At 55.0% G+C, this 54,702-nt stretch carries 63 protein-coding genes (1 of these 63 only partly in view); 31 read left to right on the plus strand and 32 right to left on the minus strand.

The annotated features are described in order from the left end of the window. Nucleotides 1-20: 20 nt before the first annotated feature. From ACKVOS_RS07350 to ACKVOS_RS07360, 3 genes are read right to left on the minus strand one after another with little or no spacing between them, the layout of a single operon-like run. On the minus strand, nt 21-482 hold the full coding sequence (locus tag ACKVOS_RS07350; protein WP_409211367.1) for a RidA family protein: 462 nt from the start codon (nt 480-482) through the stop codon (nt 21-23). Further along, nucleotides 479-1,126 carry an HAD family hydrolase gene (locus ACKVOS_RS07355; RefSeq protein WP_409211368.1) on the minus strand — a complete coding sequence of 216 codons (648 nt, stop codon included), beginning with the start codon at nt 1,124-1,126 and terminating at the stop codon, nt 479-481. The genes ACKVOS_RS07350 and ACKVOS_RS07355 overlap by 4 nt, the downstream gene beginning before the upstream one ends. Further along, complete coding sequence (locus tag ACKVOS_RS07360) at nt 1,123-1,392, minus strand: DUF3572 family protein (RefSeq protein WP_409211369.1); 270 nt, start codon at nt 1,390-1,392, stop codon at nt 1,123-1,125. Before ACKVOS_RS07360 ends, ACKVOS_RS07355 begins: the two co-directional genes overlap by 4 nt. A gap of 53 nt (nt 1,393-1,445) precedes the next feature. Here ACKVOS_RS07360 and ACKVOS_RS07365 point away from each other — a divergent pair, with 53 nt between their 5' ends. Together ACKVOS_RS07365 and ACKVOS_RS07370 are read left to right on the plus strand one after the other, a co-directional pair. Further along, complete coding sequence (locus ACKVOS_RS07365; protein ID WP_409211370.1) at nt 1,446-1,811, plus strand: response regulator; 366 nt, start codon at nt 1,446-1,448, stop codon at nt 1,809-1,811. Between the two features lie 97 nt (nt 1,812-1,908). Further along, nucleotides 1,909-2,625 (plus strand): phosphoribosyltransferase, encoded by a 717-nt coding sequence (locus ACKVOS_RS07370; protein WP_409211371.1) that lies wholly within the window; start codon nt 1,909-1,911, stop codon nt 2,623-2,625. A gap of 269 nt (nt 2,626-2,894) precedes the next feature. Here the strand turns inward: ACKVOS_RS07370 and rpmG are convergent, their stop codons facing one another. Then, nucleotides 2,895-3,062, minus strand: coding sequence for a 50S ribosomal protein L33 (rpmG, locus tag ACKVOS_RS07375; protein WP_125229418.1), 168 nt, complete (start codon nt 3,060-3,062; stop codon nt 2,895-2,897). Nucleotides 3,063-3,308: 246 nt separating this feature from the next. On the opposite strand from rpmG, the gene ACKVOS_RS07380 reads away from it, so the two are divergent. The 3 genes from ACKVOS_RS07380 to ACKVOS_RS07390 all read left to right on the plus strand — a co-directional run bounded on the left by ACKVOS_RS07380 (nt 3,309) and on the right by ACKVOS_RS07390 (nt 4,804). Then, nucleotides 3,309-3,644, plus strand: a complete 336-nt coding sequence (locus tag ACKVOS_RS07380) for a hypothetical protein (RefSeq protein WP_409211372.1) — start codon at nt 3,309-3,311, stop codon at nt 3,642-3,644. Nucleotides 3,645-3,673: 29 nt separating this feature from the next. Beyond that, nucleotides 3,674-4,240, plus strand: coding sequence for a TMEM165/GDT1 family protein (locus ACKVOS_RS07385; RefSeq protein ID WP_409211373.1), 567 nt, complete (start codon nt 3,674-3,676; stop codon nt 4,238-4,240). A gap of 99 nt (nt 4,241-4,339) precedes the next feature. Further along, nucleotides 4,340-4,804, plus strand: coding sequence for a Dps family protein (locus ACKVOS_RS07390; protein ID WP_409211374.1), 465 nt, complete (start codon nt 4,340-4,342; stop codon nt 4,802-4,804). Nucleotides 4,805-4,863: 59 nt separating this feature from the next. Here ACKVOS_RS07390 and ACKVOS_RS07395 read toward each other — a convergent pair whose 3' ends face one another. Continuing rightward, the gene (locus ACKVOS_RS07395) at nt 4,864-5,649 is read right to left on the minus strand and encodes a cold-shock protein (protein ID WP_409211375.1); all 786 of its coding nucleotides are present in this window, start codon (nt 5,647-5,649) and stop codon (nt 4,864-4,866) included. 217 nt (nt 5,650-5,866) lie between these two features. On the opposite strand from ACKVOS_RS07395, the gene ACKVOS_RS07400 reads away from it, so the two are divergent. The 5 genes from ACKVOS_RS07400 to rpoN all read left to right on the plus strand — a co-directional run bounded on the left by ACKVOS_RS07400 (nt 5,867) and on the right by rpoN (nt 10,110). Continuing rightward, the gene (locus tag ACKVOS_RS07400; RefSeq protein ID WP_409211376.1) at nt 5,867-6,484 is read left to right on the plus strand and encodes a ribonuclease D; all 618 of its coding nucleotides are present in this window, start codon (nt 5,867-5,869) and stop codon (nt 6,482-6,484) included. Between the two features lie 24 nt (nt 6,485-6,508). After that, nucleotides 6,509-7,144: an LPS export ABC transporter periplasmic protein LptC gene (lptC, locus tag ACKVOS_RS07405; RefSeq protein ID WP_409211377.1), complete on the plus strand. Its 636-nt coding sequence runs from the start codon at nt 6,509-6,511 to the stop codon at nt 7,142-7,144. Between the two features lie 7 nt (nt 7,145-7,151). Next, a complete protein-coding gene (locus ACKVOS_RS07410) occupies nt 7,152-7,682 on the plus strand; it encodes an LptA/OstA family protein (protein ID WP_409211378.1) in 531 nt (176 codons plus the stop codon). A gap of 114 nt (nt 7,683-7,796) precedes the next feature. Next, nucleotides 7,797-8,567: an LPS export ABC transporter ATP-binding protein gene (lptB, locus tag ACKVOS_RS07415; protein WP_409211379.1), complete on the plus strand. Its 771-nt coding sequence runs from the start codon at nt 7,797-7,799 to the stop codon at nt 8,565-8,567. Between the two features lie 52 nt (nt 8,568-8,619). Continuing rightward, nucleotides 8,620-10,110 (plus strand): RNA polymerase factor sigma-54, encoded by a 1,491-nt coding sequence (gene rpoN, locus ACKVOS_RS07420; RefSeq protein WP_409211380.1) that lies wholly within the window; start codon nt 8,620-8,622, stop codon nt 10,108-10,110. Nucleotides 10,111-10,125: 15 nt separating this feature from the next. Here the strand turns inward: rpoN and ACKVOS_RS07425 are convergent, their stop codons facing one another. After that, nucleotides 10,126-11,151 (minus strand): phosphoribosylglycinamide synthetase, encoded by a 1,026-nt coding sequence (locus ACKVOS_RS07425; protein WP_409211381.1) that lies wholly within the window; start codon nt 11,149-11,151, stop codon nt 10,126-10,128. Nucleotides 11,152-11,247: 96 nt separating this feature from the next. Here ACKVOS_RS07425 and ACKVOS_RS07430 point away from each other — a divergent pair, with 96 nt between their 5' ends. Then, the gene (locus tag ACKVOS_RS07430) at nt 11,248-12,804 is read left to right on the plus strand and encodes a hypothetical protein (RefSeq protein ID WP_409211382.1); all 1,557 of its coding nucleotides are present in this window, start codon (nt 11,248-11,250) and stop codon (nt 12,802-12,804) included. 18 nt (nt 12,805-12,822) lie between these two features. Here ACKVOS_RS07430 and ACKVOS_RS07435 read toward each other — a convergent pair whose 3' ends face one another. From ACKVOS_RS07435 to ACKVOS_RS07455, 5 genes are all read right to left on the minus strand, one after another. Then, nucleotides 12,823-14,469 (minus strand): methyl-accepting chemotaxis protein, encoded by a 1,647-nt coding sequence (locus ACKVOS_RS07435; protein ID WP_409211383.1) that lies wholly within the window; start codon nt 14,467-14,469, stop codon nt 12,823-12,825. 185 nt (nt 14,470-14,654) lie between these two features. Continuing rightward, entirely contained in the window at nt 14,655-15,140 is a 486-nt protein-coding gene (gene rpsI, locus ACKVOS_RS07440; RefSeq protein ID WP_409211384.1) for a 30S ribosomal protein S9, read from the minus strand. After that, the gene (gene rplM / locus ACKVOS_RS07445) at nt 15,140-15,619 is read right to left on the minus strand and encodes a 50S ribosomal protein L13 (protein WP_409211385.1); all 480 of its coding nucleotides are present in this window, start codon (nt 15,617-15,619) and stop codon (nt 15,140-15,142) included. The genes rpsI and rplM overlap by 1 nt, the downstream gene beginning before the upstream one ends. 180 nt (nt 15,620-15,799) lie before the next feature. After that, nucleotides 15,800-16,135, minus strand: a complete 336-nt coding sequence (gene cutA, locus ACKVOS_RS07450; protein ID WP_409211386.1) for a divalent-cation tolerance protein CutA — start codon at nt 16,133-16,135, stop codon at nt 15,800-15,802. Beyond that, nucleotides 16,125-17,186 (minus strand): COX15/CtaA family protein, encoded by a 1,062-nt coding sequence (locus tag ACKVOS_RS07455; protein ID WP_409211387.1) that lies wholly within the window; start codon nt 17,184-17,186, stop codon nt 16,125-16,127. Before ACKVOS_RS07455 ends, cutA begins: the two co-directional genes overlap by 11 nt. Before the next feature lie 198 nt (nt 17,187-17,384). On the opposite strand from ACKVOS_RS07455, the gene ACKVOS_RS07460 reads away from it, so the two are divergent. Genes ACKVOS_RS07460 through dxs form a run of 3 tightly spaced genes read left to right on the plus strand, consistent with a single transcriptional unit; the run spans nt 17,385 to nt 20,205 of the window. Continuing rightward, complete coding sequence (locus ACKVOS_RS07460; protein WP_409211388.1) at nt 17,385-17,750, plus strand: MerC domain-containing protein; 366 nt, start codon at nt 17,385-17,387, stop codon at nt 17,748-17,750. A gap of 31 nt (nt 17,751-17,781) precedes the next feature. Beyond that, nucleotides 17,782-18,240, plus strand: a complete 459-nt coding sequence (locus tag ACKVOS_RS07465; RefSeq protein WP_409211389.1) for a Fur family transcriptional regulator — start codon at nt 17,782-17,784, stop codon at nt 18,238-18,240. Nucleotides 18,241-18,273: 33 nt separating this feature from the next. Beyond that, nucleotides 18,274-20,205, plus strand: coding sequence for a 1-deoxy-D-xylulose-5-phosphate synthase (gene dxs, locus ACKVOS_RS07470; protein ID WP_409211390.1), 1,932 nt, complete (start codon nt 18,274-18,276; stop codon nt 20,203-20,205). A gap of 21 nt (nt 20,206-20,226) precedes the next feature. Here dxs and ACKVOS_RS07475 read toward each other — a convergent pair whose 3' ends face one another. The 16 genes from ACKVOS_RS07475 to ACKVOS_RS07550 form a co-directional block, all read right to left on the minus strand. After that, entirely contained in the window at nt 20,227-20,664 is a 438-nt protein-coding gene (locus ACKVOS_RS07475) for a DUF3035 domain-containing protein (RefSeq protein ID WP_409211391.1), read from the minus strand. A 23-nt stretch (nt 20,665-20,687) separates the two neighbouring features. After that, complete coding sequence (locus ACKVOS_RS07480; RefSeq protein ID WP_409211392.1) at nt 20,688-20,939, minus strand: DUF3035 domain-containing protein; 252 nt, start codon at nt 20,937-20,939, stop codon at nt 20,688-20,690. A 2-nt stretch (nt 20,940-20,941) separates the two neighbouring features. After that, nucleotides 20,942-21,466, minus strand: coding sequence for a signal peptidase II (lspA, locus tag ACKVOS_RS07485; protein ID WP_409211393.1), 525 nt, complete (start codon nt 21,464-21,466; stop codon nt 20,942-20,944). A 153-nt stretch (nt 21,467-21,619) separates the two neighbouring features. Further along, nucleotides 21,620-24,739 carry an isoleucine--tRNA ligase gene (ileS, locus tag ACKVOS_RS07490; RefSeq protein ID WP_409211394.1) on the minus strand — a complete coding sequence of 1,040 codons (3,120 nt, stop codon included), beginning with the start codon at nt 24,737-24,739 and terminating at the stop codon, nt 21,620-21,622. A 65-nt stretch (nt 24,740-24,804) separates the two neighbouring features. Next, on the minus strand, nt 24,805-25,794 hold the full coding sequence (locus tag ACKVOS_RS07495) for a glycerophosphodiester phosphodiesterase family protein (protein WP_409211395.1): 990 nt from the start codon (nt 25,792-25,794) through the stop codon (nt 24,805-24,807). A 95-nt stretch (nt 25,795-25,889) separates the two neighbouring features. Beyond that, complete coding sequence (locus ACKVOS_RS07500; protein ID WP_409211445.1) at nt 25,890-26,816, minus strand: bifunctional riboflavin kinase/FAD synthetase; 927 nt, start codon at nt 26,814-26,816, stop codon at nt 25,890-25,892. Between the two features lie 103 nt (nt 26,817-26,919). Next, entirely contained in the window at nt 26,920-28,107 is a 1,188-nt protein-coding gene (locus tag ACKVOS_RS07505) for a dipeptidase (protein ID WP_409211396.1), read from the minus strand. Nucleotides 28,108-28,127: 20 nt separating this feature from the next. Continuing rightward, nucleotides 28,128-28,619, minus strand: coding sequence for a dihydrofolate reductase (locus ACKVOS_RS07510; RefSeq protein WP_409211397.1), 492 nt, complete (start codon nt 28,617-28,619; stop codon nt 28,128-28,130). A 24-nt stretch (nt 28,620-28,643) separates the two neighbouring features. Then, entirely contained in the window at nt 28,644-29,714 is a 1,071-nt protein-coding gene (locus ACKVOS_RS07515; protein ID WP_409211398.1) for a 5-(carboxyamino)imidazole ribonucleotide synthase, read from the minus strand. Then, the gene (gene purE, locus ACKVOS_RS07520) at nt 29,711-30,166 is read right to left on the minus strand and encodes a 5-(carboxyamino)imidazole ribonucleotide mutase (protein ID WP_409211446.1); all 456 of its coding nucleotides are present in this window, start codon (nt 30,164-30,166) and stop codon (nt 29,711-29,713) included. Before purE ends, ACKVOS_RS07515 begins: the two co-directional genes overlap by 4 nt. A gap of 92 nt (nt 30,167-30,258) precedes the next feature. Then, nucleotides 30,259-30,942 carry a 2,3-diphosphoglycerate-dependent phosphoglycerate mutase gene (gpmA, locus tag ACKVOS_RS07525; RefSeq protein ID WP_409211399.1) on the minus strand — a complete coding sequence of 228 codons (684 nt, stop codon included), beginning with the start codon at nt 30,940-30,942 and terminating at the stop codon, nt 30,259-30,261. Nucleotides 30,943-31,022: 80 nt separating this feature from the next. After that, nucleotides 31,023-31,478, minus strand: a complete 456-nt coding sequence (locus ACKVOS_RS07530; RefSeq protein WP_409211400.1) for a GNAT family N-acetyltransferase — start codon at nt 31,476-31,478, stop codon at nt 31,023-31,025. A gap of 7 nt (nt 31,479-31,485) precedes the next feature. Beyond that, nucleotides 31,486-31,755 (minus strand): Txe/YoeB family addiction module toxin, encoded by a 270-nt coding sequence (locus ACKVOS_RS07535; protein ID WP_409211401.1) that lies wholly within the window; start codon nt 31,753-31,755, stop codon nt 31,486-31,488. A gap of 11 nt (nt 31,756-31,766) precedes the next feature. After that, the gene (locus ACKVOS_RS07540; RefSeq protein WP_409211402.1) at nt 31,767-32,033 is read right to left on the minus strand and encodes a type II toxin-antitoxin system Phd/YefM family antitoxin; all 267 of its coding nucleotides are present in this window, start codon (nt 32,031-32,033) and stop codon (nt 31,767-31,769) included. 42 nt (nt 32,034-32,075) lie between these two features. Continuing rightward, nucleotides 32,076-33,212 (minus strand): M14-type cytosolic carboxypeptidase, encoded by a 1,137-nt coding sequence (locus tag ACKVOS_RS07545; RefSeq protein ID WP_409211403.1) that lies wholly within the window; start codon nt 33,210-33,212, stop codon nt 32,076-32,078. A gap of 13 nt (nt 33,213-33,225) precedes the next feature. Further along, nucleotides 33,226-33,819 carry a DUF4136 domain-containing protein gene (locus ACKVOS_RS07550; protein ID WP_409211404.1) on the minus strand — a complete coding sequence of 198 codons (594 nt, stop codon included), beginning with the start codon at nt 33,817-33,819 and terminating at the stop codon, nt 33,226-33,228. A gap of 154 nt (nt 33,820-33,973) precedes the next feature. On the opposite strand from ACKVOS_RS07550, the gene ykgO reads away from it, so the two are divergent. The 9 genes from ykgO to ACKVOS_RS07595 all read left to right on the plus strand — a co-directional run bounded on the left by ykgO (nt 33,974) and on the right by ACKVOS_RS07595 (nt 40,505). Next, a complete protein-coding gene (gene ykgO, locus ACKVOS_RS07555; RefSeq protein WP_125229386.1) occupies nt 33,974-34,099 on the plus strand; it encodes a type B 50S ribosomal protein L36 in 126 nt (41 codons plus the stop codon). A 119-nt stretch (nt 34,100-34,218) separates the two neighbouring features. Beyond that, nucleotides 34,219-34,830, plus strand: coding sequence for an HAD family hydrolase (locus ACKVOS_RS07560; protein WP_409211405.1), 612 nt, complete (start codon nt 34,219-34,221; stop codon nt 34,828-34,830). 121 nt (nt 34,831-34,951) lie between these two features. Further along, complete coding sequence (gene sucC, locus ACKVOS_RS07565; protein WP_409211406.1) at nt 34,952-36,160, plus strand: ADP-forming succinate--CoA ligase subunit beta; 1,209 nt, start codon at nt 34,952-34,954, stop codon at nt 36,158-36,160. Nucleotides 36,161-36,287: 127 nt separating this feature from the next. Next, nucleotides 36,288-37,034 (plus strand): electron transfer flavoprotein subunit beta/FixA family protein, encoded by a 747-nt coding sequence (locus ACKVOS_RS07570; protein WP_409211407.1) that lies wholly within the window; start codon nt 36,288-36,290, stop codon nt 37,032-37,034. Then, on the plus strand, nt 37,031-37,960 hold the full coding sequence (locus ACKVOS_RS07575; protein WP_409211408.1) for an electron transfer flavoprotein subunit alpha/FixB family protein: 930 nt from the start codon (nt 37,031-37,033) through the stop codon (nt 37,958-37,960). Before ACKVOS_RS07570 ends, ACKVOS_RS07575 begins: the two co-directional genes overlap by 4 nt. A gap of 149 nt (nt 37,961-38,109) precedes the next feature. Next, nucleotides 38,110-39,012, plus strand: a complete 903-nt coding sequence (locus tag ACKVOS_RS07580; RefSeq protein WP_409211409.1) for an energy transducer TonB — start codon at nt 38,110-38,112, stop codon at nt 39,010-39,012. A 58-nt stretch (nt 39,013-39,070) separates the two neighbouring features. Then, entirely contained in the window at nt 39,071-39,892 is an 822-nt protein-coding gene (locus ACKVOS_RS07585; protein WP_409211410.1) for a transglutaminase-like domain-containing protein, read from the plus strand. Next, nucleotides 39,889-40,116: an AbrB/MazE/SpoVT family DNA-binding domain-containing protein gene (locus ACKVOS_RS07590; RefSeq protein ID WP_409211411.1), complete on the plus strand. Its 228-nt coding sequence runs from the start codon at nt 39,889-39,891 to the stop codon at nt 40,114-40,116. The genes ACKVOS_RS07585 and ACKVOS_RS07590 overlap by 4 nt, the downstream gene beginning before the upstream one ends. Nucleotides 40,117-40,121: 5 nt before the next feature. Next, nucleotides 40,122-40,505 (plus strand): type II toxin-antitoxin system death-on-curing family toxin, encoded by a 384-nt coding sequence (locus ACKVOS_RS07595; RefSeq protein WP_409211412.1) that lies wholly within the window; start codon nt 40,122-40,124, stop codon nt 40,503-40,505. Here the strand turns inward: ACKVOS_RS07595 and ACKVOS_RS07600 are convergent. Together ACKVOS_RS07600 and nhaA are read right to left on the minus strand one after the other, a co-directional pair. Further along, the gene (locus ACKVOS_RS07600) at nt 40,502-41,797 is read right to left on the minus strand and encodes a hypothetical protein (RefSeq protein ID WP_409211413.1); all 1,296 of its coding nucleotides are present in this window, start codon (nt 41,795-41,797) and stop codon (nt 40,502-40,504) included. The genes ACKVOS_RS07595 and ACKVOS_RS07600 overlap by 4 nt on opposite strands. Nucleotide 41,798: 1 nt before the next feature. Next, nucleotides 41,799-43,013, minus strand: coding sequence for a Na+/H+ antiporter NhaA (gene nhaA / locus ACKVOS_RS07605; protein ID WP_409211414.1), 1,215 nt, complete (start codon nt 43,011-43,013; stop codon nt 41,799-41,801). A 103-nt stretch (nt 43,014-43,116) separates the two neighbouring features. On the opposite strand from nhaA, the gene ACKVOS_RS07610 reads away from it, so the two are divergent. From ACKVOS_RS07610 to ACKVOS_RS07630, 5 genes are all read left to right on the plus strand, one after another. Further along, nucleotides 43,117-44,505, plus strand: a complete 1,389-nt coding sequence (locus ACKVOS_RS07610) for a glycosyl transferase family protein (RefSeq protein WP_409211415.1) — start codon at nt 43,117-43,119, stop codon at nt 44,503-44,505. Between the two features lies 1 nt (nt 44,506). Further along, nucleotides 44,507-45,508, plus strand: a complete 1,002-nt coding sequence (locus tag ACKVOS_RS07615; RefSeq protein ID WP_409211416.1) for a hypothetical protein — start codon at nt 44,507-44,509, stop codon at nt 45,506-45,508. 53 nt (nt 45,509-45,561) lie between these two features. After that, nucleotides 45,562-46,476: a sulfite exporter TauE/SafE family protein gene (locus ACKVOS_RS07620; RefSeq protein ID WP_409211417.1), complete on the plus strand. Its 915-nt coding sequence runs from the start codon at nt 45,562-45,564 to the stop codon at nt 46,474-46,476. Then, the gene (locus ACKVOS_RS07625; RefSeq protein WP_409211418.1) at nt 46,473-47,237 is read left to right on the plus strand and encodes a TIGR02186 family protein; all 765 of its coding nucleotides are present in this window, start codon (nt 46,473-46,475) and stop codon (nt 47,235-47,237) included. The genes ACKVOS_RS07620 and ACKVOS_RS07625 overlap by 4 nt, the downstream gene beginning before the upstream one ends. A 169-nt stretch (nt 47,238-47,406) precedes the next feature. Next, entirely contained in the window at nt 47,407-49,053 is a 1,647-nt protein-coding gene (locus ACKVOS_RS07630; RefSeq protein ID WP_409211447.1) for an ATP-binding protein, read from the plus strand. Between the two features lie 314 nt (nt 49,054-49,367). Here the strand turns inward: ACKVOS_RS07630 and ACKVOS_RS07635 are convergent, their stop codons facing one another. Together ACKVOS_RS07635 and ACKVOS_RS07640 are read right to left on the minus strand one after the other, a co-directional pair. Further along, the gene (locus ACKVOS_RS07635; protein WP_409211419.1) at nt 49,368-50,207 is read right to left on the minus strand and encodes an SDR family NAD(P)-dependent oxidoreductase; all 840 of its coding nucleotides are present in this window, start codon (nt 50,205-50,207) and stop codon (nt 49,368-49,370) included. Nucleotides 50,208-50,333: 126 nt separating this feature from the next. Continuing rightward, complete coding sequence (locus ACKVOS_RS07640; protein WP_409211448.1) at nt 50,334-50,732, minus strand: DUF2141 domain-containing protein; 399 nt, start codon at nt 50,730-50,732, stop codon at nt 50,334-50,336. A gap of 140 nt (nt 50,733-50,872) precedes the next feature. Between ACKVOS_RS07640 and ACKVOS_RS07645 the strand changes: the two genes are divergently transcribed. Next, nucleotides 50,873-51,412: a TetR/AcrR family transcriptional regulator gene (locus ACKVOS_RS07645; RefSeq protein WP_409211420.1), complete on the plus strand. Its 540-nt coding sequence runs from the start codon at nt 50,873-50,875 to the stop codon at nt 51,410-51,412. A 306-nt stretch (nt 51,413-51,718) separates the two neighbouring features. On the opposite strand, the gene ACKVOS_RS07650 is transcribed toward ACKVOS_RS07645, so the two are convergent. Continuing rightward, nucleotides 51,719-52,327 (minus strand): VOC family protein, encoded by a 609-nt coding sequence (locus ACKVOS_RS07650; RefSeq protein WP_409211421.1) that lies wholly within the window; start codon nt 52,325-52,327, stop codon nt 51,719-51,721. Here ACKVOS_RS07650 and ACKVOS_RS07655 point away from each other — a divergent pair. Both ACKVOS_RS07655 and ACKVOS_RS07660 read left to right on the plus strand, forming a co-directional pair. Then, nucleotides 52,304-53,626: an MFS transporter gene (locus ACKVOS_RS07655; RefSeq protein WP_409211422.1), complete on the plus strand. Its 1,323-nt coding sequence runs from the start codon at nt 52,304-52,306 to the stop codon at nt 53,624-53,626. The two genes, ACKVOS_RS07650 and ACKVOS_RS07655, sit on opposite strands and share 24 nt — an antisense overlap. 414 nt (nt 53,627-54,040) lie before the next feature. Next, nucleotides 54,041-54,702, plus strand: partial view of a diguanylate cyclase domain-containing protein gene (locus ACKVOS_RS07660; protein ID WP_409211423.1) — the start only. It continues 826 nt past the right edge of the window; only the first 662 of its 1,488 coding nucleotides appear in the window; its start codon is at nt 54,041-54,043; its stop codon lies off the right edge, out of view.

The raw sequence follows: 54,702 nt of genomic DNA on the forward strand, positions 1-54,702 counted from the left end.
AACGGAAATGAAGGGCGCCATTAAATCGCGCGCACCTTTACAACACAGTCGATTTCCACGGTCGCATCGCGCGGCAGAACAGGTACCGATACCGCTGCACGCGCGTGCTTTCCGGCATCGCCGAACACCGCCTCCATCAAGTCGGACGCGCCGTTTGCGACCTCCGGTTGATCGGTAAATTCGGATGTCGATGCGACAAAGACACCTAGTTTGACGATCCGCTCGACACGGTCCAGATCCCCGCCCAATGCCTTTTTCATCTGCGCGATCAGCATGATGCCACAGGCCCGGGCAGCGATTTGGCCATCGGCCAAACTGCGCGCATCGCCCACTTTGCCGGTAATCACCTTGCCATCGACAAAGGGCAATTGCCCCGACACATACAGCATCCCGTTCGCTTCGACCGTTGGCACATAAGACGCCACCGGAGCCGCAGGTTCGGGCAAGGTGATACCCAATTCGGTCAATTTCGCTTCGATCATGATGTTATCCTTTCCAATGCGGGTGCTGGCAATTCTGTCACCAGTCGCTCCCTGATCCAATGTTCGGCGTCCGCCCATCGGTCCAAACGTGCGTGCGCCGCTTTCGATGATTTAACCCGTTCCCACAATAACGGCTCACCCACAAAATGAAGCCGCCAGACGTCGGGGAAATGTTCCCCCACCGAATCATGCTGATGCCCCAGATCATCGACGAAGACCGCCACGCTCGGTTGATACTCTTCCAATATGCGGCCCAGTGCCTCGCCCTTGCCGCCCTGATTGGTATAGACCGGCGCATCGATACCGACGGCCTTTAACTGCGCCGCCCGCGGTTCGGCGCGATGGTCGAGCAAATTCGTCAGAATGACGACATCGGCGACATCTCTTAGCCGGTTAATCGCATCAACCGCGCCGTCAATTGCCTGTTGCCGGGACATTTCGGTATCAAAAAATCCGTTCAGCAAATCCCACACGCGTCCGCGTTCGACAACGGTGCCATCATGTTTATGCCGCAACGCTTCGCCCCAGTCGCCATGCACCAGATCGAAATGAATGTGATGCGCCTCGTCCAGCCAATCGCGAAACGGAACAATCATGTGCAACAACACTTCGTCACAATCTGAAATCAACAGGGGTTTACTCATGATTCCAGTTCCTCACGCGCTTTAACCAATAATGCCGGCGATACCCCGATACACGCAGCGCACGCCAACAGATCGGGTTCGTGCGCCTCTAAAAAAGTCAATATCGCCGCCTGTGTTCCGCGTTCCGCGATACTGGTCCGCAACCCTTCTGGCGTAAGTCCGGTAAGCGACAAAAGCCGCTCCGCACGCGCTTCATCCATCAAGGCCCAGGCCAATGCCTGAAACGCCATTCCCGACGCGTCCAACTTGCCATTTGTTTCATGCATGGCTTTCGCTTAAGCGAAGGCACGGGTGAACGCAAAGCGGGAAAAGGGCTGTAATGTCGAAAAAGGTGATGATTGTTGAGGACAATGAGCTGAACCTCAAGCTGTTCACCGACCTTTTGCGCGCGCACCAGTTCAATGTGGAGGGCGTGCGCGACGGGCGGCTGGCGCTGGAACAGGCCCGAATGTTCGCCCCTGACCTGGTCATCATGGACATCCAGTTACCGCATGTCAGCGGCATCGACCTTATCGAAGCGATGCAGAAAGACGCGATATTGTCCGCCGTCCCGGTGCTCGCCGTAACTGCTTATGCTGGCAAGGGCGACGAAGAGCGCATCAGAGCGGCAGGCGCGCGCGGCTATTTGTCGAAGCCTGTGTCGGTGATGAAGTTTCTGGAGGCGGTGAAAGTGATTGTGGGGTGAATGCCATGTCCGGCACGCCGTTGGCACCCAGTCTTGACGCAATCATTGCGTAAGTTATACAATTTAAATGGATATTTTACGAAAATTAAGTTGAGAGATGGGTATCGACGTAAGTGCACAAAAGGTTGTTACTTATAACCCGGCCCACCAGAAACGAGTCATTACCGATCCCTCTCGCATTCCGCCTTCTTTGGTAATAAATTCACTGAAGGTTGTGAGTGTTTTTGGTCGACGAAAAGTGGCGCAAGATAATTATGACGGAAATCCTCTAATTTACGCCCTTAAAGGCAAGTTCGGCTATACGATGCCACATGGCGACTTTCGACAACTGCTTAGCTGCGCCCAAGAAATCGCTCCCAAGGCGCTGGATGGCGTTCAGTATGATTTAGTCGTGCCGCTGCCATCAACCTCACTTGTTACAAATATTTTGGCCAAACGGGTATCGCGCTTGAATGGCGGCTGCTCAACCGTTGAATGTCTAGATAAGGTCAACATTGGTCAAGTCTTGGCGACCGCGCCAAATGTAAATCAAGTGGCAAATCGATATCGAACCGAGTTTCGGTCTCAATTGCATTCGATGCAAGTGGCAAACCCAAACGACTTTTTTGAAATGAAACATGTACCGATAGCTTTGAGAAGCTACTTCATACCGGTGATTGCGAATCATATCGCTGGGCAAATTGCCAACAAGAAGATTTTGCTCGTCGACGACATATTGGGTTCGGGTACTAGTCTTCTATCGGCAGCGCGTGGGCTAAAGCAATTCGGTCCGAGTGCAATTGTTGGTTTTACGCTGATGGGCCGCCTCGCATAATCCTTGACATTTGGCCTAACATTACATAACTAACTTATTCTAAAGACCGCATTTACACCTTGCGGTCTCTAAATATGAAGCATTTTCCTTGGAAAATGTAGGATCGGGCAGCGCCGCCAGTGGCCACATCGTAAGGATGGAATAACTGGAGATCGGGTACCGGCCGACTGATTTTAGAGGACGCCAGGAAACTGGCGTCCTTTTTCTTTATAAATCAAAAAGGGCGCCCGAAGCGCCCTGATCGATAGCCATTTCAAGCAGCGGAGAGCTTACTTGATTTTGGCTTCCTTGAACTCGACATGCTTGCGCACAACGGGATCATATTTGCGGAACGTCATCTTTTCGGTGATGTTGCGCGGGTTCTTCTTGGTGACATAGAAAAAGCCTGTGTCAGCGGTGCTGAGCAGCTTGATCTTGATCGTGGCTGGCTTCGCCATGGCCCATTCCTTCGTGTTCGAATTTCGTTAAAAATGATAGCAGCAGCAATGCCGACCATTCACAGACGCGCGCCTTTGCGGATTCGTGCGTGCAAAGTCAAGCATTGAGTCGATTGTTCACGCTAAATTCGTTCAAACCGCATCGGCTTCGGTGCACCCTTAACGCGCAGCGCACCGTGCAGTTTCATTACTTATTAACCATGATAGCGCAAAGTTCCCGAATATATGGGGTTTAGGGGCAAAGTCATGGAGATGGATCATGATCGGCAAATGCTGATTCGCGCGGAATTAAGCGATCTGCTTGAATCCCTGCGGCTGACTTCTTTTGATACCAATCCCTTGCAATTTCTTGTCCGTCTGGAAGCGATACGCCAAACCGCCATCACACATCATTTTTCTGCCGTGGCCGAAATCGCCGGTGTTTTTGAAGCATCGATGAGCCGGGTTATCGAACATGGCGGGGCCGATTCGGTGGTGAACAGCTTCACCGGCATATTGGGCGACGCCATTGGCTGTCAGCAGTTAAGCCCATCGGTCACGCAGTCGCTATTGGCTTCTATCGCGGTGCGATTGCCGCGTTAGTTTTGAAATGATGCTGCTATAGCGACATCATGGACGCGCTTCTCTCTACATTCTTCTCCGTTTTCTTGGCAGAAATGGGTGATCGCACCCAGATTTTGGCTGCCGCCTTGGCACTACGATATCACCGGAACGGCGCGATTATCGCGGGGCTAGCATGCGCGACCCTTTTGAATTGCGCGCTTTCGGCAGTGGGCGGCTCGGTCATCGATCAGTGGATTAGCGAAACCGCTTTGAAGCTTTTCGCCGGGCTCGCTTATATTTTCGCAGGTGCCGGAATGTTGATGTGGCGGCGGACGGTGGACCCGCTGACCAATTGGAAAACCCCTGCCTTTCTGACCGCATTTCTCGGCCTGTTCATTCTCGAATTCGGGGACAAGAGCCAGTTCATCATCGCCGCCCAAAGCGCGCGCACGCCCTTTTGGGGCATGGCAATGGCCGGCGGTTTTGTGGGCATCATGGCCGCCACGATTCCTGCGGTACTTATGCGGGCGCGCCTTGCACAGGTCGTCCCGCTCAAACTTATTCGATGGGTGTCGGGGGGTCTGCTGTTGGGCTGGGGGCTTATGCTGGCAACGCAGGCTTTCGGGCTGGCTTGAGTGAACCGCTCACTATGAGTGGACGACAGGCTGCGATAGTAAATGGAGCCAAGGCTCCTTATATGGAGATGATCCCCCACCCCGATAAGGAGAATTTGAATGGCAGAAGGCGATAACAGCAAAAAGGCATTGGCCGATGCACTGAATGGCCTGCTGTCGGATTATTATGCCCTGTATCTGAAAACCAAAAATTTTCATTGGCACGTCACCGGTCCGCACTTTCGGGAATATCACCTGCTGTTTGATGAACAGGCAACCGAATTGATCGCAACCACCGACCTTGTGGCCGAACGTGTCCGCAAGTTGGGACAAGATACGCTGACCTCGATCGGCGCAATTGCCGGACGGCAGCGGATCAAGGATCATGATTCCACGTCAACCGATGCGACGAAAATGTTGAAGGAATTGCATGTCGACAACGAAAGTCTGGCAAAGTCATTAAAGGACGCAAAAGATCTGGCTGACCAAGCCGGTGACAACGCAACCGACGGCTTGCTGGATGACTGGACCGATCAGGCCGAACAGCGCGCCTGGTTTTTAGCGGCAACGCTCGGCAAAGGCTGATATAAAAAAGGCGGGCAAAGCCATATGCTTCACCCGCCTTTTCAAAATTTGCAGGACGTTTATTCCGACAGCGTGCTTAAATTCGTTGCCGAATATTTGCCGCGGCGGTCGATTTCGATATCGAATGCCAAACGGTCACCCTGTGTCACCTGCCCCATGCCCGAACGCTCAAGCGCAGAGATGTGTACAAACACGTCTTCGCCGCCGTCATCACGTTGTACGAAACCAAAACCCTTCATGTCGTTGAAGAATTTCACGGTTCCATTGGCGCGTTCGCCTGTCGATTCGCGCTGAGGTCCACGGGGGGCCGAATCACGGTCACCGCCACGGAAGCCACCGCCTTCACGGGGCGGACGATCACGGTCGAAACTGCGTTCCGGACGCGGTGCGCGTTCCGGCACCGCGATGGGTTCGCCATCGATAACCAGATCGGTCGCAGATACCTTGCCGCCACGATCCACAAGTGTGAATTCGAGCGGCTGACCTTCTGCCAAACCGGTCAGACCGGCCTGTTCAACCGCGCTGATATGGACGAACACATCGTCGGGACGGTCATCGACTTGGATGAAGCCGAAACCCTTTTGCCCGTTGAAAAATTTGACTATTCCTTTGCCGGAACCAATGACCTGTGCAGGCATCGGGGGTCCGCCGGGGCCACGGCGCGGAGCACCAAAGCCGCCGCCAGCACCGCCGCCGCCAGCACCGCCGCCGAAGCCGCCACCTGGACGGCCACCGCCGAAATCATTCTGGAAAGGAGGGGGTGCCCGGTAGCCATCATAGCTGTCATCACCAAAACCGTCTCTTTTGTCCCGGCCACGGCCGTTACGCTTGCGATCAAAACCCATGTCTTCGTACTTGCCTTCTCACCGCCCAAAACAACCTAGTCTATGCAGTCGAGGGCGCCGGTCCTGCACATCACAAGCGCGGCCCTTCCTGATCGCGCAAGCCCAAGCTATATCCCAATAAAAGATTGCGCGATAGCAAATATTGCGATGAATCGTTCAAGGTTCAAAAACGCACTTTTAATTGCCTTGGTGGACACAGTCGGGCAAGGGACCGTGCATGAGCGTATATTTGCATGAAGAAGACCTGCCCCAAGGCGTATTGGCGCAAGGGCCTGTGGCCGTCGACACCGAAACAATGGGCCTGATAACCCCGCGTGACCGGCTTTGCCTGCTGCAAATCTCCGACGGGCGCGGCGACGAACATCTTGTAAAGTTCGGACCCGACAGTGACTATGCCGCACCCAATTTGCGCGCTGTGCTGGCCGATCCGGCGCGGCTTAAGCTGTTCCATTTTGCGCGTTTCGACATTGCCGCGATTTCGCATTATCTAAATGTGGTTGCCGCGCCAGTGTTCTGCACCAAAATCGCCTCGCGTTTGACCCGCACTTATACGGACCGGCACGGCTTGAAAGAGCTGGTCAAAGAAATGTTGGCCACCGACATTTCGAAACAGCAACAATCAAGCGATTGGGGTGGGCCTACGCTATCGGAGGCGCAAAAAGATTACGCCGCAAGTGATGTGCGTTATCTGCACCGGTTGCATGATGAATTTGTGGTTCGCCTCGAAAGGGAGGGGCGCACGGCACTGGCCCAAGCCTGTTTCGACTTTCTTCCCCACCGCTCTGCTCTTGATTTGGCAGGATGGCCGGAAATCGACATATTCGGGCACAGTTAAGGTTCGAAAGCTCACATATATAAAATGTCAAAACAGGCAGACCTCGAACGCACACAAAGGCAACAATGGGCTCTGCCAGGCGGCCGGCATGACCGCCTTATCCGATTGTTGCGCGTGGGACTGCCCAGCACAATCGGTTTATTGGTCGCCATACTGGCATTTAGCCCCTTTACCGGAACGCAGGAGCTCAGCTTTGTCCTTAACAAGGACGAAGTTAACTTGTCTCGCGAGCGTATGCGGTTGATCGAGGCTCTGTACCGCGGCGAAGACAGCAAGGGCAGGCCCTTTTCGCTGCGCGCGGGGAGTGCCGTGCAGAAAACCTCCGCAGAACCCGTTCTGGAAATGACATCCTTGACCGCCCGGATATTGTTGAATGATGGCCCAGCGTCCATTCTTGCGCAGCGCGGCTCCTATAATCTCAATCGGGAAACGATGCGCGTGAACGGTCCGCTGGCGGTGAACTCGCCGGATTATAACATGGTGGCCAGCAATGTAGAGCTGTCGTTAAAAACAAAATCCATGCAAAGCTTTGGTGCCGTCAGTGGCCGCACCAAGGTTGGCACATTCCGAGCTGACAGATTGAAGGCCAATCTGGAAACTCGGATCGTAAGACTGGATGGCGGCGTGCATTTGCGTATCAACCAGAATGCAGTTAAGTGAGGTTTTGATGAACTTTCGTGCGAAACAACTCGGTATTTTGATCACATGTGCTGTTGCTGCGATGATCTCGACGGCTTCATCTGCACAAACTATCCGCAGCCATAACAGCAATGCGCCCGTTGATTTCACGGCTGATTCCCTCGAGTTGCAAGATCGCGCCGATCGAGTGGTACTCGCTGGCGGAGTGACCGTGACTCAGGCAGGGCTGATTTTGAAAGCCAGCCGATTAACGGCCGCATATTCCAATAGTGGCGGGGGTACAGATGTCGAGCGGCTCGATGCAACCGGCGGCGTCACGATCAGCAAGGATGATTTGCGCGCAACCAGCAACGCAGCAATTTATGATTTGGATTCCAGCCTGATTACCTTGATCGGTAACGTCAATCTGGTGCAAGGCAGCAACAAATTGAGTGGTGGACGCTTGGTTATCGACCTGAATTCCGGTCGTTCGACCATTAACGGTGGCGGCAACACCGGGACAAGCGCCGCCAACGGCCGCGTTTCAGGTACATTTACCGTTCCACCCCGGAAAAACTAAATTCGCCAAAATGTTTACGCATAAATCATGCCAATTGCATGTTGGCCGCAGAATGGGTAGCTGTTGGGGCTAATGACACAGGTTATTCGCGGGCGATGATTTGAAATGGACAGCATGACAACAGAGCGAACGGCTGGCGATACCCAATTACCCGAAGTCGTGCAATCCGGACTAGGCGTCATATCGATTGCCAAAAGCTACGACAAACGAGCGGTCTTGACGGATGTGTCACTCGCCGTGGCAAAAGGTGAAGTTGTGGGATTGCTCGGTCCCAATGGTGCAGGCAAAACGACCTGTTTTTATTCGATCATGGGCCTTGTCAAACCGGACAGCGGCCGCATCACATTGGACGGCGCCGACATTACCGCCATGCCAATGTACCGGCGCGCTATTTTGGGATTGGGCTATTTACCGCAGGAAACATCCATATTTCGCGGCATGACGGTTGAACAGAATATCAGCGCCGTTCTTGAAATGGCCGAGCCGGATGCGAACGCACGCAATGCCCGGCTTGAAAAGCTGCTTGAAGAATTCGGCTTGGGCCGCTTGCGAAGCGCGCCCGCCATGGCCTTGTCTGGCGGTGAGCGCCGAAGATGCGAAATCGCACGCGCCCTTGCGGCAAATCCATCCATCATGCTTTTGGATGAACCGTTTGCAGGGATCGATCCGATCTCGATTTCGGATATTCGCAATCTGGTAAAAGATCTAAAAACCCGCGGGATTGGCGTGTTGATTACGGACCACAATGTCCGCGAAACGCTGGAAATCGTGGACCGTGCGTGCATTATCTATGGCGGGCAGGTCCTTTTTTCGGGGTCTCCCGAGGCATTGGTTGCAGACCCAAATGTCCGGCGACTCTATCTGGGCGAAAGTTTTGCAATGTAATGGGGCGGGCACTGACCGAATATTTCAATATCCCATGCCAAAAACATAATCCGTGGCATTAGCACCTCGCCTCGATTTGCGCCAAAGCCAGTCACTGGTGATGACGCCGCAATTGCAGCAAGCGATAAAACTGCTTGCCCTGTCATCGCTGGAAATCGAAGCATTCATTGCCGAGGAGGTGGAGCGCAACCCACTGCTTGAAACGGGAACGCCGGAAATTCCGGCCGAAACGGTTCCGGATGACTTTACCGCCTTGCCGTCCACCCAAAGCGGTGACCGCAGCAGCGACGATGTCTTGGGCGGCACGGACATGGCTGCATCAGAGGCATTGGACGTCGATTTTGGTGCCGAAACTTTTCACCATGATGGTGTCGCCGATAGCATCGGAGGCAGCGATGGGATGCTTGGCCTTTCCGGCGGTAGCATGGCGGGCGGATTTGAAGGTGAAGGCCCGGATTTCGACAGCTTCGCAGCCGCAGATATCAGCCTGCGTGAGCATTTGATGGAGCAAGCCGGGGCCAGCCTGTCCGGCCGCATGCTTTTTCTGGCACAGCAGATCATCGAACAAATCGAACCCACTGGATATCTGGGTGCCGATCTTTTGGCTATGGCGCATCGGCTGGGTGTCCCCTTGGTTGAAATGGAGGGTGCCCTGACCGAGGTGCAGCGGTTCGACCCAACCGGCGTGGGCGCACGCGACCTTGCCGAATGCATCATGCTGCAAGCCAAAGAAGCAGACCGATATGACCCGTGCATGGCAAAGCTCATCAACAATCTGGATCTTGTCGCCAAGGGAGCGTTTGACCAGCTAAAACGTATGTGCCGGGTGGACGATGAAGATTTGCGCGACATGATGATCGAGCTTCGCAGCTATGATCCCAAACCGGGCTGTCGTTTTGAAACCGAAAACAGCATCGCGGTAACACCTGATATTTTTGTCACGGCACGGGGGACAGGATGGGCGATCGAACTGAATAGTGCGAACCTGCCCCGCTTGCTGATAAACCGGACTTATGTCGCCGAACTGGGAAAAGACAAAACGACAAAGGCATGGATAAATGACTGCATGGCTGACGCCAATTGGCTGATCAAAGCAATGGACCAACGGCAACGCACTATCGTCAAAGTGGCCACCGAAATTGTGAAGCAACAGGACGGTTTTTTTCGGGGTGGCGTCGCGCATTTGAGGCCGCTGACATTGCGGCAGGTCGCAGATGCCATAGAAATGCACGAATCCACGGTCAGCCGGGTCACCAGCAATAAATATCTGCATTGCGACCGCGGGCTGTTTGACCTTAAATATTTCTTCTCTTCCGGCGTACAGTCTGCAGACGGGGATGGCGTTTCCGCCGAAGCCGTAAAAAGCCACATAAAGACATTGATAGACGGCGAAGGCGCAAAGATCCTGTCGGACGATACTCTGGTCGATTTGTTAACGGCAAAGGGCTTCGACATTGCCCGGCGTACCGTCGCAAAATATCGCGAAGCAATGGGTATTGGATCGTCGGTCCAACGACGGCGGCAAAAGAAAATGGGCCGTTAAGAGGGGCTCAGGCGATTACCAATCCTGATCATCAAGCTCGATGACGCCCTGCCGAGCCATCGCCCCGGCAAGGATCGTTTCCAGCAATTCGGGATAACTGATACCTGCAATTACGGCCGCCCTGCCAATCACCCGCTGCGACCAGATATTGCACTGAAGATTAACTTCGAGGAAATTGATCTCACCCGTTGCAGGGTTAAGCCTGAACTCGAACCGGCCATAATCAAAAGGCCACAATTCCGGTAATAGCTTGCGGGTCAATTCTTGCACTTTGGCGATGAAAGCCGGGTCGGTTTCCTGCACCAATTTGGCCTCTGATGATTCAAAGCCCCGCTTTTCAGCATATGTCCGCAACACTTCGGTATCATGATCGAAACGCATCAAAGGCAAAAACTGGGCTTTGCGCGCACCGATCACTGGCAATTCGACATCAATACCTGAAAGAAACGGTTCAACCAGCGCATCATGCCCTTCGTCGTGCAGATGTTCGACAGCGTTTTTAACTCCCGCCCAGTCATTTTCGGCGGACACTCCCCAACTGGCCGAGGAGGCATTGGGTTTAACGACGTAGCGGTCTGCCGACCAATCCGTGATCGGATCGACTGGAGCATTCCGACGGAAAATCGCCGAATTGGCAGTCGGCACGCCCCGTGCCCGTGCGGCCATCTTCATCAGATGCTTGTCGTCCGAAAGCCCACGCAAAATCGGAGTTGCTCCCAAATAAGGGACGCCCAGCCGCGTGCACAAGGTGGGCATCATCAATTCACTATTGAGATACCCGCCGCGGTTCAGCAGCGAAAAGACGAAATCAACATCGGGCTTTGTGAACAGGACTTCGGGACTGTTCGCCGCTGTAACGTTGAGGCCCAGATTCTCCAAGACATCGCGTACTTCGCGATGATAAACGGCATGATCGCCATCAACCGTGTCACGCGACCCGTCGCCCAGCGCGTGCTTTGCAATGAAAAGCAATTTAATCTTGTCACGGTAACGCGCCGGAATGAACAGCTTGCGCGGCGGGGAAATAATTTCAACTGGCATAGGGGCTTTGGCCTCTTGGCTGTTTTGTGTATGCGGGGTCGGTAGTGCCGCATTATGGCGGTTGTGAGGCGGTATCGCCAGCAGGAAGGGATTGGAATGTCTTTGCTTGATCTACCTACCGCGACTTTGATGAGCGCGGGCGGCGACGACCGGATAACTTTGGACGAGCAAAGCGGCCTGAACAGTTATGGCTGCGCGCCCGAACCTGTAAGGGCAATTAGCTATTCTTCATCGACCGCCAGTTCCATTTCCGCGCCTGCTTATGCCCATGCCCATGCGGTTCACCATCAATTGCGGCTGGCGGTTGCCAATGGCGAAAGCGAGGATGCCGCCTATACGCGTTTTTTGCGTAACGCACGCAATCGGATCCGTCAGGTTTACAGCCTTGGGGCAGATGTTGACGTAGCATTCGGCGCATCGGGGACGGATCTGGAATATCTTGCCCTTGCGATTGCGCTGCAAAGTGGTCAGCCAGTCACCAATGTCGTGGTCGAAGTCGACGAGGTCGGCAGCGGATGCCTGTTTTCACAGGCTGGACAATATTTCGCTGCCCGAACCGCGCTTGGTTTGGAAGTTGTTAAAGGCGCGCACTTGCCCGGATTTGGTGCGGATGTGATTTCGGTCGAAACGTTGAAAACACGAACCGAAAATGGGCCAGTCCGGCAAGACGACGAATATGCACAGATGCTGCTCGAAACCATCGGGGCAATCATTGCAAATGGTGGACGGCCTCTGGTGCACATCATTCACCGGTCCAAAACGGGCATCATCACCCCTAGTCTGGCCACCATAGATAAATTGATTGCGGCTTATGGGGATTCGGTCGATCTGGTCGTCGATGCATGTCAGGGGCGTATCTCGCCTGAAACGATCCAGGCTTATCTGACGCGCGGGGCGAGCATCTTTCTTACCGGATCGAAATTTATCGGCGGTCCTCCTTTCAGCGCATGGGCCCTTGTCCCTATGAAGCTTTCGGCCCGGATGAAATCAGGAACGGCGGCCCCTGCCGGCCTTGCCCATTTCTTTGCCCGTGGCGACATGCCCACCGGTTGGAGCGATACAGATGCGGTTTTGCCGGAACGAACCAATTTTGGACTATTGCTAAGGTTGGAAGCGGGCTTGTTCGAACTGGAGCGCTTGCTCGCTATGCCTATGGAGCGTGTGGACGCTGTTATTCTGGCGTTTGGCAAGGCCATGCGAACTTTGGCAGAAGCGATGCCGTTCAGGCTGATCGAAGGTGCTGCAAACGATCCCGCCGCCGGCGATCATCAAAACGACCAAGCCCCGGTTCATCCACTCGATCGAAAAATGCTGTATGTCATAGAACTGACGGAGCCAATTTTAACAACGGGCCATGCGCTGTCTGTCGAACAGGCACGGGAAGTGTATCGCGGCCTTTATACAGATATGGCAGAGTCATTTACGCAACCCCATGACCGGCTGGTCGCATCGGAAATCTGCCACCTCGGGCAACCCGTCAAATGTTTGAAGCAATCCGATGGCGAATGGGCGCCTACGTTAAGGCTATCGCTATCGGCGCCCCAGATATTTGAAATGATTGGTCTGGATGCCGACCGGTTGGTTGAACGCTTTGCTGCGGATATTGAACGGATTGCATCCAAGATCCGTCTTGTCACCAGAACTTTAGCTTAGGGTCAAAAACCCCTGGCTCTAAGCCGCACGCAAGCGATCGAGGAAGTTACGGCTCGCTTCGCGTAAGGCTGCTGCCCGGCTCTCGAGTCCGGACATGACGTGCTGCATTTCATCGGCTACCTCGCCCACCTGCACCGCTGCAACATTCACTTCTCGGCTGAATTCACGCACATGTTCCGCATCTTGGGCTGCATGTTGCGCGTGCCCACTTATGTCGCGGGTTGCGGCCTGTTGCTGCGTAATAGCAGCGGCAATATTGTTTGCACCCTGTTGCACTTGAGACATCTCTTGGGCAACGGACCCCACCATATGGGCTGCGCTACCCATCTGGTCCTTGATGTTCGTAACCGTCGCAGTTACCGACCCGATGGCACCATGCGTTTGGCTGGCAAGGCTTTTTACTTCCTGTGCCACCACCGCAAAACCCCGTCCGGCATCACCAGCGCGGGCGGCTTCAATCGTTGCGTTAAGCGCCAGCAAATTTGTCTTGCCCGCAACATCCTGAATCATCGAGGCGATCTCTTCTATTTTCTCGGCTTCAATGGCGAGATGCGCCATCACACCGCTGCCTTCCCTGCTGCTTTTGGTTGCGGCCTCAGACGCTATGACCTGATCCTGCACCTGATGTGTTATAGCATCGGAGGACACACTTAATTGGCGTGCGGCCGCAGCGACCATCTGTATTGCGACGCTCATGTTCGACGCCATATCGGCCATCGCGTCCGTGCGTTCCAATGTTTGCGTTCCGATGGCAGCCAATTGCTGCGATGATTCCCCGACCGCACGAACCGCCGATTCCATCACATCGATTATCGCATAAACGGAGTGCTCAAATTCGGTTGCCAATGCTGTCATGGCCATGCGCTGCTGGGTTTCCGCCCGGTTCCGTTCTTCATTTCGGGCAACATTGGTATTGCGACGTTCAGCTTCCAATGCTTGAAGTCGCTCCTGTTCAGCCGCAAAGAAGCTCTCCTTGCGACGCGCAAAGCTTTGCGCTTCATCAAGGGAATGCATGAATGATCGCCATTGCATCATCGCAACGCGGTGCAATGTAATGCCAACCAAAGTGATGCCGGCATAAAAGAACCACGGCATGGATATGTCTGAATATGTTGCCGATATCGCGCTGCCGATAGTCATTATGATAAGCCACATCACCATTGCAGCTGGCAAACACAGATAGATAAGGGCGCCGATCGTCAACAGACCAAAAGTCATGGCGCTGGCAACAACAGGGCCAATTTCCTGATGATAGCTCCAGATATCGGCAAGCAAAAGTACCCAGCTGAAGGAAACTACCGACACTTGCAGGATAAACAGACGCCGCAGGAATAACAGATAATGCCCGTCAGGGTCGGCCTCTTCGGAATATTCTTTAATACGCACATGTACGCGAAAGCCGACGATCATCGCTATCGTGTAAAGCGGAGCACAATAAGGGGCGAAATCGGTTTTTGCCCCGCCAAACCATAAAATGCCCAGCGCAGGCCACATTGCCGCCATTCCGGAGAGAAACGCGGCAACATGTGACCGCCCCACAGCTTGCAACTGCGCCAACATCAAAGCGCGGTTTTCAATGCGTGCAGAACGACGCAATATCGCCCATTCACCTTGCAAATTGGTGAAGAATGCGAACATGTCTTTCAAATGGCGCAAATTGCTCATGCATCGGTTCCGACGGGAATTTCCTCCGACGTTCCTACAGCTTAATAGTAAATTAGCCGTTAACCATGCACTTCATTTCCGAATGTCGCCAACACACGCATCCACAAAAAAGGCGGCCCTCGAAAGGACCGCCTTTTCTTTCCTCCAGCAGGCCGGGGCTATGATCGCCCCGTGCGCTGAAACACTTAACGCTTCGAGAATTGGAAGCTCTTACGCGCTTTCGCCTTACCGTATTTTTTACGTTCAACGGTCCGGCTGTCACGGGTCAAGAAGCCTTCAGCTTTCACTGCGCTGCGTAACAGCGGCTCATATTTCGACAATGCCTGTGCAATACCGTGCTTGACCGCACCGGCTTGGCCCGAGAGACCGCCGCCTTTTACGGTTGCGATAACGTCATATTGACCGATACGCTCGGTCACGCCGAATGGCTGATTGATCACGAGACGGAGCGACGGACGTGCGAAATACACTTCCTGGTCGCGGCCATTGACAACAATCTTGCCGGTTCCGGGCTTCAGCCATACGCGGGCGACCGCATCCTTGCGGCGGCCGGTTGCATATGCGCGACCCTGGGCATCAATTTCCTGTGCGCGGATTACAGCAGCAATCTGGACAGGCGCTTCAACGCCCAAGGTTTCGAGATCAGCGAGTGAATTTGCGGTATCGGACATTATGCACCCACCTTGTTCTTGCGGTTCATGGAAGCGACGTCGAGCGTCTGGGGTTGCTGGCCATCATGCGGATGTTCAGTGCCGTTGTACAAATGCAGGGCGCGCATTTGGGCGCGGCCAAGCGGTCCGCGCGGAACCATGCGCTCCACAGCCTTTTCCAGCACGCGCTCAGGGAATTTGCCGTCAAGCACTTTCCCTGCGGTGATACCCTTGATTCCGCCGATATAACCGGTGTGGCGATAGTAGACCTTGTCAGTCAACTTCTTGCCCGTAAACTTTACCTTGTCGGCGTTGATAACGATGACATGGTCACCGCAATCAACATGCGGCGTATAGCTTGGCTTGGTCTTGCCACGCAGGATGTTGGCGATGATGCTCGCAACCCGGCCAACAACCAAGCCTTCGGCATCAATGAGGATCCACGATTTCTCAACGTCCTGCGGACGGATCGATTTCGTAACTCTGGATAGCGTTTTCATCGCTAATCGAACCTTTCGGAATTTGTAGATATGTGCCCAGAATCATATAATCCTGGTCGCGAAGCGGCGCTAATGACGATGAACCGGTCGATAGTCAAGCAAAAGCAGGGGTTTTACGACGGGTATAATAATACCCTTTGCCATCCATTGGTCAACTTGAGGCGGCGGCAGACGGTTCCTTCATGCTGTCTCGAAAGCCACCCAATCTGCAAAAGCTGGATATGCGGCATCGGTTGAAACCCGAACCACAGCAGGCACTTCATACCGGTGCAGCGCCGCAATCCGTTGCATGGCCATGTCCGCCTTGTCAGGGCTGGTCTTGAACAAGACCGGATGTTCTTCCTTCGCCTCGATCTCGCCTTCCCACCGGAAATGTGAAATTACCATCGGAAAACGATTGGCGCTGGCAATCAGTCTTTCGGACAATAGCCTACGGCACATATCATGGCCTTCGCCCGCCGTAGGAAACACCGCGTAAATGAGGGCAACGTCAGACTTTCCGCCCTTATGCGCCATGGTTACGACCTATGACATGAGTTCCCCAGGCCGTTGCGGCGACCACCAGCGCACCGACTGCCTGATGTGCAACGGCGAGCACGATGTTCATCCCCGTCATCACCGTCGCGATGCCCAGCAGTATCTGCACGCCAAAGGCGCTATGGATGGCAACGGACGCAGAACGCACCCCGGCCGCTTTGGTTTTTCGCGCAAGCATTATCAATGCTATTACCGCAATCCATGCCCACCAACGGTGCACAAAATGGGTTAAGAAGGGATCGTTGACGAGAGCCGAAAATAGGCCGCTGCTCGTATCGATACCCTCGGGAATGAAATGGTCATTCATCAACGGCCAACTGTTTGAAACATAACCGGCATTCAATCCGGCCACCCATGCACCGAACAGCAATTGCACGAACAATATTGCCATCACTATGGCAGAAAATCTGGTAATCTTTGCCGGTTTTGCAGCAGAATTCTTTGCATATGCCTTTAAGTCCAGCGCCGTCCAGACCAGACCGCCAAGAATGAACAATGCCGTCAGAAGGTGCACCGCAAGCCGGTAGTGGCTCACATCCGTCCGCGCGGACAGACCAGACGACACCATCCACCAGCCAATCGTCCCCTGCAAACCGCCAAGCGCCAGCAGCGCCAACAGGCGCGGCTTATATCCTACGGGAATAGCCCGCCTTATCCAGAACCAAGCCAGTGGCAGGGCAAAGGCCAGGCCAATCACGCGGCCCAGCAATCGGTGAACCCATTCCCAGAAATAGATGAACTTGAACTGCGCCAGAGTCATGCCCGCCGGGCCGTTTATTTCCGTATATTCGGGTATCTGCTTATATTTTTCGAATTCCGATATCCATGCTGCTTCATTCAGCGGTGGCAAAGTTCCGGCAACAGGCTTCCATTCGGTAATCGAGAGCCCCGATTCAGTCAGCCGCGTAATCCCGCCAACGACGACCATGATAAAAACCAGCACGGCAACACACATAAGCCAAGCGACCAACGCATCGGGTCGGGCGGTGACGATGCCCGATTTTCTGTCAAATATTTCGGAATTTTCCATGGCGGCGGATATGCGCGGTCAAAGACCATCTGACAAGTAAGGCAACGATCCGTACTATTGCTTTTCAAGGCAAATCAGTTGCAAAAAGATATCTGGGCTATTTGAAATCCACGGGTCGGGTCCCAGGGTCGAGACATAGTCCTTTTTCATCAAATGATATGTTGTAACGTCTGACAAAATATGCCATTGGCTCCCGCTATGGCAAAGGTTTGGACAAAATGGCGATGGGACGGGCTTGGGTTAAGCATCGCCGGGCTTTGCCTTATGCATTGTCTGATTTCATCGGTCTTGCTGGTTTTTCTTGCCTCGGCCGGTGGTCTTCTGCTTGATCCCATCATTCACGAAATTGGCTTGGTGCTGGCCATTGTCTTCGGGATGCTGGCCTTGGGCAAGGGACTGTGGGATCATGGTTTTGTGATGCCCGCCGCAATCGGCGCGTCCGGCATTGGCATGATGGCGGCTGCACTTGCAATTCCGCACGGCACGACTGAAATAGCATTGACCGCTGTTGGCGTTGCGATCCTGGCTTGGGGTCATATACTGAACCACCGCGCGTCGAATTGACCTAAGGGTCTGCGCAGCCTACATTGGGGATATGGCATCACACCAACATCACGAACATGAGGGCGCATCGCTTGCACATGCGGCGCAAAGTGCGCTCATTCAGGCAGGCGAGCAATGGACCGATATGCGGGCCGACATTTTTGATGTTCTGGCGACTTTCGACAAGCCGGCTTCAGCCTATGATATAGCGGACCACGTATCGCAAAAACGCGGGAAGCGTGTCGCTCCCAATAGCGTTTACCGGATACTTGACTTGTTCGTGGCGACCAATCTCGCCCGCCGGGTAGAAAGCGCAAACGCCTATTTGGCCAATTCCCATCCCGGATGCATGCATGACTGCATCTTCCTGATCTGTGACAATTGTGGCACGGCGACTCATATTGATGACGACAAATTGACAAATAATGTCCGTATGGCCGCGGAAAACGCGGGTTTCGCGCAGGTTCGCCCGGTCATCGAAGTGCGCGGGAAGTGCGCTGATTGTGACTGACAGGTTAAAATTTTCTCGCTATCACGGCATCCTATGACCCATAAGCCAGACACGCCGCTGCTCGACACGGTTCACATACCCGCCGATCTCCGCAGTCTTCAAGTATCGCAACTTCGCCAACTGGCAGATGAGCTCCGCTCGGAAACTATCTCTGCCGTATCTGTGACCGGCGGCCATCTCGGTGCTGGCCTAGGCGTGGTCGAATTGACCACGGCAATCCATTATGTATTCAATACGCCCGAAGACAGGCTGATCTGGGATGTGGGCCATCAATGCTATCCGCACAAGATACTCACCGGACGCCGTGACCGTATCCGCACGCTTCGCACGGGCGGCGGGCTTTCCGGTTTTACCAAGCGCAGCGAGAGTGAATATGACCCGTTCGGTGCAGCGCATAGCTCAACCTCAATTTCCGCAGCCCTAGGCTTTGCCGTTGCCAACAAGATTGCCGGTAAAGCCGGCAAAGCCATCGCTGTCATTGGCGACGGCGCGATGAGCGCGGGCATGGCATATGAAGCCATGAACAATGCCCAGGCTGCCGGAAACCGGTTGGTAGTCATCCTGAACGATAACGATATGTCCATCGCACCGCCAGTGGGTGGTCTTTCTGCCTATTTGTCACGGCTGGTATCATCAAGCGAATATCTGGGCTTGCGCAGCCTGGCGAGCAAATTGGCAAAACGGCTTTCGCGCCGGATCCATAACGCAGCGTCAAAGGCCGAGGAATATGCCCGCGGCATGGCGATGGGCGGCACCTTGTTTGAAGAACTCGGATTCTATTATGTCGGCCCTATTGATGGCCACAACCTCGAACAGTTGATCCCCGTGCTCGAAAATGTCCGCGACAATGCCGAAGGACCCGTGCTGGTGCATGTCGTAACACAAAAGGGCAAAGGTTACGCCCCGGCTGAAGCGGCAACTGACAAATATCATGGCGTGGTCAAGTTCGACGTGATCACAGGCAAGCAAGACAAAGGCCCGGGTGGCGGCCCACCAGCCTATCAGAATGTCTTTGGCGAAACGTTGGCCAAGCTGGCCGACAGCGACCCAAAAATCTGCGCGATAACCGCTGCCATGCCCGGTGGCACCGGCATCGACAAATTCGCCGCGGCCCATCCTGACCGCAGCTTTGATGTTGGCATCGCCGAACAGCATGGCGTTACCTTCGCCGCCGGTTTGGCCGCGCAGGGTATGCGCCCGTTTTGCGCGATATATTCGACGTTCCTGCAACGTGCCTATGACCAGGTCGTGCATGACGTTGCAATCCAGAACCTGCCCGTCCGCTTCGCCATTGATCGCGCCGGTCTGGTCGGCGCCGATGGCAGCACGCACGCAGGTTCGTTCGACATTACCTATTTGGCGACCCTGCCCAACATGGTCGTCATGTCACCTTCGGACGAGGCCGAATTGGTGCATATGACCTACACCGCCGCGTGCCATGACAGCGGTCCGATTGCGTTCCGCTATCCACGCGGAAATGGCACCGGCGTTTCTTTGCCCGAAGTTCCGCAGCGGTTGGAAATCGGCAAAGGCCGGATCGTGCGCGAAGGCAAAAAGGTCGCGATCCTATCGCTCGGCACCCGTTTGGCCGAAGCGAACAAAGCCGCCGACACGCTGGATGCAAAGGGCCTGAGCACCACCGTCGCTGACCTGCGCTTTGCCAAACCGCTTGACGAAGACATGATCCGCCACCTGATCGCCACGCATGAAGTGGTGGTGACCGTCGAAGAAGCTGCGGTCGGTGGCCTTGGCGCACATGTTCTGACTTTGGCCAGTGACCTCGGGTTAATGGATGCCGGGCTGAAAATCCGGACGATGCGTCTGCCCGATATCTTTCAGGAGCATGATAATCCGCAAAAGCAATATGACGAAGCAGGGCTGAATGCGCCGCAAATCGTCGAGACGGTCCTGAAGGCCCTTCGCCACAACAGCGCTGGCGTCGAGGAAGCAAGCGTGCGGGCTTAAAAGCCCGCGCACCTTATATCATCAGCCCGGAATAACCGACTGCGCGGTTTGTCCGTCACCTTCCGGAGCGGCTATGATGTCGCGGGTTATCGAACCTTTGTTCACGGTATTGGTTTCGGGGTCACCGACCGACGAACGGATACCCATTTCAGCCGAGGCTGGTGTGCCGGACAGAACGCGCTCTGCCGCAGAACGGGGCGCAGGTCCGCCAAACATCGCTTCCAATACGGAATCCTGTCCGGAATCTTGCGCGCGCGGTGCAACGGTCGCAGTTGGCTCCAGTGCGAAATCAGGGGGCACAACCAAAGGTGCGGCGCGGCCAATCTGCGGGGCAGCGGCGGCGTCATTGCCACGAATATCCCAATTCCACAGGTCCTGTCCGGCCTTGTCCATCGAAGCGCAGCCCGACAGTAAAATTACGGTTGAAAAGCACGAGGCCAAAAGCAATTTCTGTTTCATATGTGAAGTCCTAACTCGCGCAATCATGGCCGGGGGGCGGGTGTAGCGCCGCCAAACAAGGCGTCGATAACCTGCTCTTTAATATCGCCGTCTTGCGGGCGCGGGGCGTTTGGCGTTGGAGCGGGGAGCGCAAACGTGGTCGGCACTTCGATCGGTTTGGAACGGGTTACCGCAAATTCGTCAGGCCGTTGCCGGTCCAATATGCCCGTCGAACCGCAACCTGCAAGCGCGGCACAGGCAAATAATGCCGACGTCAGGATCATTTTCCGCTTCATATTCACTCCACTATGTCCGCTCTGCTTGCGGGTTCCTGAACAGGTGCCTTTTCGCGCATCAGGAAGGCGCGGGCAAGCAATATCAATACGCCAATGGTGATGGCGGCATCGGCAAGGTTGAAAATGTAAAAAGGCCGGAATGTGCCAAAATGCAAGTCTGCATAATCAACCACATAGCCATAACGCACCCGATCCAGTATATTCCCGAATGCGCCGCCCAGAACCAGCGACAGCGCCAGCACGTCGCCACGCAGTTTTTCGCGCCACATCCAGACCGCAACACAGCCCGCAATGGCACCGGTCAGCGCGACCAGCGCCCACCGCTCGGCATCGCTGTCGGCCGTTAGGAAGCTCATCGATACGCCGCGATTTTCGGCGTATCGCAGGTCGAAGAACGAGATGATGTGAATGGCCCCGCGGCTTTGCAGCTGCAACGGGCCAAGCATCGCATATTTGACGATCTGGTCGGCGATGAAGACCAGACTGGCCAGCATGATGCCCTGAAGGCGGAATTTGGGGTTGGTCATGCCAAATCCTCCCCGTTTACGGGGAGGGGGACCGCGCGAAGCGTGGTGGAGGGGGGAGTCAGTGCGCACATGTCCCCTCGTGTAAGCCGCCAGCCCCCTCCGTCAACCCTGCGGGTTGCCACCTCCCCGCAAGCGGGGAGGATTTGCTGAGCCTTATCCACCGACCACATCCTCACACCGCGCACATAGCGCGCCGTCCTCGACAACCTCCGGCAGATGCCGCCAACAGCGACCGCATTTGTGGTTGGTGGTTTTAGTGACAACAATTGAACCACGATCCACCGAATTATTATTGCAATCGACGCGCTCAACCATGGCAAGCTCGGCGAGCAATTCTGCATTCACCGGTTCTACATGGTTCATCTCTTGCGCTCGTGCTTTCCAAGGGTAGGAAACAACTGCCTCAAGACTTGAACCGACTATTTTTTCCCGGCGCAGCGGTTCAATAGCCTCAAGAATATCATCCCGAACCAAATTATATATCTGGAAGAATTGGGCGATTTCCGGGTCATGCTGGCCATAGGAATCAATGGGCAATTCTTGAAAGTGAATGCTTTCTCCGTTGGGGAATCGGGTTTGCCAGACTTCTTCCGCGGTAAAAACAAGAACAGGCGCAGCGTAGCGCACCAGTGCATGGAAAAGAGTATCGAGTACGGTGCGATAACTGCGCCGTGTCAGATCCGCAGGGTCATCGCAATAGAGGCAATCCTTACGGACGTCAAAAAAGTATCGGCTCAGGTCTTCATTACAAAAATCCGTTAAATCCCGGACATAACCATTAAAATCAAATTGCCCGATTGCAGTTCTGATGTTGCAATCTAAATGGAACAGCTGGTTTAGCATGTACCGCTCCAGTTCCGGCATGTCCGAAACGGCGACCTTTTCAACATCCGAAAATCCGTCGAGCGCGCCGAGCAGATAGCGGAAGGTGTTGCGCAACTTGCGATACTGGTCGGACACGCCCTGCAGTATCTCTTTACCGATCCGGTGGTCCTCGGTGAAATCCACAGTCAGCGCCCACAGCCGCAAGATGTCCGCGCCGCTGTCGCGCATCAGGTCGAGCGGGTTGATCGTGTTGCCCAGCGACTTGGACATTTTCATGCCCTTCTGGTCCATCGTAAAGCCGTGGGTCAGTACCGCATTATACGGCGCACGCCCGCGCGTGCCGCAGCTTTGCAGCAGGCTCGACTGGAACCAGCCGCGATGTTGGTCGCTGCCTTCGAGATAGAGGTCGGCGGGCCATTGCAGATCGGGCCAGCGCCCCGATTCCAGCGTGAACACGTGGGTGCAGCCCGAATCGAACCAGACGTCGAGAATGTCGGTGACGCGTTCATAATCAGCGAGCGCGTAATCGCTGCCCAGATATTCCTGTGCGCGTTCGTCGCTCCACGCATCCACACCCGATTCCCGCACACCGGCGACGATCCGCGCGTTGACGGCGGGATCGTTCAGATACTGCCCGGACTTGCGGTCGACAAAGAGCGTGATCGGCACACCCCATGCCCGCTGGCGTGACAGCACCCAGTCGGGGCGGCCTTCGACCATCGAGGACAGGCGGTTGCGGCCCTTTTCGGGGATGAAGCGAGTCGCGGCGATGGCGGACATGGCAGTTTCACGCAGGGTGGTGCTTTGGCTGCCCGGTGTCTCGACTTCGCTCGACACGAACGGAGAGGGGGGCACTGGATGCTCGATTGAAGGAGTGGACAACGCTTCAACACCGTTCGTGTCGAGCGTAGTCGAGACACCCATCGGCAAGGGCCGGTCCATCGAAACAAACCATTGCGGGGTGCAGCGATAGATGACCTTCGCCTTCGACCGCCAGCTATGTGGATAGCTGTGCTGGTAATCGGCGGACGCCGCGAGCAATCCGCCCGCTTCGCGCAGCGCGGTACAGATAGGGCCATCGGGCGCATTGAATTTGGGATTGATGACGCTACCTTCGCCGCCCAGCCAGAGCCAGTCGGCGCGGTATTTACCATCACCTTCGACCGCAAAAACCGGATCGATACCGTTCGCCTTGCACAGGTCGAAGTCGTCCTCGCCATGATCGGGCGACATATGAACAAGACCGGTACCGCTGTCAGTGGTAACGAAATCGCCGGGGAGCATGGGGCGTAATCTGCTGAAAAATCCTCCCCGGGACGGGGAGGTGGCAGACGCGCCAGCGGCTGACGGAGGGGGGGTGCCGTCAAGCGCTGCGTTAGGAGGCGAACCCCCTCCACCATGCTGCGCATGGTCCCCCTCCCCGTCCCGGGGAGGATTTTCGAGATGATGCATCGGGTGACGGACCATGGTTCCGGCTAGCTCGGAGCCTTTGCCCGTCCAAATTTCCTCATGGTCCGCTTGGCCAAAAGAAGCATTATCGTCCCAGACACCGTCGTCGTCCCACGTCGAAACTTTTTCTAACAATTTCGACATGCGCTCTCGGGCGACTAAAACCTTGCCCGCAGTTGATTTGAATAAGCCATCCGGAGCGTTCTTGATTACAACCAAGACATACTCAACATCAGGCCCATAAGCGATCGCCTGGTTCACCGGAATCGTCCAAGGCGTCGTCGTCCAGATCACCGCATAAGCACCCTTCAGCGCTTCAATCGGCGATTCAACAATCTCGAACGCCACATCAATCTGCGTCGAGGTGATATCTTCATATTCCACCTCGGCCTCTGCCAAGGCGGTCTTTTCGACCGGCGACCACATGACGGGCTTGGCACCCCGATAAAGCTGACCGCTTTCGGCGAACTTCAACAATTCCGACACGATGGTCGACTCGGCCTGGAAGTCCATGGTCAGATAGGGATTGTCCCAATCGCCGTTGATACCCAGCCGCTTCAACTGCTCGCGCTGGGTATCGACCCAATGTTGCGCATAGGCGCGGCATTCGGCGCGGAACTCGACCGGATCGACATCATCCTTGTTGAGCTTTTTCTTGCGATATTGCTCCTCGACCTTCCATTCGATGGGCAGGCCGTGACAATCCCAACCGGTTACATAGGGTGCGTCCTTGCCGAGCAAGGTCTGCGTCCGGACGACCGTATCTTTCAGGATATGGTTCAGCGCATGGCCGATATGCATGTCGCCATTGGCATAAGGCGGGCCATCGTGCAGGATGAACTTTTCACGCCCACGGCGGCGGTTGCGCAGCTCTTCATACAGGCGCTGTTCCTGCCAACGGGCAAGGATCACCGGTTCCTTCTGCGGAAGGCCAGCCTTCATGGGGAAATCGGTCTTCGGCAGGAAGACGGTATCGCGATAGTCTATAGCTTCTGTCATGTCGAAAGCGCCCTTAGCGCAACAAATTGCCTTTCGTCACCCTCAACTTGTTTCTGGGTCCGATTTCACTTCTTCAGCGCGGGGCCAATGCCCCAAATATCCTCGATCCAGATATAGCCGTTAAAGGTTCCGGCAATCTTACCCAGTTGGTGCACATCGGTCAGGCCTTCATTGGATTTGCCGCTTTCATAGGGGCCCATCACAATGACCCTTGCCCCCACCGATTCCATACGGGCAATCAGGCGGTTGGGCCAACCCCACATGATCCACTGGTAATTGATCGGAATCACCAGCACCCCATTGTGGCAGCTTTTGGGAATGATGCCGGTCCAGCCATAGGCGACATAATCCTTTGTGCATTTCTGCGCCTCGCCCTTCAGGTCGAAAGCCCAGTTTTTCGGCGCCAATTGACGGATGCGGGTGACGGGGCCGGTTGCGCCATAAAAGGCATCGCCCAATTTTTCGTAATCCCGGCCCGACGCCTTCAAGATGGCAAAAAGCTGATCCGCTTCTCCTACATCCTTGGATTTGAAATTGAACAGCAAGGGACGCGACGGCAGCGCGGCAAGTGCTTCCTCGACGGTCGGAATCTGCCCTACACCCTTGCCGCGCAGGGGGAATGTCTTGCCGCCATCGGCTGTGTACCCATAGCCAATGTCCAACGCCTTGAGCTCGGCAAGTGTCAGATCGCGCGTCTCACCCTTGCCATTGGTACGGCAATCGACGGTCCAGTCATGGAACAGCACCATTTTGCCGTCCTTGGTCGGCGCGACGTCAATCTCGACCAGATCGCCGCCCAATCCCGCCGCCATCTGGATCGACGCCACGGTGTTTTCGAACACCTCATGGTCGGGCGTGCGAATGAAGCGGGCGGTGCAAGAGTCGCGGCCAAAGGCGGCGCGCTTGTCATAGAGATGATAGACGCCGCGATGCGCGATCAACTTTGGCTTGCCGACGGGCGTCGGTGCAAGCCAGCTCGAATTCAGCAACGACAGCGCGACGAGGATAAGGGCAACAACCGTCAGTATACGCTTTTTGGTACGGGATAGTTTCACCGTAAACTCCTCCCTTTATCCTTCTTCTTTGAGTCTTCGTGTCTTTGTGTGAGCAAAAATTATCTCACACGAAGGCACAAAGAACACAAAGATTATCAATTGCCCAATATGGCACGTGCCTGATCACAATCCGCCTGCATTTGCGCCATTAGATCATCCATGCTGTCGAACTTGGCCTCCCCGCGAATATATGCATGAAATTCGACTTCTATTATTTGCCCGTACAAATCCTCCGCAAAATCGAAGAAATGCGGTTCCAGTAATTCCCTGGGCGGATCAAAGCTAGGGCGGATGCCGAGATTGGCGGCACCGTGCAGCACGCGGCCGTCGGGCAAGCGGCCCTTGACCGCGTAGATGCCGTAACGCGGGCGCAGATAATGCGCCATGTCGATATTGGCGGTCGGGAAGCCCAGCAGCCGTCCATTTTTGTCGCCATGCTGCACCACGCCTTCGACCGTGAAGGGACGGGTCAGCAAGCGTGTAGCCGTGGCGCAGTCACCGGCTTTGAGCGCGTCGCGAATACGGCTGGAGGAGATAATCCCGCCCTCGTCCTTGACAGGACCCATCGTGGTCGCGCGCAGGCCGTGGGCCGCACCAAGATCGCGCAGCACGTCGACATTGCCGCCCCGGCCTTTGCCGAAGGTGAAATCCTCACCTGTTATGACGCCGCTCAACCCCAGCCGTTCGACGAGCAGGGCGACAATGAAATCCTCCGCCATGGTGTTGGCCAAAGATGCGTCAAATTCAAACACCAGCATCGCATCAGCGCCCGCGGCTTCAAATAGGCGTTGGCGCTGGTCCAACGTGGTCAACCGGAACCAAGGGGTATCGGGTGCGAAAAACCGGACAGGGTGGGGATCGAAGGTTGCAATGATGGCGGGCTTTCCCGCCGCCTTTGCCTGCGCAATCGCCTCGCCCGCGACGGTTTGATGCCCCAGATGGAATCCGTCAAAATTTCCAAGTGCCGCAACCGCGCCGCGCAAGGCGTCGGGAACGCGTTCGGTTGCATGGAGACGGGGAATCATTCGCCTCTCCGTTCGTGTCGAGCGAAGTCGAGACACACCAGAACAGCGATTAACGGAAGGGCATCTCGACTACGCTCGATGCGAACGGAAATTAAATTCATCATTTTATCGAAGGCGCCTCCGCCATCGGCACCAGCCCGGCGCGAATGACGCGCAGCGCATTGCCGCCCATGACGGCGCGGATTTCATCAGCGGTGAAGCCTTCGTCCATTAACGCTTGCGTGACCTGAGTCAGTTGCGACGTGTCGAAGCGCACGGTGGTGGCCCCGTCATAATCCGAACCAAGTGCGACATATTCGATGCCAACCAGATCGCGCACATGCTTCATCGCCTTGGCGGCCGCGCGCGGGGATGTGTTGCAAATGGCAGCATCCCAATAGCCGATGCCGATGACGCCACCTGTTTTGGCAACGCCGCGGATTTCATCGTCGGTCAGATTGCGGTTGACCTTGCACGTCGCCTGCACCCCGCCGTGGCTGGACACCACGGGGCGTTTGGCCATGGCGAGTATCTCCGCGACGCCCGTGTGCGACAGATGGGCGATGTCGATAATCATGCCCTTCGCCTCCATCCGCCGAACGATATCACGGCCAAAGGGCGTCAGTCCGCCCTTCTTCAGGCCGTGCATCGACCCGGCCAATTCATTGTCGAAGAAATGGGTCAGGCCCGCCATGCGAAAACCGGCGGCGTAGAGCCGGTCCAGATTGGCGGCCTTGCCTTCCAGATTTTGCAACCCTTCGATAGTCAGCATCGCGCCAACGGGTCGGGGGTCTTTGGCGCGCGCCGCCAGCAGGCTGTCCAGTTGCACCGACGTGTTAACAGCTTTAACCATGCCATTTGAACCAGCGGCAGCCGCATCCCGCTTTTGCGCGTGATAAAGCGACCGTTCAACCAGCGAATTCCAGGTCTTCACCGGCTGCAACTGGGCAATAGTAAGAAGCGTAATGTTATCGGTGTCCGCGCCATTGCCGTCGTAATTCTGGTTCTTTGGCGTTTTGCTGACCGATGAAAATAGCTGCAATGCGACATTGCCACTTTGCAAACGGGGCACATCCATATGCCCGCGCGACGCCCGTTCATTCAGGTCACGGTTCCACATCAGCGTATCGCTATGCAAATCAACGATCGTCAGCGTCTTGTGCAGCGCCTTCGCCTCATCGCTCACCTTGATAAGCGGTTTACCGTCGACGACGTTCATCGACCCTTCGACATAGCCCGGCGCAAAGCCGAAAAAGCCGATGGCGGCTGCGCCAATCAACGCCAGTGGTATCCAAACCCGTTTACGCATTTTCTCTCCCCCCGAACTGTTCAGACGCGGCGCGCCAAAGTCACAAAATCATGCGCGGGAATTTTGCCTTCCGCCGCATGACTGTCGCGGGCGACTTCTTCCCATTGTGCGTTATCGAATGCCGGCATAATCGTATCGCCTTCCGGCGAAGCTGCCACTTCGGTGAGTTCAATCCGGTGCGCCATCGGCAGGAACAACGCATAAATTTCAGCACCGCCAATCACGCATACATGTGGACCATTGGCGCGCTTCAACGCTTCTTCGACCGAATGCACCACTTCTGCGCCGTCTTCATCCCATGCTTTATCGCGGGTCAAAACAATATGCCTTCGCCCGTCCAAAAGCCCCGGCAGGCTATCAAATGTCTTGCGGCCCATAATCATCGGGCGGCCCTTCGTTATTTGCTTGAAATGACGCAGGTCAGCGGGGATATGCCAGGGCATTGCGCCATCCCTTCCGATCACTCCATTGGCGGCGCGGGCAAGGACAAGGATGATTTCGGGATGATTCATATCGCCCGTCTTGCCGACATTTAACTATCTATACAAGCGGGTGACGTGACCAATTTTTCGTCCGGTACGCGCTTCGGCCTTGCCATAAAGGTGCACGTTAGCAGCAGGGTCACTGAACAACTGGGCCCATCGTTCACCATCATCACCAATCAGGTTCTGCATTTCCACCCGATCTGCAATCGTTGCCGTGCTGCCCAAAGGCAGGCCGCAGATGGCGCGGATATGGTTTTCAAACTGGCTGGTTTCCGCGCCTTCGATAGTCCAATGGCCGCTATTGTGGACGCGCGGGGCGATTTCGTTGAACAACGGTCCTTCGGCGCTTGCAAAGAATTCCGCTGTAAACACACCTACATATTCCAGCTCGTCGGCCACATCGCCCGCCATTTTACGGGCCGCAACCTGTTGGCTTTCAATCAAGGGACCCGCAGGCAGGCAGCAGGTTGCTAAAATGCCGTCTTCGTGGACATTGCGGGTCGAATCCCAATAGCGGATCTCGCCATCGGTTCCGCGCACCAATATGACAGAGAATTCGGCATCGAAGCGGACCATAGCCTCGGCAATCAGAGGCTGCCCCCCTGCTCGACGCCATGCGCTCGCAAGTTCGCTGTGGGCCGAAACCCGCACTTGCCCTTTGCCGTCATATCCCATGCGGATAGTCTTCAATATCGCGGGCGTTCCCACTGCAGAAACCGCGCCTTCAACTTCGATTTCAGAGCGGGCAACGGCAAAGGCGGCGGTCTCGCCTCCTAGTTTGCGAACAAATTCCTTTTCCGCCACACGATCCTGCGCCACCTCCAGAGCCGTGATGGGCGGGTATATAGGGACACGGCCAAAGATCGATTTCAATGGCTCCACCGGAACATTTTCAAATTCGAACGTGATAACGTCGCAGCTACCGGCAAAGTTCATCAAAGCGTCCAGATCGTGATATTCGGCGACTGTGCAGGCCGCCGCAACTTCACAGGCGACATTGTCTCCTGCCGGAGCGTAAATATGGCAGCGATAGCCGAGCTGGGCCGCCGCCATCGCCAACATCCGGCCAAGCTGGCCCCCACCCAATATGCCAATCGTCGAACCGGGGGGCAGTGCCGTCATTCAGGTGTCTCGGCTACCGAAGCTGTCTGTTCGGCACGCCAGCTGTCCAGCCGCTCTGCCAGTGCCGAGTCTTCATTGGCGAGCATGGCGGCGGCCAGTAACGCGGCATTTATCGCACCAGCCCTGCCGATAGCCAATGTGCCGACGGGAATACCCGCAGGCATCTGTACGATCGACAGCAAACTGTCCATGCCGTCCAGTGCCTTGGATTGTACCGGCACACCTAGCACCGGCAGCCGCGTCATTGATGCTGCCATTCCGGGTAAATGCGCCGCACCACCCGCACCTGCTATAATACATTTTAGTCCGCGATCTGCCGCGCCTTTTGCATAATCATATAAACGTTCCGGCGTGCGGTGTGCCGACACCACCTTACATTCATGTGGAATGTGCAAGACATCCAGCGTTGCCGATGCCTCACGCATCGTCTCCCAATCGGACCGGCTGCCCATGATGATGCCGATAAGAGGCTGCGCTTCACTCACTTATATGATCCCCCCGGATAAAAAAGCGGACTTTCAAAAACCTGTTTTCAGCCCATGTCCTATTTTTCCGACAAATAATAGCGTTCGCCTTGAAGAGCGTCATTGAGTTCATAGACAATCGGCTGACCGGTCGGGATTTCAAGTCCGGTAATATCTACGTCAGAAATGTTGGACAAATGTTTGACCAACGCCCGTAAGCTGTTGCCATGCGCCGAAATGAGCACGGTTTTATTGGCCTTAAGTTCAGGAACGATAGCACTTTCCCAATAAGGCAGCACCCGCGCGATTGTGTCCTTCAGGCTTTCGGTATTCGGGATGGCGATACCGGCGTAGCGTGGGTCCGACGATAGATCATAGGCCGAACCTGCTTCTAATGGTGGCGGTGGAATGTCGAAGCTGCGACGCCAGATATGCACTTGATCTTCGCCATGCTTGGCCGCCGTTTCAGCCTTATCGAGCCCGGTCAATCCGCCATAATGCCGTTCATTCAATTGCCAGTTCTTGGTCACCGGAACCCAAAGCCGGCCCATAGCCTCCAACGCCAGATTGAGCGTCTTAATTGCGCGTGACTGTACGCTGGTGAATGCCACATCGGGGGTGATGTTCTTTTCCTTCATCAATTCACCCGCAGCCCAGGCTTCCGCCGCGCCCTTTTCGGTCACATCAACATCCCACCAGCCGGTAAAGCGGTTTTCGAGATTCCATTGGGACTGGCCATGACGGATAAGAATGAGTTTGGGCATATTGGGTCCTTCAGTCTTGATTCGACCCTGCATCTAGCGGCAGGTGATGCGCGGTACAATTGGCGTTGGCGCAATACCGGCTATAGTTCGCACGTCATAAAGCAGCTGAATGGATCTTCGACATAATCGCCAAAAGGCGGGCAAAATGCAAAGCCATGCGCGGTATACATGGACAAAGCCGGAATAAACGCGTCGGAAGACCCGGTTTCCAAACTCAGCCGCCGATACCCACGCTCCCTTGCTTGCGCGATGATATGGGCCAACATCGCAGCACCAGCACCTTTGCGTAAATGTTCGGCATGGGTCCGCATCGACTTGATTTCGCCATGATCGGGCGACAATTCTTTCAACGCGCCACACCCCATCAACGCATCATCATCCCAGATGGACCAAAAGGTCACATCCGGCGCGTTGAGGCCGTCGAAATCAAGGAAATGACAACTGCCCTCCGGCGAATTGGCCAGCATTCCGGCAAAATGGGTTTCAAGCAAAGCGCGGATTTCAGAGCCGGTAAGATCGTCTTTTATGATATGCATCGGTTATCTACTTATAATGGTAACGACATTGCGCGATTTCGATACGCAGATCACTATCTTGTCCAGCGACACGATACACCATTCTATGTTCTGCCGTAATGCGACGCGACCACCATCCAGACCAGTTTTCCCTTAAAGGTTCGGGCTTTCCTATACCCTTGAAAGGCGAACGCATTGTGTCGGTAAGAAGCTCATTGATTCGCACAACGATGCGCTTGTCCTGCTGCTGCCAAAACACATAATCTTCCCAACCCTGTTCAAGAAACACCAGTTTCAACTCGGCGGCCTTTATACAGGTAGAAAGCTTTTGGGGTCGACCTCGATCATATTCCTACCCGCATCAGCGTCGGCCATCGCGGCGTCCAGCCGCGCGGCATTTGCAACGCTGGCCCTTAAGTGCATCGTCTCTTGAATGGAATTCCAGTCGTCCAGTGCAATCATCACAACCGCTTTGCCCCGTTGGCGCGTTACCGCATAGGGTACACGATCGGACACCACCCGATCCATCAAGGATTTCAAATTCGCCCGGGCGTCAGAGTAAGTCACTATTTCCATGCCGCAACATTGCACAAAAATCTGTGCAATGTCAACATGAGTTCAAACCATCTCCGCCAAAGTCGCCAGACATTCGCGCGCCAAAAGTTTGCACCGTTCTGGCGACCAGCCCTGTTCAGGATCATTGCCATGCACCGTATCCTTATACGGCATTTCGAGCGTCATCGACACACAGCCATGGCTTTTGCCAAATCGTTCCGCCAACTGGTTTGTCGACATGGACAGGTTGGCCTTTCCAGGGCCTGCAATCGAATAGCCGAGCTTGGTCTGGAAATCAGGGGTCCGGGCGGCAAGGCGATGGATATAGGATGTGTATCGGTCACCCTGATCATCGGTCCAGGATGGGATGCCTTCAAAACCGGCCATGAAAGCTGCGGGAATGGCCTCGTCGCCGTGGACGTCCATCGCCCAATGCACGCCGCTTTCGTCCATAGCGTTGCGAATGCCCAAAATCTCGGGGCTTTTTTCAAGGCTGGGCATTGCCCATTCGCGGTTGAGGTTCACGCCAGCGTAGTTGGTCCGCAAATGACCGCGGCAGCTGCCGTCAGGGTTCGCATTGGGCACGATATGCAGGGTGCATTTTTCAAGCAAAGCCCGCGTATGCGGGTTGCTCAAATCGGTCAGCATATCAAGCGCACCCTCCATCCACCATTCGGCCTGAGTCTCGCCGGGATGCTGGCGCGCATATAACCACACCTGCGTATAGCCTGTGCCCATTATCAGGCAATCAATCGGCTGCCCTTCGATGCTGTGACCAAGGCAGCGGTAGGTTACACCTTCACAACCGGCCGTCTCCGCGACCAGATCATGGTGGCGCTCTATGCTGTAAGGCGCGAAATAGGCAAACCAGACTATCGGGCTGGCCGGTGTGTAGCGGATCGTCAGCGTCCCGCCGTCTTCGCCTTTGTCATAGCTTGTATCGGCACGGCCCCAAAAATCACGGTCTTCGGAAACGCAGGCACGATAATCTGGCCAACCGCCGGGATAGGCGCTGCCTTCGAGTCCGGTGATTCGCAACGTCAACTCTTCGCCGGCGGTGCAGGCCACACGGAAATGGAACCATTGGGCAAATTCCGATTCCCGGTCTTTGCGGATCGAAAGCGTCGCGTTGTTGCCCGTTGTCGCATGAACAACGATGTTGCCGCTGTCGAACGCAGCATTGATGTCAGTAATAGGCATAAAGGTTCCTTGTTTATGGAACGCGGATAGACTCACCTGACACGCCGGGAAAGCCCTTAAACAGTGCCTCTGCCAATTTCGATGCGGCAATGCCGGGCTGGGCAGCGGGCGATCCTGCCTTTGCTGTCTGCGATGCGTTGCCTTCCCAAACAACAAGATTATCACTGCGCCGGACCAGACGCACCGCCAGAATAGTATTGATCTGCGACGAAGATCCCGACCCTAGATTGATGCCCACACCCAGGCCGATGCCAGACCCGAAGCTGCCGGTTGAACCGCCGACACCGACTGAAACCGGAGAGCGCTGGGCGCGTTCAATTTTGGTAACCGACACCCGAACTTCGGCGCTGATTTCGGAACCGTTTTCTTTTTCAGTATAGCCGACACGCTGCATTTCGCGCGCGACGGCCGCCAGATAAGGGGACGTGGCCAAGCCTTGAACAGCGTCACCATCACCGGAAGCCGCCACGGCAAAAGTGCCTGTACCATAGGCCACGCCATCTGCCGCACGATTGAAACGTGTGACTTCGACAGGGCCGGTAGGTACAACACACCCGGACAGGATCATGAGGAAAGCCAAAGATATAAGGCGGTTTCGGGTCATCATGACACCATCTTTACGCCGCATGTCTTTGATGGCAAGCGATGTATGACGAATGAATCCGTAAAAATAGGGCAATGATACTTGACTTTGGCATGCCTCCCCCATAGGAGCGCGCCTTCAATTCAAGCTTCATATAGCCAAAAGACGGGTAAATCCGATGAAAGTCGTTAATTCTCTCAAGTCCCTCAAGGGTCGTCACCGCGATAACCGCGTGATTCGCCGTCGTGGCCGGACTTATGTTATCAATAAGACCCAGCCGCGCTTCAAGGCGCGTCAGGGCTGACTTGGCCCTGCCTGCACCACGCAGGCAGTTGGTTTCAGCAAAACGCCGCTCCGAATCCGGTTCGTGAGCGGCTTTTTTGTGCCCGAATTCTAAGGTCAGGACCCTAAAGGATGGCGACGATGACACAAATTTCAACGGTGGTTTTCGACGTCGGCAGGGTCCTTTTTGAATGGGACTTGCGGCATTTGTTCGCAAAGCTCCTCACCGATTCAGAGGAACTCGACTGGTTTCTGGCACATGTCGTGACTCCTGAATGGCATTTCCAGCATGATGCGGGCCGACCATTGGCGGACATGACGGCAGAGCTGACGGCGCAATATCCGAAATATGGCCCGTTGATCGAAGCATACCGCACGCGGTTCAACGAAACGATTCCTGGACCGGTGCCCGGATCGCTGGAAATTGTGGATGAGCTGGCGGCACAGGGCGTGCCGCTCTTTGCGATCACCAACTTTGGGGCCGAATTCTGGGACATGTTCCGCCCGACACAACCCATATTCGACCTGTTCGGCGATATCGTCGTATCCGGAGTCGAAAAATTGGTGAAGCCGGACCCGGCCATATACGCTCTTGCACTGAAAAGGTTCGATTTGGCACCTGGCGAAGCAATCTTCGTCGATGACAATCATGACAATGTCGTGAGTGCCCGGGCCAGCGGATTTGTCGCTCATCATTTCCGGGACGCCAAATCACTGCGTGCCGAACTGTCGGCTTATGGCCTATTGCTATGAATAGGTGGTAAGCAGGGGCGATTGTGAACGCGGATAGTCTTGCCTTCAAACCCCTTCCATTCCCTGCTTGTCTGTGCTTTAGAGCCTGCGACTCTGCCAGCTGGAAGGACGCATTTTCCCCATGAATATCCATGAATATCAGGCCAAGGAACTGTTGGCGAAATTCGGTGTTGCTGTGCCTAAGGGCATTGCCGCCATGTCGGTTGAAGAAGCCATCGCCGCTGCCAAGCAACTTCCGGGTCCCCTCTATGTCGTCAAATCGCAGATTCACGCTGGCGGCCGCGGCAAGGGCAAGTTCAAGGAACTGGGTCCCGATGCAAAGGGCGGTGTCCGTCTGGCGTTCAATCTGGATGAGGTTGAAGCCCATGCCAAGGATATGCTCGGCAATACGCTGGTGACTATCCAGACCGGCGAAGCGGGCAAGCAAGTGAACCGTTTGTACATCACCGATGGCGCCGACATTAAACAGGAATTCTATCTGGCGCTCCTCGTTGACCGTGCCACCAGCCGCATCGCGGTGGTCGCGTCGACCGAAGGCGGTATGAATATCGAAGACGTGGCCCATGACACGCCGGAAAAAATCCACACCATCACCATCGACCCCGCAACGGGTATCATGCCGCATCACGGCCGTTCGGTGGCAGCAACATTAGGCCTCACGGGTGATCTTGCAAAGCAAGCGCAGACCGTTTTGGCGGGCCTTTACGCCGCGTTCATCGGCACCGATGCCGAGCAGATCGAAATCAATCCGCTGGCGGTGTGTAAAGGCGCAAATGGCGACGAGCTGCTGGTGCTCGACGCTAAGGTCGCGTTCGACGGCAACGCCATGTTCCGCCACAAGGATCTGACCGAATTGCGCGACCTGACCGAAGAAGACCCGGCCGAAGTTGAAGCGAGCGAATATGATCTCGCTTATATCAAGCTCGACGGAAACATCGGCTGCATGGTCAATGGTGCCGGTCTTGCTATGGCAACGATGGACATCATCAAGCTGAACGGCGAATTTCCTGCCAACTTCCTCGACGTAGGTGGCGGCGCTTCCAAGGAAAAGGTAACCGCAGCGTTCAAGATCATTTTGAAGGACCCTGCCGTAAAGGGCATCCTCGTCAATATCTTTGGCGGTATCATGAAATGCGACATCATTGCCGACGGCATCGTTGCAGCGGCCAAGGAAGTGAACCTCTCGGTTCCGCTGGTCGTCCGCCTCGAAGGCACCAATGTGCAGCAGGGCAAAGACATTCTCGCTAATAGCGGCCTTCCCATCGTTTCGGCCAATGATTTGGGCGATGCGGCCGAGAAAATCGTGGCGGAAGTTCGCAAGGCGGCGTGAGGGGAACCGACAACCGCTTTGAAAGCTACTAAATAGACCACTTGACGTTCACGTAAACGTTAAGCATAGGCGCAACAGATTTGGCGGGCATTCACCCACCATGTGAGTCGGCAAGGAAGGATGAGCTATGAAAATCATCGTCCCCGTAAAGCGGGTCATCGATTATAATGTGAAGCCGCGGGTAAAGCCCGATGGCAGCGGCGTCGATCTGGCGAACGTGAAAATGAGCATGAACCCGTTTGACGAAATTGCGGTCGAAGAAGCATTGCGTCTGCGCGAAAAGGGCGTGGCGACCGAGGTTATCGCGGTGTCGGTTGGTCCGGACAAGGCGCAGGAAACCCTGCGTACCGCACTTGCCATGGGTGCCGACCGTGCGATCCTGGTGGTCGCCGAAGATGTCGAACCACTGGGCGTTGCCAAGATCCTCGCCAAGATCATGGACGAAGAACAGCCCGGCCTTGTCATTTTGGGCAAGCAAGCGATTGACGACGACAGCAACCAGACCGGCCAGATGCTGGCTGCGTTGACCGGACGTCCGCAGGGCACCTTTGCAAGCAAGGTCGAAGTCAGCGGCGATACAGTCCATGTAACCCGCGAAGTCGATGGCGGCCTTGAAACCGTCAGCTTGAAGATTCCGGCGATTGTTACCACTGACCTGCGCCTGAACGAACCACGCTATGCGTCGTTGCCGAACATCATGAAGGCAAAGTCCAAGCCGCTCGCGCAGAAGACCCCTGCCGATTATGGTGTTGACGTCGCCCCGCGCCTGAAGACACTGAAAGTGACCGAGCCGCCTGTACGCAGCGCCGGTATCAAGGTTGCCGATGTCGACGCATTGGTCGCGAAACTCAAGGAAATGGGAGTAGCAGCATGAGCATCCTCGTTTTTGTAGAGCATGACAATGCGTCTTTGAAGGACGCAACTCTGGCAACGGTTACAGCCGCAGCGAAGCTGGGCGAAGTCCATGCGCTGGTCGCCGGATCCGGCTGCGGCGCCGTGGCGCAAGAAGCTGCGAAGATTGCTGGCGTGACCAAGGTCCATGTGGCCGACGATGCGGCCTATGCCAACCAGCTTGCGGAAAATGTCGCGCCATTGATTGCGGCGTTGATGGATCATCACGATGCCGTCCTGTTTCCGGCGACCGCACATGGCAAAAACATCGCCCCGCGCGTTGCGGCCCTGCTCGACGTGATGCAGATCAGCGACATCCTCTCGGTCGAAAGCGCCGATACCTTTACCCGCCCGATCTATGCCGGCAATGCGATTGCGACCGTGCAGTCATCGGATGCCAAGAAGGTCATCACCGTGCGCGGCACAGCCTTTGCCAAGGCAGAAACCACCGGCGGTTCGGCATCGATCGAAGCCGTATCGGGCAACGGAGACGCCGGCATTTCCAGCTTCATCGGCAGCGAGATCGCCAAGCAGGAACGTCCTGAACTGACATCGGCGAAGATCATCGTATCGGGTGGCCGCGCGCTGAAAGACTCGGCGACCTTCAACGAAGTCATCCTGCCGCTCGCCGACAAGCTCGGCGCAGGCGTCGGCGCCAGCCGCGCTGCGGTCGACGCAGGCTATGTCCCCAACGACTATCAGGTCGGCCAAACCGGCAAGATCGTCGCCCCCGAAGTCTATATCGCGGTCGGCATCTCCGGCGCGATCCAGCATCTGGCGGGCATGAAGGACTCCAAGATCATCGTTGCGATCAACAAGGATGAAGATGCCCCCATCTTCCAGGTCGCCGACATCGGTCTGGTGGCTGACCTCTACACCGCAGTGCCGGAGTTGGTGGGCAAGCTCTGAGCAGCACGAGCTTTTGAAATACCGAAAGGGGCGGTCAGCAATGGCCGCCCTTTTTTGTGGCGGAATCACTAACACATCGGTTCGAAATGGATAAAGCTGAGTCCAATTATGCTGTTGTCGAACGGCGATTTGTTTGTTAACTATCTGTCATGAAAAAGAAAATTGGTTTATTACTGGCCTTTTCCTTGATAATGACGCCAGCAACGGTTCAATCCGCCGAAGAGCCGTTGCGCCTCAAAGCCACGTCTTCATGGCAAATTGACTATGCCGATGATAGGTGCCGTCTTGCCCGCCGATTTGGTGCAGACGAAACGACCGTCAACATTTTTCTAGACCGCTATGGACCGGATGAGAGCTTCCGGCTGACGGTTGCGGGTAAGCCCGTAAAAACCGGGATTCTGAAGGCGGAAGCCGCCATAACGTTCGGACCTTCAGAAAGCCTGCAAAAAGTTAATTTCAACAATGGCACCAGCGGTGAAATGCCGGCTTTACATTTTGCCAATCGGATCAGAATTGGGCTCCCTTCAGAAGAAGAACTTGCCGCAGAGGCAAAACATAATGGAAGCTACTTGGAGTTTGAATATACACCGATCAGCGACGCACGCCAAAAAGCGGTTAGATATCTGCAAATCGGAAAACCTCTGCATCAGAGCGTTATTTTGGAAACAGGGTCTATGAAAGCACCGCTCGATGCGCTTAATGCCTGTATCGATGATTTAATGGGCCACTGGGGCATTGATGTCGAAAAGCACAAGAATCTTAAACGCCCTGCGAGTCCGACCAAATCGCCATCCAAATGGATTATGTCTTCGGACTATCCTTCAAATATGCTGGTTTCAGGCCAGCCTGCAATCATCGAATTTCGATTAAGCATAGGCACCGACGGCGTTCCGACCCATTGCCATGTTCAGGCAACAACCCGGCCCAAAGCTTTTGATGATGCCGTTTGCAAGTCGGTGATGCGAAGGGCGCGTTTCGATCCGGCGCTCGATAGTGAGGGCAAGCCTATTCCCTCATTTTATCGCAACACCGTGCATTTCCAGATTCCCTGACGCAGTTGCATGCCGAGGGGAGCTTGCGCCTCCCCTCTAAATGCCCGATGGCGCAAGTATGACCCGTGTTTCCATCACCGCCACCCTAAATTACCACCTGCCCAAACCCGCCGACGTTCTTCTCGCCGTGGAAGCTATCCCCATGGACGACCAGCGCCTGCTGACCGATTTGTTGAAGGTCAAGGGAGACTGTTCCCCGCTGACGACGATCGATGGCATGGACGGACTTGGCCGCAGGACATGGCTGCATGCCGAGGGACGGATCGACATCGTCTATACCGCCACTGCGGCAATCGACCGTGCGCCGACGCAAATCGCCGGACTTGATACCGTTGCCCATGCCGAATTGCCGCCTGCCTATATCCAATATTTGATGCCCAGCCGCTATTGCCCGTCGGACCGGCATGAAAATTTTGTCGCGAACCGCTTTGACGGCCCGGGCAAGGGCGACCGCATTTTGCAGATGGCGGAATGGATTTACGACAATATCGAATATGCACCGGGTTTTTCTGGATCAGGTTCGACGGCAACTGACACATTCATTTCGCATCGGGGCGTCTGCCGCGATTTTGCCCATCTCCTGATTGCTTTTGCCCGTGCGGCCGATGTGCCCGCGCGCATGGTGTCCTGCTATGGTCTGGGCATAGATCCGCCCGATTTTCACGCCGTAGTCGAAGTATATCTGGAGGGGCGCTGGCATCTGATCGACCCGACGCGGCTGGCCCCGGAAGAACATCTGGTCCGCATTGCGGTGGGCCGCGATGCCACAGATATCAGCTTCATGACCATTTTCGGAACCGCCAACCTGATTTCGCAGAGCGTCAAGGTTGAGAAAAGTGTCTTGCCGCAAGGCGACCCGCCTGTTATAACGACCGTATGAACGATACGGTTAAAATCATAAAAGTCGGTAATAGTGCCGCAGTCATCCTGCCCAAGCGCGACCTGGATCGCTTGCAAGCGAAAGTGGGGGACGTCCTTAGCAAATCTGACACCGCGACGGGTTTCGAGCTTAAACCGCATGATGTAGATTTCGATGCTCAGATGAAAGCCGCGCGAGAGATAATGGCGCGACGTAAGCGCGCACTGCGTGAACTTGCAAAGTAACGACAATGTCGCAAAAATGGATTTGGGTTGCCCAAGAGGTAGCCGTAGCCGTGCATGCCGAGCAGCTAGCCGAGTTTGGCGGTGGTGAAGGCGTCCGGGATATTGGTTTGCTCGAAAGTGCGATGGCCCGCCCTCAAAACCTCGCACAATATGGCAGCCCCGACATGGCGGAATTGGCGGCAAGCTATGCATATGGCATAGCCCGAAACCATCCTTTTATAGACGGGAACAAGCGCACGGCGGCAGTGGTCAGCGAAGCATTTCTTATGCTGAATGGTGCGACGCTTTTGGCTACCGATGCCGAGTTGGTCGTTGCGTTCGTCGCCCTCGCCGCTGGTGAATTATCCGAAGACGAACTCACCGACTGGTTTCGCCTCCACCTCGTCTAAGGCAGCAAATCTGCCGGTTGCGTCGGTTCGCTCAAGATCTTTTCCATCCGCTGCCACCGTGTTGTAGGATCGGTACTACCGCGTTCGATATACCCACGCACCAAATCCTTCCCCCAGCCATAATTGATGACATAGCTGCGATAATGGTCGGTGAAAGCCACGGACTGTTCGGCGCGCGCTGGTGACAGCAGCAAATATTTCTGCGTCAATTCCAACGCCTTTGACCGGTCGATTTCGCCATCGAGATACATTTTGGCGATGGTCAGACGCGCACCTGTGAGTGCTTCGGTCATTTGCTGCATGTCCCAATAGTCTTTGGCTGTTCGCGGATCAAGGCCCGCCAACGGGTACAGGACGTCACGTTCAAAGGCCAACCGCTCCGGGCCCGGAAAGGCCAAATCAATGCCATAATTGGCGCTACCTTCGGACAGGACGCTGGTCGGGCTATAGAGGGGATTAACCTCATATTCCTTCCAGCCTTTGGCACGCGCCAGCCGCTCTTCGACCAACAGGTTCAAAACATGATGCCCGGGATATCCTTCGTGGCATCCCAGATCGACCGCCCTGCTGATGCGGATCGGTAAATCGGTATTGATCTGGATCAGGCTTTTATAATTGCCTTTATAATAGTTATAACCCGACCATGTTTTGCCTGTCACAAATTCCATCGTAAAGGCTTCGCCTTGTGGCAAAGTGATATATTGCGCCGTCCGCCGCTTGCATTCGGCAATCGCAGCGTCAAAAACGGTTTGCAGTTTTTCTTTCGGAATTGTGAAGCGTTCGTTGAACGCGTCAACGCGGTTTGGCAAAGGTCCTTTACCCGGAATCAATTTTTCCAGTCTGGCGAGCAGGTCTTCAAAATGTGCGAGCGGCTTGAGCTCCGGCTCGGTTGCAAATTGCCCTTTCGCTTCCTCATTAAAGGAAAATTTTCGTCCTCCCAGCATTTGCAAACGCGTTTGCGCCGCAACAAGCATACCGCGAATGGCCAATGCACGACGACGGTCGGTATCGTTCGTCAGCACCGATAATGTGCCGTCGACTTTGTCTGTCAAAGCACGGGCATCCTTAACCAGTTCTGCCAAACTGCGCGGTGCGGACTTGGCCAATTCTTGCCGTTCAGCCGGTCCATAATAAGCGTCGACATATTCGGCTTCGTGCGTGCCAGCTTCCAGCGTCAATTGGATATATGCATCCGCTATGTCATTGAGCACGACAGGCTCTGCAGATTTGGGCATTGCCGCAAAAGCAGGGGTTATCGTCAATAATGCCAGCAACATGTGCCGAAATTTCATCCTATTCTCCGGACTTTGTCAAATTGGTCGATGCCAGACGCAACAGACCATAACCACAGATCGCTGACAAGAGCGAACCCATCAGAACCCCGATCTTGACCGCATCCCCCTGTTCGGCATCGGTAAATGCGAGACCGCCGATGAACAGGCTCATCGTAAAACCAATGCCGCACAGAAGAGCAACGCCGTAAACCTGAGTCCAGTTTGCATCCCTAGGCCGCGGCGCGATGCCCATTTTCACGCTTAGCCACACGCTGCCAAATATCCCGAGTTGCTTACCAAGGAACAGCCCTAGGGCGATGCCCAGAGGCAGTGGTGCCATGAGCGAAGCGGGGGTTACGCCGTCCAACGATACCCCGGCATTGGCGAACCCGAAGATCGGCACGATCAAAAAAGCAACGGGCTTGGCCAATGCGTGCTCCAACCGGTGCAAAGCCGAATCGGCCGCGTCGGGAGCCGCCAATGTGCGCCGGAATGGTATCGCAAAGGCCGCCAGAACACCCGCTATGGTGGCATGGACACCCGAAAGCAGCGTTGCATACCAGAGCAATGCTGCAAGAATCAGATAAGGCCAGAGAATTGTGACCTTGAACCGGTTCAACGCCATCATCGCTATCCATAAGGTCAGCGCCAATAGCAGTGCCGTCAGATTCAATTCCGCTGTATAAAAAAGGGCAATAACCGCAACCGCGCCCATATCATCGACGATCGCAACCGTTGTGAGGAACAGTTTAAGTGAGGCGGGTGCCCGGCTCCCCAAAAGCGCGAGGACTCCTATGGCGAAGGCAATGTCGGTCGCTGCGGGAATGGCCCAACCGCGAACCAATTGAGGATCGCCTCCGGCAAAGACAAGATAGACCGCCGCCGGAACAAGCATTCCGGCGGAGGCCGAAATGACGGGCAAGCGGCGGTCGGCCCAGGTCGACAAATGCCCATCGACGAATTCTCGTTTGATCTCGAGCCCGACCAGCAAGAAAAATAGCGCCATCAAGCCGTCATTGATCCACAGATGCACCGTCATCGGGCCAAGTTTTGGTGACAGTTCCGGCCCTGTTTCGGCATGAATAAGGTGAAAATAATCACCCGCAAACACAGAATTGGCCAATATCATCGCCAACGCCGCTGCGGCCATCAAAATAATCCCGCCCGCTGCTTCGCTGGCGAGAAATGTCCGTAAAGCGGAGCGCCCTGCCCCCGAAGTTTCAAGTTTTCCCATTGCGCTCGTCTATGCATCCGCTCCTTAGCCTTGGCAAGCGGGGGACATTTTGCCGCTCAATTTCCTTGTCTTGATATTTATACAAAGTATTACAATGTATAAGATGATATATGCTCTCGCAATTTTGGAGTCCATTCAGGACGAATTGCTCTTGTTCGGAGCGTTCTGGTTTCTTGTGGGCGCTCTTGATGATCTGTGCATCGATGCGGCGTGGGTCGGCATCCGTGTGTTCCGCCATTTCCGGACACCACAAATGTTGGAGGTGCCCGATCAGCCAGCCCCGGGGCAGGACGGCCCAATGGCGATTTTTGTTCCTGTCTGGGCCGAAAGCGCTGTCATCGGCACCATGTTGCAAAACTGTCTGGACAGCTGGAAAGACAGCCCGTGCCGCTATGATATTTACGTTGGCCATTATCCCAATGATCCAGCGTCTTTTGCCAATATCATGCCAATTGCAAGCCATGCGCCGCACATTCGTCCTGTCATGCTGGACCATGATGGACCGACCACCAAAGCGGATAGCTTGAACGGCTTATGGGCGGCGTTGGTCAACGACGAAATTACGAGAGGATACAAGGCCAAAGCGATTATTCTGCATGATGCCGAAGACGCCGTACATCCCGATGAAATGGCCATTTTCGACCGGCTCATCGGGAAATATGAGGCGGTCCAATTGCCGGTCATTCCGATACGAACGCGGAAATCGCGATGGGTAAGCGGCCATTATTGCGATGAATTTGCAGAATCGCACGCCAAGACGATGGTCGTCCGGGAGGCGCTGGGCGCCGCTCTGCCTTTGGCCGGGGTCGGCTGTGCCATTGAACGGGGCACTCTGGGCCGCATTGCTGCGCAAAACGGAGGAAAGCCATTTGACGAAAGCAGCCTGACCGAAGATTATGAATTGGGCTTGCGAATTGGTGCCCAAGGTGGGCGGACCACGATGGCGCGACAGATTGGGCATGACGGCCGGCTGGTTGGGACCCGGTCGTGCTTTCCTGAAACGCTATCGGCGTCAGTCCGGCAAAAGAGCCGTTGGCTGACCGGCATCGCGTTTGCGGGCTGGGATAGATTAGGCTGGAACGGTGGCTTCGCGCAGAAATGGATGTTGCTGCATGATCGGCGATCGATATTCGCGGCGCTTGTTATCTTTTTGGCCTATTTTGGCATTGCCTCTTTCCTGTTCGGGCAGTTTTTCAACATCCAGGGCGCATTTGCGTCCCGACAGATGCCACCTGTATTGAACTATCTTTTACTGGTGAATTCCCTGTTCCTGTTTTGGCGACTGGGCGTAAGGGCGGCATTTGTAGGTTCAATTTACGGCCCGGTTGAAGCACTGTTGTCGATACCGCGCGTTGTTGTGGGAAATCTAATCGCGATTTTATCCGCACGGCGGGCGTTTGCGACCTATTTGCGACATTGCTTTGGCGCGCCATTGCGATGGGACAAAACCGACCATGTTATCGTGCCCGTCATTCCCCGCGGCACATACTGACATGCAAGGGTGGCAGTTTCGTTTTCTGGCCACTCTGTCGCTATTCTGGGTGACCGCCCGGGTTGGAATTATCGCACTCGATCTAAATCCCAATCCAAGCGAAATACGGACGCCGATCACAGAGCAAAAGCGCATCCGGCCCGCTGAAGCGGTGATCCTTCCACCCAGTCCAATGGCGCGCGTACATTATCAGCTATTATCAAAACCAGACAGGATGGACGCACTCGTCCATAAAATCGAGCGGAGCGCGCGCGGCTTTGAAATTCACGAGGAAATCAAAAATGCACCTGTTGCCGAAGAGGGCGAAGGGACATTAGAACTGACGAAATGGTCTGGTCCGTTGCGAACATCGGAACCTCGACCTGCGGCTGTGACATTTTATGCCTACAGCTTTTTTAGGGTACATTCATCGCGAGGTGCGCTTTCGACGGCCGGACAATATGGCGGTAGCCAGAGCGGATTTGTGGTCGCCGTTCCTTTGGTTGCGCCAAACGATACCAACTCCGAAGCCAAATTTGCCCTGCAGTTGCGAGGTGCCTTGGCGCATCATGACCCAAATGAGCGCGAATTTTCGGCAGGATTACGATGGCGATCGACCGGCAAGGTGCCGCTGTCGTTCACCCTTGAGCGCCGCTTTCGTAACGACCGAGTTGACGCTTTCAGCGCGTATCTGGCGGGGGGTAAAACCATTGATTTGCCCTTCCAATCCCGATTGGAAAGCTACGCACAAGCCGGGTACATAACAGGTAAGGCCGGCGGCCCTTTCTTCGATTTTTCGGCGCGTGCGGCCCGCAAATTGGGTGCATCCCCGGTGACTGCCGGATTTGGAGTTTGGGGCGGAGGACAAACCGGCATTTTTCGCATCGATGCGGGCCCGACCATCGCCCATACATTCGAGATTGCCGACACCCGATTTCATGTCAGCGCCGACTGGCGTACCCGGATCGCAGGCGATGCAGCACCCGCCAGCGGCCCAGCTGTGACATTGTCCACCAGTTTCTGAGACCCGGTCTTTATCCTGCCCCGAAAACGGGTTAGGGTCATAGATAACAACCCATGGATATCTATCTTCCCATCGCCAATTTGTCCGTCAATGCCTTTGTCATCATCCTCCTGGGTGGTGCGGTTGGGATGCTTTCGGGAATGTTCGGTGTGGGCGGGGGCTTTTTAACCACACCCTTGCTGATCTTTTATGGCATTCCTCCTACCGTGGCGGCTGCATCTGCGTCCACACAGGTCACAGGGGCGAGCGTGTCGGGTGTCTTTGCACATATGAAACGCGGCGGGGTGGATTTTCAAATGGGCGCCGTGCTGGTGGTCGGCGGAATGTTCGGCACGGCTGCTGGTGCGGCGATATTCGAGATTTTGGAAGCACTGGGGCAGATCGACACCGTCATCAACTTATTATATGTGCTTATGCTGGGCAGCATCGGTGGATTGATGGCCAAAGAAAGCCTGTTGAGTGTCCTCGCGCTGCGTGCAGGCAGACCGCTTCCGGCGGCCAAGCGGCGGCATCATCCGTTGGTCGCAAGCCTGCCGATGCGGTGGCGTTTCTATCGGTCGGGCTTGTATATCTCGCCGCTCGCGCCTTTAATCCTTGGGTTCATTACAGGTATCATGACGATGCTGCTCGGCGTTGGTGGTGGCTTTATCATGGTCCCTGCCATGCTTTACTTGCTCGGCATGGGCGCGCAGGTCGTGGTCGGTACATCCTTATTCCAGATTTTGTTTGTGACGATGGCTTCCACCATGATGCACAGCCTGACCACCAAGGCGGTCGATATCGTGCTCGCGGTATTTCTGTTGATCGGAAGCGTTACGGGCGCGCAAATTGGTGCCCGATTGGCGCAACGGATGCGGCCCGAATATCTGCGCCTGTTGCTTGCGGCAATTGTCCTGATGGTCGCCATCCGCATGGCTTTGGGCCTTGGCTGGCGGCCGGATGAAATCTATACGGTGCAGGCGTTATGAGATGGTTGCTCGCGCTCATCCTGTTGACCATGCCGACCGCCATTTGGCCGCAAGCGGTGCCAAAGCTTGTCCCCGATGTGTCGCAACGCCAGATCAATATCCAGTCCGGCTTTACCGGCGCGGAACTGCTGCTATTCGGCGCGATCATCTACCCCAGAGGCGTGGCTCCGGAAGGACAGGTGGATGTGGCGGTTGTTTTGCGCGGCCCGGCCCGGCCGATCACCTTACGTGAAAAGCGACAGATTGCGGGCATCTGGATCAATGCCGACAGCAGCGATTTCAGATCGGTGCCGGCCTATTACGCAATCGCATCATCGCGTCCCTTAAGCACCATCGTCGACAGCAAAACGGCGGCCATTTACGAACTTGGCCTTGATAAATTGCAATTATCCCCCAGCGGCGAAGTCGATGCGAAGGAACAGCGGCGTTTCAGCAACGGCCTTGTTGACCTGAAACAACGCAATGGCCTGTTCCGCCAGGAAGCGGGATCGGTCGAAATTACCGATCAGGTATTGTACCGTGCCCGCCTGAAAATCCCGTCGAGCGTTCCGGTCGGCACCTATGTCGCCGAAACCCTGCTGATCCGCGACGGCCGTGTGATTGTTGCCGATGACAAGGTCGAAGTACGCGTCCGTAAAACCGGCTTTGAACAACTGGTCACAATATTGGCCAAGGATTATTCCCTGTTCTACGGCGCGATGGCGGTGCTTGTATCCTTGCTGCTTGGCTGGTTTGCCGGATATATTTTCCAGCGTATCTGACGCAAAAAGTTGATATCGGATAGTAAATATATCTTTACTTTCTATCCCTAGGGTCGGCCCCAACATAAAGGGCTTTTCGGCAATGGATATCAGCGGCAACCATCAATTCTCTTCAGCGCAGCCTTTGGACAGCGGCGGCATGTCGGCGGTCAACGCCGGACCAGTGGCGATGGCACCAGCCGCACGTGCGGCCGTGCCGGAACCTTCCAACGGGTCGACATTGCATCATATCGGTTTTGTCATGGAAATCGCGGGATCCGGATCTCAAGTGACGCTGGATGCCGGTGTATTAAGCGATCTCATCGGCCATCACGACCCCAGCATTGCAATGGCGGGACAAGTAGGGAGCCAGATCAAAATCCGCGTCGGCAGCACATGGCTGCTCGCCAGCATCCGCACGCAAAAGCTGCATGAACGTGAACAGGGCGTCATTTTGGCGGCTGTCGACTTTCTGGGCGAAGGCGATGAAGAACGTCTGACCGGCAAAATCTATAACTTCCGCCGCGGTGTCACGCGCTATCCGGTCCCCGGAAGCGAGGTCTATGCGGTTTCCAGCCCTGATATGAAGCAGGTGTACGCCGCCGACGCCCGCGCCCATGTCGAAATAGGCACTGTTTTCCCGACCAAGGACATTCGCGGAGCGCTCTATGTCGATGCCATGTTGGGCAAGCATTTTGCTTTATTGGGGTCGACCGGTACCGGTAAGTCAACCAGCGCTGCGCTGATCCTGCACAAGATTTGCGATATCGCACCCGAAGGCCATATCGTGATGATCGATCCGCATGGCGAATATTCAGCGGCGTTCAAGAAAAACGGCGCGCTGTTCGATGTGAACAACCTCGCCATGCCCTATTGGATGATGAATTTCGCCGAACATTGCGAAGTATTTGTAACGTCCACCGGCGACGACAAGCAAATCGACAGCGATATTTTGGCCCGGTGCCTGTTGCAGGCCCGGTCGAAAAACCGGATCGCCGAAAGCATCGGCAAGCTGACCGTCGATGCACCGATCCCGTATCTGTTATCTGACCTGACCAACATCATCCAGACCGAAATGGGCAAATTGGACAAGGCCACCAACAGCGCACCGTTCATGCGGTTAAAGGGCAAGATCGAAGAACTAAAAGCCGATCCGCGCTATAATTTCATGTTCTCCGGCATGCTGGTGGGCGACACGATGGCCGATTTTGTCGGCAAGATTTTCCGCCTGCCTTCGGGTGGAAAGCCGATTTCGATTATCGATGTGTCGGGCGTTCCATCCGACATTACCTCGACCGTGGTTGCCGTTTTGTCGCGGCTTGTCTTTGACTATGCCATCTGGTCGCGCAACGAACCGCAACGCCCCATCTTGCTGGTTTGCGAAGAAGCCCACAGGTACATACCGTCCGACCGCGTATCCAAATCCAGCGCGGTACGATCCATATTGGAACGGATCGCCAAGGAAGGCCGTAAATATGGCGTGTCGCTGGGCCTGATTACACAGCGTCCGTCCGATCTGGCCGAAGGTGTGTTGTCGCAGTGCGGCACGATCATCTCGATGCGCCTGAACAATGACCGTGACCAGGCCTTTGTCCGGGCCGCCATGCCCGAAGGTGCCCGCGGCTTCCTCGATTCCATTCCCGCACTGCGTAACCGCGAATGCATCATCTGCGGCGAAGGTGTCAGCATCCCCATCCGCGTCGCGCTCGACAATCTCGAGGAAGAAAAGCGCCCGGCATCCGAAGACCCGCTATTCAGCGTACTTTGGCAGGAAACCGGCGGCGAAAGCGAGATATTGGAACGCGTGGTAAGAAGGTGGCGCGCGCAGGGGCGGTAGTACGGAAGCAACCCATAAAGACGAACACACGAGCTATTCATAGGATATCCCTATGAACGAATGGCGGTTTTCAGTGTGCCGGGCAGATGGCGGGAATGTTAGTAATGTTGTGGAAAACGGAACAGGGTTAAAGTTACAAGCCTTGGGGAAATAAGATGTCGTCCACCCCCCCGTCACCCGGGACAAGTGTCCGGTTTTCAGGGTGTCCGAAAAGTATCCGTAACGTCTGGAATGTTGTGGAGTCCGGAACGTCGGCTTTTGGGGGTGCATGCTCCGATAGCAGACAGATTAGAGCTGCTACCAATGGAAGCGTCTCAACGAGAAGATGCAGATAGAGCTTCCCAAAACACTGACCTTTTTTGGTCATTGTTCGCCTCGTCTCCGGCGCGGAGTTTCATACAGCCAAGCTTGTTATGAAAATATGTTCCGCTCGGTAAATCCTGAGTTGCCGCGATCAGCGTTGCCTGTGCCCCCAGGAAGGGCGAGATCATCAGTCGACGTTTGAAAAAGCCTACGATTCCGTCGATCTTGCCTTCCAGTTCGGTTGCAACAACACCCGGATGGACGGCGACACAGACCAAATTGGGATAGCGAGTGGTAACTTCATAGTGTTGCCACAAATTGCCGAGTTTGCTCCGGCTGTAAGCCGAAACCGACCGTCCGCGAAAAGCAAAATCGGGCGTGCAATCATCCGAAAGTACGTAGATGTCGCCGGTTGTAAATATGATCCGTGCATCTTGGTCCAGACAGTCGCTGGCCATAAATGCCTCAAAAAGCCGATGATGGCCGAGGCAATTGACCGAGAAACACAATTCAATCCCTTCGTTGTTTCGGCGGCATTTCGTCTCAGAGATGCCAGCATTTGCACAGAATATATCTATCGTTCCGTTATGACCTTGCCACTTATGTTCGAGAACCGCGTCGGCAATTGAATCTTTATCCGCGAGATCAAGAGCTAGGAACGAGATACGCCTCCCCGTCTCTACGGAAATTTGTCGACATTGAGCGTGCGTGTCTACATTGCCCCGCGCGGCGACAATTACATCTGCGCCTCGCTTCGCCAATCCTTTGGTGATTTCCAGTCCAATTCCCCGGTTGCCGCCAGTGACAAGCGCCAGTTTTCCCACAAGGCACTCCGTTTCGGGGCACAGCATAGTGCTCGACTTTTGTCTGAAAATTGAATTTGCAACGCGAAGATAACTATTCTTCAATGGCGTGTGGCATCGGCCACCGTCAAAACAGGTCGGCATGTTGTGAGTGTCCTTTGGTATGACGGCTGACTATCGATAGATCATCTTGATTCGAAGCGTCGCTCCATCAGTTGCAACATCAAAAGCCGCGTCCTTGAATTTTGGTGCAGAGAATTTCGGCGACACATTGTTCGAAAATCCAAAGCCTTCCGATGGAATACCGAGGAAGTTCATATCGAGCTTGTTATTCGAATTGCTGTCATGGGCGATTGCAATCGCATAGTCGCCGGCGGAGACATTTTTGAACAGGCACGAGCCCCTGCCGCCGCTGATCGGCGCTGTTTCTGATTTGAAATATCCGCTGCGGGGAAACTTCGATTTTGCCTTGAACAAGCGGCAAATTATCTGGCCGTCGCGCGACCTGACTCCATCAATTTGAACCGAGACATCCCCGGCGAGTGCAGGCGCTGCGATGCCCGCCAGAAGCAGAGTGGCGACTGCCCTTGCGAATCATGCTAAGCAGGAAGACCTCATGATCGAACTTTCAATGTTACAAAAAATGTAATATGTAATTTCGTGAGGTGAGTCAACAGTGAAAGGCTTTTGAATTGGAAACACGCGAGCGCATAATGGAGCAGATGCTGATCCACGTTCACCGCTACGGGCGAAAGCGAACGCGCATTGTCTCGCTTGCCGAAGATATGGGGATGTCTCACGCAAACATCTACCGCCATTTCAACAACAAGATCGAAATTCTGGACGCGCTGGTGCAAGATTGGCTGAGGGCAGCGGACGATTTGATTGATGAGGCCGCGACTCAGCAAAAATCCCCGGCGAAAATATGCACAGCGATCGTCATCGCCTTACATAGATATCTGAGATGCAAGTTGGAAAATGAGCCAGCTGCTATCGAGGTTTTTCGACATGCCTTTTCGGATCATCCCGAAGCGGTTGCAAACCACCTGACCGGGCTTCGGCTCAGGATCGGCCTGCAAATAGCTGATTATGCGGACAGCATCGGGGAAACGGCGCAAGAGAAAACAGTGAGGCTGGATCTTATGACAACAGTCCTTGAGCCGTTTCTTAATCCCGTTCAGATATTTGAGCGACAATCAGAAAATGACGAACAGCAACTGCAACTGCTAATGGCACAATTTTTTCCCGAATGAAGAGGTTGGCGACTATCGAGGAGTTATTCGAACTCGTGGGTTAGGGCGACAAGGGTCACGGGAACGGGTCGACAACCCGGGAATGATGTCCGCTTTCAGCACTAGCTGCTGATCCTGCGAATGTCCGCAATGGCGTCGATTGCCGACAGTCCGCTTTTATCATATTTTGCCGAAAATCCGCCTTTCGTTCACCCGATGAATAAACGGCAGGTATTGACGGCGTGAAATAGTGGCCTGAATGGCAGCTTTGTTGTGGAGTGCTGACTGTCTGCTTTTTCAGACGGAAGTTGGCAACAGGTCGTTCGTTCAGCTTCTGACTTGCGAGAGGGCGACCCGGTTCCCTTCGCTGTCTTCAAATTCAGCAACGAATCCGGCTTCACCAATATCCTTCTTTTTATAGAGAATTTTTGAGCCGCGCTGCTTCGCGTTTCGCAGAACCACGTCGATGTCAGGAACGTCGAAGTAAATAATCGCGCCTTCTTTAGATGGTTTGTAAGCATCCCCCTTCGCAAGCGCACCGCTAGCACCTGCTGCACTGTCGGCGCGGGGGAAGAATGCCATATCGTAGCCATCAACTTCTTGTCTGATAAGCCGGTAGCCGAAGACCCCTTCATAAAAGGTTTTTGCCCGGTCCATATCGTTTACTGGTATTTCGAAATGAAAGACGGGATTGCTAAAGGCAGGTGCTTCCTGTTTGTGTTGACTCATGTTCTTGTTTTCGCTCTTAGCGTTGCAACCGGCCATTATCGACGCAACAGCGACGATTACCACAAATCTCCGAAGACGTGCTGTCGATTCCATAATCCGCTTATCGATCATCTCATCGAGTGAAGCAACGTCCCGAAAAAGCGATGGCTTGCGCCATAGCTCCGGCTGAACGATACGTAACTTATGCCCCGGACCGACCCATTCCATCTGATTCTCGCGAACAATCTGCTGCAGAATATCATCAATTTCACGGTCTGGTTCGCGGTGACCTTCTGGGCCTTTCTGGAAACGCGATCGGTATTCGTCACCGGTATGCTTGGCGGCATCTATCTCGTGTTGACCGCCACGTTCGCGATCTGGTTTGGCAGCTTAGTGGATCATCACCGCAAGAAGCGGATTATGCTGGCATCGAGTGCGGGGTCGTTCCTGCTGTATGCGCTCGCGTTTGCGGCTTATTCACTAACCCCGAATAACGAGCTGGCACGGCTTGATAGTTTCAGCTTGTGGGGTTTTATCCTTCTTGTGATGCTGGCAGTGATCTGCGGAAACATCCGAATGATCGCATTGCCGACGCTTGTCACTTTGTTGATCGAGGAAGACAGGCGTGACAAAGCCAATGGGTTGGTCGGCATGGTGAACGGGATAGGGTTCCTGCTAACCTCAGGCATTAGCGGCTTTCTTGTTGCGTGGGACGGAATTCGCGGCACGCTGGTGCTAGCGATCGTTTTCACCGCACTTGCTTTCCTCCATCTCCTGACGGTTCACATTGATGATCCGGAGCCGGCTTCATCGCTGCCCGGCGAGCGCAAAGAGGTAGACCTGAAGGGTACCGTCCGCGTAATCAAAGCAGTGCCCGGACTGGTTGCGCTGATCCTGTTCTCGACTTTCAACAATCTTCTGGGCGGCGTGTTTATGGCGTTGATGGACGCCTATGGACTGTCACTCATGGAAGTGCAGGAATGGGGTCTTCTCTGGGCATTCGCCTCCAGTGCTTTCATCATCAGCGGGCTGGTGATCGCAAAGATCGGCCTCGGTAAAAACCCGGTACGCACACTGTTGCTGGTTAACCTGATCACTTGGGCCGTAGCCTGTATATTCACGATCCAATCGTCGATCCTGCTCCTCGTTATAGGCTGCGTGATTTGGATGTTCTTTGGCCCCTATGCCGAAGCGGCCGAACAAACGACGCTTCAAAAGGTGGTGCCTTACGAACGGCAGGGACGGGTATTCGGTTTCGCGCAATCAGTTGAACAGTCTGCTGCGCCGTTGACCGCATTTCTGATTGGCCCACTCACGCAATTTCTGGCGATCCCGTTCATGACGAATGGGGCAGGCGTAGAAGCGATTGGCGATTGGTATGGCACCGGACCCGATCGCGGCATGGCCTTGGTTTTCACAGCAACCGGCATGCTCGGCGTCATACTGACGCTTGTCGCGCTAGGTTCGCGATCATACCGCCAGCTTTCAGCTGCATATGCAGGCGCACCGAACAAAAGCGCCCATTAAAGATGCAGTTGCGATTCCCCAGAGAAGAGGCATTGGTTGGTGGTCGGACAATGCTGAACGTAAGGCCGGTTTCAATTGCGTGGGTCCAGCTCGGGAATGGCGGCTTAGTTGTCGATTGCCGACAGTCCGCTTTTATCATATTTTGCCGAAAATCCGCCTTTCGTTCACCCGATGAATAAACGGCAGGTATTGACGGCGTGAAATAGTGGCCTGAATGGCAGCTTTGTTGTGGGGAGCTGACTGTCTGCAATTGGGCCGCGATCGGTAAAAGCCGACATTGCCTTTATGGCAACGACTGGGCAGTTTTCTGTCCGGCGGACTTGCAAGAAACCCAGGTTTCAACTGCAATTCGGCAATCGACCTTACGCAAAAATCAAAATTAAAGAAGATCATCGGAGTGCCGTTCAATAATTCATGAACCATCAATTGAAAGCCGGGTTTGATTCTAGTGAGCTGCTGGATGAGGAAACACGTCTCGATATTCTGGATCAACTCAAAATTTTGGACACGCCAAGCGAGGCTGAATTCGACGCGCTGACCCGCTTGGCAGCGTTTGTGTCAGGTTGCAAAATCGCGCTGATTTCATTGATTGACAGGGATCGGCAGTGGTTCAAAGCTAAGTCCGGCCTTTGCGTAGTACAGACGTCCCGCCAAGATGCTTTTTGTGCACACGCAATACGGGAAAATAGGGTGATGATCGTCCCAGATGCGCGAAGCGACCCACGCTTCTTCGGCAATCCTTTAGTTACAGGCGAACCCAACATTGTATTTTATGCTGGAGTGCCGATATTTGTTCAGAGCGAGTTTTCCTTAAAGCATCGCCCAGTCGCAATCGGAACGCTTTGTGTGATCCATGATGAACCCCATCAACTGTCGTCCGGCCAACTAGCAGTTCTAAAGGATCTCGCTAAGCTGGTAGAAGTAATGATCGAGCGGCACGCATCAAAGTTGAAAATCGCAAATCTCATTGATCAAGGCGCAGAGCACATTCGACAGCTGAGCATCCGAAATCGCCAATTCCGCCAAGCCGAGCGCATGGCGAATATGGGCTCTTGGCGTTTCACAATTGACGACAA

It is taken from the genome of Sphingorhabdus sp. (assembly GCF_046154385.1).
GTDB lineage: Bacteria > Pseudomonadota > Alphaproteobacteria > Sphingomonadales > Sphingomonadaceae > Sphingorhabdus_B.

Coding starts and splice junctions, on each gene's coding strand:
- ACKVOS_RS07350 (WP_409211367.1), bottom strand. CDS start 482: ATGATCGAAGCGAAATTGACCGAATTGGGTATCACCTTGCCCGAACCT.
- ACKVOS_RS07355 (WP_409211368.1), bottom strand. CDS start 1,126: ATGAGTAAACCCCTGTTGATTTCAGATTGTGACGAAGTGTTGTTGCAC.
- ACKVOS_RS07360 (WP_409211369.1), bottom strand. CDS start 1,392: ATGCATGAAACAAATGGCAAGTTGGACGCGTCGGGAATGGCGTTTCAG.
- ACKVOS_RS07365 (WP_409211370.1), top strand. CDS start 1,446: ATGTCGAAAAAGGTGATGATTGTTGAGGACAATGAGCTGAACCTCAAG.
- ACKVOS_RS07370 (WP_409211371.1), top strand. CDS start 1,909: ATGGGTATCGACGTAAGTGCACAAAAGGTTGTTACTTATAACCCGGCC.
- rpmG (WP_125229418.1), bottom strand. CDS start 3,062: ATGGCGAAGCCAGCCACGATCAAGATCAAGCTGCTCAGCACCGCTGAC.
- ACKVOS_RS07380 (WP_409211372.1), top strand. CDS start 3,309: ATGGAGATGGATCATGATCGGCAAATGCTGATTCGCGCGGAATTAAGC.
- ACKVOS_RS07385 (WP_409211373.1), top strand. CDS start 3,674: ATGGACGCGCTTCTCTCTACATTCTTCTCCGTTTTCTTGGCAGAAATG.
- ACKVOS_RS07390 (WP_409211374.1), top strand. CDS start 4,340: ATGGCAGAAGGCGATAACAGCAAAAAGGCATTGGCCGATGCACTGAAT.
- ACKVOS_RS07395 (WP_409211375.1), bottom strand. CDS start 5,649: ATGGGTTTTGATCGCAAGCGTAACGGCCGTGGCCGGGACAAAAGAGAC.
- ACKVOS_RS07400 (WP_409211376.1), top strand. CDS start 5,867: ATGAGCGTATATTTGCATGAAGAAGACCTGCCCCAAGGCGTATTGGCG.
- lptC (WP_409211377.1), top strand. CDS start 6,509: ATGTCAAAACAGGCAGACCTCGAACGCACACAAAGGCAACAATGGGCT.
- ACKVOS_RS07410 (WP_409211378.1), top strand. CDS start 7,152: ATGAACTTTCGTGCGAAACAACTCGGTATTTTGATCACATGTGCTGTT.
- lptB (WP_409211379.1), top strand. CDS start 7,797: ATGACAACAGAGCGAACGGCTGGCGATACCCAATTACCCGAAGTCGTG.
- ACKVOS_RS07425 (WP_409211381.1), bottom strand. CDS start 11,151: ATGCCAGTTGAAATTATTTCCCCGCCGCGCAAGCTGTTCATTCCGGCG.
- ACKVOS_RS07430 (WP_409211382.1), top strand. CDS start 11,248: ATGTCTTTGCTTGATCTACCTACCGCGACTTTGATGAGCGCGGGCGGC.
- ACKVOS_RS07435 (WP_409211383.1), bottom strand. CDS start 14,469: ATGAGCAATTTGCGCCATTTGAAAGACATGTTCGCATTCTTCACCAAT.
- rpsI (WP_409211384.1), bottom strand. CDS start 15,140: ATGTCCGATACCGCAAATTCACTCGCTGATCTCGAAACCTTGGGCGTT.
- rplM (WP_409211385.1), bottom strand. CDS start 15,619: ATGAAAACGCTATCCAGAGTTACGAAATCGATCCGTCCGCAGGACGTT.
- cutA (WP_409211386.1), bottom strand. CDS start 16,135: ATGGCGCATAAGGGCGGAAAGTCTGACGTTGCCCTCATTTACGCGGTG.
- ACKVOS_RS07455 (WP_409211387.1), bottom strand. CDS start 17,186: ATGGAAAATTCCGAAATATTTGACAGAAAATCGGGCATCGTCACCGCC.
- ACKVOS_RS07460 (WP_409211388.1), top strand. CDS start 17,385: ATGGCAAAGGTTTGGACAAAATGGCGATGGGACGGGCTTGGGTTAAGC.
- ACKVOS_RS07465 (WP_409211389.1), top strand. CDS start 17,782: ATGGCATCACACCAACATCACGAACATGAGGGCGCATCGCTTGCACAT.
- dxs (WP_409211390.1), top strand. CDS start 18,274: ATGACCCATAAGCCAGACACGCCGCTGCTCGACACGGTTCACATACCC.
- ACKVOS_RS07475 (WP_409211391.1), bottom strand. CDS start 20,664: ATGAAACAGAAATTGCTTTTGGCCTCGTGCTTTTCAACCGTAATTTTA.
- ACKVOS_RS07480 (WP_409211392.1), bottom strand. CDS start 20,939: ATGAAGCGGAAAATGATCCTGACGTCGGCATTATTTGCCTGTGCCGCG.
- lspA (WP_409211393.1), bottom strand. CDS start 21,466: ATGACCAACCCCAAATTCCGCCTTCAGGGCATCATGCTGGCCAGTCTG.
- ileS (WP_409211394.1), bottom strand. CDS start 24,739: ATGACAGAAGCTATAGACTATCGCGATACCGTCTTCCTGCCGAAGACC.
- ACKVOS_RS07505 (WP_409211396.1), bottom strand. CDS start 28,107: ATGCGTAAACGGGTTTGGATACCACTGGCGTTGATTGGCGCAGCCGCC.
- ACKVOS_RS07510 (WP_409211397.1), bottom strand. CDS start 28,619: ATGAATCATCCCGAAATCATCCTTGTCCTTGCCCGCGCCGCCAATGGA.
- ACKVOS_RS07515 (WP_409211398.1), bottom strand. CDS start 29,714: ATGACGGCACTGCCCCCCGGTTCGACGATTGGCATATTGGGTGGGGGC.
- purE (WP_409211446.1), bottom strand. CDS start 30,166: ATGGGCAGCCGGTCCGATTGGGAGACGATGCGTGAGGCATCGGCAACG.
- gpmA (WP_409211399.1), bottom strand. CDS start 30,942: ATGCCCAAACTCATTCTTATCCGTCATGGCCAGTCCCAATGGAATCTC.
- ACKVOS_RS07530 (WP_409211400.1), bottom strand. CDS start 31,478: ATGCATATCATAAAAGACGATCTTACCGGCTCTGAAATCCGCGCTTTG.
- ACKVOS_RS07540 (WP_409211402.1), bottom strand. CDS start 32,033: ATGGAAATAGTGACTTACTCTGACGCCCGGGCGAATTTGAAATCCTTG.
- ACKVOS_RS07545 (WP_409211403.1), bottom strand. CDS start 33,212: ATGCCTATTACTGACATCAATGCTGCGTTCGACAGCGGCAACATCGTT.
- ACKVOS_RS07550 (WP_409211404.1), bottom strand. CDS start 33,819: ATGATGACCCGAAACCGCCTTATATCTTTGGCTTTCCTCATGATCCTG.
- ykgO (WP_125229386.1), top strand. CDS start 33,974: ATGAAAGTCGTTAATTCTCTCAAGTCCCTCAAGGGTCGTCACCGCGAT.
- ACKVOS_RS07560 (WP_409211405.1), top strand. CDS start 34,219: ATGACACAAATTTCAACGGTGGTTTTCGACGTCGGCAGGGTCCTTTTT.
- sucC (WP_409211406.1), top strand. CDS start 34,952: ATGAATATCCATGAATATCAGGCCAAGGAACTGTTGGCGAAATTCGGT.
- ACKVOS_RS07570 (WP_409211407.1), top strand. CDS start 36,288: ATGAAAATCATCGTCCCCGTAAAGCGGGTCATCGATTATAATGTGAAG.
- ACKVOS_RS07575 (WP_409211408.1), top strand. CDS start 37,031: ATGAGCATCCTCGTTTTTGTAGAGCATGACAATGCGTCTTTGAAGGAC.
- ACKVOS_RS07580 (WP_409211409.1), top strand. CDS start 38,110: ATGAAAAAGAAAATTGGTTTATTACTGGCCTTTTCCTTGATAATGACG.
- ACKVOS_RS07585 (WP_409211410.1), top strand. CDS start 39,071: ATGACCCGTGTTTCCATCACCGCCACCCTAAATTACCACCTGCCCAAA.
- ACKVOS_RS07590 (WP_409211411.1), top strand. CDS start 39,889: ATGAACGATACGGTTAAAATCATAAAAGTCGGTAATAGTGCCGCAGTC.
- ACKVOS_RS07595 (WP_409211412.1), top strand. CDS start 40,122: ATGTCGCAAAAATGGATTTGGGTTGCCCAAGAGGTAGCCGTAGCCGTG.
- ACKVOS_RS07600 (WP_409211413.1), bottom strand. CDS start 41,797: ATGAAATTTCGGCACATGTTGCTGGCATTATTGACGATAACCCCTGCT.
- nhaA (WP_409211414.1), bottom strand. CDS start 43,013: ATGGGAAAACTTGAAACTTCGGGGGCAGGGCGCTCCGCTTTACGGACA.
- ACKVOS_RS07610 (WP_409211415.1), top strand. CDS start 43,117: ATGATATATGCTCTCGCAATTTTGGAGTCCATTCAGGACGAATTGCTC.
- ACKVOS_RS07615 (WP_409211416.1), top strand. CDS start 44,507: ATGCAAGGGTGGCAGTTTCGTTTTCTGGCCACTCTGTCGCTATTCTGG.
- ACKVOS_RS07620 (WP_409211417.1), top strand. CDS start 45,562: ATGGATATCTATCTTCCCATCGCCAATTTGTCCGTCAATGCCTTTGTC.
- ACKVOS_RS07625 (WP_409211418.1), top strand. CDS start 46,473: ATGAGATGGTTGCTCGCGCTCATCCTGTTGACCATGCCGACCGCCATT.
- ACKVOS_RS07630 (WP_409211447.1), top strand. CDS start 47,407: ATGGCACCAGCCGCACGTGCGGCCGTGCCGGAACCTTCCAACGGGTCG.
- ACKVOS_RS07635 (WP_409211419.1), bottom strand. CDS start 50,207: ATGCTGTGCCCCGAAACGGAGTGCCTTGTGGGAAAACTGGCGCTTGTC.
- ACKVOS_RS07645 (WP_409211420.1), top strand. CDS start 50,873: ATGGAGCAGATGCTGATCCACGTTCACCGCTACGGGCGAAAGCGAACG.
- ACKVOS_RS07655 (WP_409211422.1), top strand. CDS start 52,304: ATGCCCCGGACCGACCCATTCCATCTGATTCTCGCGAACAATCTGCTG.
- ACKVOS_RS07650 (WP_409211421.1), bottom strand. CDS start 52,327: ATGGAATGGGTCGGTCCGGGGCATAAGTTACGTATCGTTCAGCCGGAG.